Below are 57671 nucleotides of genomic sequence, written 5' to 3'. Positions count from 1 at the left end.
TATGAACAGGGAATCAAAGTAGAATTTGCGAATTATACTTTACATTCAAAAGATGGGAAACTAACTTCGATGAATGGTGAATTCTACAATCTTGAAAACGTAAAAGTTGTCCCTAAACTTTCTGCTGAAGACGCTTTTAACAAAGCACTTAGCTACACGCACGCAACAGAATATCTTTGGGAAAAACCACAAGATGCTGAGGCAATGGATTATCAAAAACCTACAGGCGAACTTGTTTTGCTTCCGGCAATGGAAGAACAAGGCGAAAAACGTGCAAGTGATAAAGTTCGTTTAGCTTATAAATTTGATATTTATGCTACAAAACCTTTAAGCCGTGGCGATCTTTACATTGATGCAGAAACCGGAAAAGCGTTGTTTTATAATGCAACAATAAAACATGCCGGCGAAAGTATCCATGGGAAATCAAAGGGAACTGCTAATTTCTCAAACGAGAAAAAAGAAGCAGCTTCAAAAATGGCAATTGTTGCAGCAAATGCAGCTACTCGCTATAGCGGCACACAAACCATACAAACAACTTTAAGCGGATCTTCTTATATTTTATTGGATGGAACTCGCGGTTTGGGAATTCAAACTTATAATTCTGCCAGAACTGCAACGTATCCAACAACCAATTTTACAGATGCAGACAATAACTGGACCGCAGCAGAATTTAATAACACCAACAAAGACAATGGTGCTCTTGATGCACATTGGGGAGCTGAAATGACTTATGATTACTGGTCTGCCGTTCACGGAAGAAACAGTTATGATGATGCCGGAGCTAAAATTAAAAGTTATGTTCACTATAATTTAATTGCTGCCGGATATTCAAGCAATAATAACGCTTTTTGGAACGGAAGTGTAATGACCTATGGCGACGGAAGCGGAACCGGAGGTTTTGATATCCTGACTTCTATAGATGTTGCCGGTCACGAAATAGGCCATGCGATTTGTACTTATACAGCAAATTTAGCTTACCAAAAAGAATCAGGTGCGATGAACGAAGCTTTCTCTGATATCTGGGCAGCTTGTATCGAATATCGTGCAGCACCAACAAAATCAACGTGGTTAGTAGGGGAAGATATTGAAAGAAGAAGCGGGCACGTTGCTTTGCGTTCTATGAGTGATCCAAATGCCGAAGGTCAGCCGGATACTTATGGCGGAACTTATTGGATAAATGTGGGTTGTACACCTACAAGCAGTAATGATTATTGTGGTGTTCATACGAATTCAGGAGTTTTAAATCACTGGTTTTATATTCTTTCTGTGGGTAAATCAGGAACAAATGACCTTGGAAATGCTTATAACGTAACAGGAATTACAATCGATAAAGCAGCAAAAATCGCTTATCGTCTGGAAAGTGAATATTTAAGTGCTAACTCAACTTTTGCAATTGCAAGAACATACGGAATACAATCTGCGGTTGAATTATACGGTGCAGGATCTGCAGAAGTTATTGCAACAACAAATGCATTTTATGCAGTTGGAGTTGGAGCTGCCTATTCAGGATCTACAGATACGGTGGCACCAAGTGCTCCAACAGCTTTAGCAGCTTCAGGAACAACCGGAACTACTACGAATTTAACATGGACAGCTTCTACAGATAATGTTGCTGTAACCGGATATGATATTTACCAGGGAACAACTTTAAAAGGTTCTTCTGCAACAACATCATATACCGTAACAGGATTAACACCTTCAACTGCTTATACTTTTAGCGTAAAAGCAAAAGATGCTGCAGGAAATATTTCTGCTTCAAGCAGTACAGTAAACATTACTACAACTGCTGCAGGTGTTACATATTGCACATCTCAAGGAAATAGTACTGCAGATGAAAGAATCAGCAAAGTTGTTTTTGGAACTATAAACAATACTTCAACAGGAACAACAGGGTATGAAAACTATACTGCAATTTCTACAAATGCAGCGAGAGGAACGGCTTACACCATTACAATCACGCCTGTATGGACTTCGACAACTTACAACGAAGGTTATGCTGTATTTATAGATTACAACCAGGATGGTGATTTCTCAGATTCTGGAGAAACAGTCTGGACAAAAGCAGCTTCAAAAACAACTCCGGTAACAGGAACTATTACAATTCCTGCAACAGCAACTCTTGGTACAACAAGATTAAGAGTTTCTATGAAATACAACGCAATTCCAACAGCTTGTGAGGCTTTCTCTTACGGACAAGTTGAAGATTATTCAATAAACATTACCGCTTCTGGAGCCGTTGTTGTTGAAGAAATTGCAAAATTACCAGAAACAGTAGAAACTTCAAGTGTTGCATTATATCCAAATCCGGTTGAAAGTGAATTAAATATTTCAATTTCAGAAACTAACGGATATACGTATAAAATCACAAATACAATAGGACAACAAATAGGTTCAGGAGAACTTTACGGAAACCCTATTGATGTAAGTAAATTAAGCACAGGAATTTACATCATCGAATTAAACAACGGTAGCAAAAAAATCGTTAAGAAATTCGCTAAGAAATAAAAAATTGTAGTTTTAAAAAAAGAGAGCCTCGCGATTTGCGGGGCTTTTTGATTTAAGACAGTTGTAATTTCGTTGCAAAAAGATTTTACCACAGAGTTATACAAAGTTTTTACACAGAGCAACACAAAGAATTTAAAACTTTGCGCCTTAGCGTCTTTGCGCGATTAAACATAATTTTTTATTTTACCAGAGTAACACAAAGCTTTTTCGCAGAGCAACACAAAGAATTAAAACAAATTGCGAATTTGCGGGAAACAAAAAAAGCGTTCATAACGAACGCTTTTAAATATTATAATAGTTTTAGAATCTTATAAATTGAAAGAAGCTCCTAAACTAAAAGTTGCCTGATTGTTTAAATGATCGAATACATCATTATCGTTACCATATTTTGCAATTGGGAATCCGATTTCTGTGAAAACACCAAATCCGTCAGTAAAAAAGTAACGACCACCTACGTGTCCGCCAAAATTGTGTAATCCTAAACTTAAACCTGGGTAAACATCCAATTGTTCTACTCCAATAACGCTGCTTAAATTAGCATTGATTCTTGCTTTTGCATCAAAACGATCCTGAAATTTTGGTTTTGCATCATAGTATGGAGTTGGATTATTGTGGTAAACTCCTGAAAAATTATCAACTCCAAGTAAATAAGTTGTAACAAATCCGAATGAGAAATTTTCTCCTAAACCGAAATCAATAGATCCCTGAATTCCTGAACCACCGTCTTGTAAATTTGCACCTACGTTAACTTTCATATCACCTTTTCCTGAAAAAGCTTTTTGAGCCTGTGTGAATCCGAATGATGCTAAAAACAAAAGTGTAATAAATTTTTTCATAAACTTAAATATTAATTATTTGGATTGCAAATTTAGTTTTTTACACATCAATTCCTACCTTTTTCATTAAAATAGAGTTCATTTAACGGATCGCTTTGCCAGAATTCCTTGGTATCTACGTCCATGATCGTCAGAGGGCCTTTAAAAGCAGCTCCGGTATCAACATTCCAGACGCACGCTTTGTTTATTGGAACTGTTTCACCAATTCTGGTTACAGGCGTGTGGCCAATAAATATTTCTTTGTATACCGTAAAACGTTTTGGATAATATAAATCACCTGGTTTTAAATTAGGATCTAATGAAAGTGCTGATTCCCAAAGTGTTCTGTCCCAATAAAATAATTTCGGAAAGTATTCCCAGACAACACCGTTTAGATTTGTAAAACCCGCATGAACAAATAATCGGTTTTGATCATCAAGATAATAATCCTGCAGCGCTTCAAAAAAAGCAATATGTGTTTTCTTTTTTTCTTCAGAAAGTTTCGAATATCCTTCAACAGTAGCTTTTCCGCCATGTTTGTACCACATTTCCTCGTCAAATTCCTCATTTCGGTTTTCAAGCCAGTCTAATGCCAGTTGATCGTGATTTCCTCTGATGCAAATGCAGTTTTGTTTGCTTTTTAAATCAATCAAATATTCGATTACATCTGCCGATTGACTCCAGCCATCAACATAATCCCCTAAAAATATAAGAGTATCTTCTTTAGTAACATTGGCTTTTTTCAACACTTGCTCAAGTGCGAGTAATCCTCCGTGTATGTCGCCTATAACAAATGTTCGCATTTTAAATTATTTCGAATAAGGTACAAAAATAAAGAAAATGATTTGTTTGATGCTGTTTAGTTGATAATCTTTAAAATTGATATTATTTATAACTACTTTGAGCGCTTTTTTATTGCTTTTCCTTTTTAAATTTGTAACATGTCTGAAGCGCCTGTATATCGAAAAATTATCCATATTGATATGGATGCTTTTTATGCTTCCGTAGAGCAGATGGATAATCCGGCTTTACGCGGAAAAGCCATTGCTGTAGGCGGTTCAGAGAATAGAGGAGTAGTAGCGGCGGCTAGTTACGAAGCCCGAAAATTTGGTGTTAGAAGTGCCATTAGCGGAGTTTTAGCCAAAAAATATTGTCCGGAAATTATTTTTGTACGTCCGCGTTTTGATCGGTATAAAGAAATATCGACCAAAATTCATAAAATTTTTCATGACTATACAGACTTGGTGGAGCCACTTTCGCTTGACGAAGCTTATCTTGATGTCACTCAAAACAAAAAAGGAAATCCAAGCGCGAGTTTATTAGCACAGGAAATTAGATTAAGAATCCTGAATGAAGTTGGATTAACGGCATCAGCAGGAATTTCAGTCAATAAGTTTGTGGCTAAAATTGCCAGCGACATCAACAAACCAAACGGACAAAAAACCGTAAATCCGGATGAGATTATACCTTTTCTGGAAGAATTGCCGATTCGGAAATTTTATGGTGTTGGAAAAGTAACGACCGAAAAAATGTACCAACTGGGAATTTTTACCGGAGCTGATTTAAAAACAAAATCGCTAGAATTTCTGGAGAAACACTTCGGGAAATCCGGCGCTTTTTACTATAATGTGGTTCGCGGAATTCATAACAGCGAAGTAAAGCCTTCGCGAATTACCAAATCTGTTGCGGCAGAACATACTTTTGATGTCAATCTTTCTTCAGAAATTTTCATGTTGGAACAATTGGAAAGAATAGCAACTTCATTAGAAAAAAGACTAAAAAAACATAATATTTCCGGCAAAACGGTAACACTTAAAATCAAATACAGCGACTTCACACAACAAACACGAAGCAAGACTCTGCCTTATTTTATTGCAGATAAAAGTCTAATTCTTGAAGTTGTTGAAGAGCTATTGTATCAGGAAAAAATGAAAGATTCAGTTCGATTACTCGGAATCTCTTTGAGCAATTTAAATACAGAAGAGAAAAAGGCAGTTGTGGTTCAGTTGAAATTTTCCTTTTAAATAGTGTTAAAAACGCATCAAATGAGGGTTTCCGTAAGATTATTAGAGATTTTCAATTTACCTTTATAGAAGTTGCTTACGAAATAAATCATTTGAGATGAAAAAAGACAATTCTGATGAAATTTTAAATCGAAATTCGGTTCCGATCTTAGCATGGGATTTTCATTACGAATATGTAAATGAACTCAAGGCTATTTTTACTGATTTAAAAAAAGTCAGCAAAATATCCAGTCAGTTTAATTGGAACGAAAAAAAGCTAAAAATAAAGGAACGAATTAAAGATGAGGTAATTGTAGTTACAGATTTAAACCTAAAAATTGTTTTTGCTTCAACGGGAATTAAAAAAATGACCGGTTATACCGAAGAAGAAGTTCTTGGAAAAACCCCAAAAATATTTCAGGGACCTCAAACTTGTGATGTTGCTTTAAAAGAAATCAGAGAAGCGATTAAACTACAAGTTCCATTTGAAAAAACAATTGAAAATTATAAAAAGAACGGACGCACTTACAAATGTAAAATCAACGGAGTTCCTGTTTTTAATATCAAAGGCGAATTATCACATTTCATAGCTTTTGAAAGTGAAGATAAAAGTGCCTGATATTTAACCGCAAATGTTTTTGCCACTAAGGCGCTAAGACACAAAAATTATTATAAGACACAAAAAAACCGCCTAAATTGGCGGTTTTTGTATAATATAACTTTGTGTCTTAGCGCCTTTGTGGCAAACCTTATAAGTTCTCAAAAAAGTCATTTCCTTTATCATCCGTAATAATGAAAGCAGGGAAATCTTTAACCGTAATCTTACGAACGGCTTCCATTCCTAATTCTTCAAAATCAACAACTTCTACTTTTAGGATATTATCCTGCGCTAAAATTGCCGCCGGACCACCAATAGAACCCAAATAGAATCCGCCGTATTTGTTGCAGGCATCCGTAACTTGTTTGGTACGGTTTCCTTTTGCCAGCATAATCATACTTCCGCCATGTTTTTGGAATTCATCTACATAAACATCCATACGGCCAGCGGTTGTTGGGCCAAAACTTCCCGAAGCCATTCCGTCCGGAGTTTTTGCCGGTCCTGCATAATATACCGGGTGATTTTTAAAGTATTCCGGCATTGGCTGACCGGATTCTAAAAGTTCCATAATTTTTGCGTGTGCAATATCACGCGCAACAATTACAGTTCCGTTTAATTTTAAACGCGTTTTGATAGGATATTGACTCAATTTAGCCAAAATATCAGCCATTGGCTGATCAAGATCTATTTCAACCGGAGCTTCTAAATGCGGAGCTGTTTCCGGCAAAAATTGTTTTGGATTTACTTCTAATTGTTCCACATAAATTCCATCTCTGGTAATTTTCCCTTTGATATTTCTATCCGCAGAACAAGAAACACCTAATCCAACCGGACAAGAAGCTGCGTGACGCGGCAAACGAATAACACGAACATCATGTGTAAAATATTTTCCGCCAAACTGAGCACCAATAGCACTTTCCTGGCAAATTTGCTGTACGCGCTGTTCCCATTCTAAATCACGAAAAGCCTGACCAGCCATATTTCCGCTCGTTGGCAAATGATCATAATATCCTGCTGATGCTTTTTTAACCGCACTTAAATTCGCTTCCGCGGAAGTTCCTCCAATTACCAAAGCCAAATGGTAAGGCGGACAAGCAGAAGTTCCTAAATCTTTGATTTTTGTGCGAATGAAAGCATCCATAGATTTATCATTCAATAAAGATTTTGTTTGCTGATATAAGTAGGTTTTGTTGGCAGATCCACCGCCTTTTGCCATAAATAAAAACTCATAAGAATCTCCTTTTTTAGCATAAATATCGATTTGCGCCGGAAGATTCGATCCTGAATTTTTCTCTTCAAACATCGAAATCGGAACAATTTGAGAATATCTTAAATTACGTTTTTGATAGGTATTAAAAATTCCTCTGCTTAACCATTCAGCATCATCAACACCGGTAAAGATGCTTTCTCCTTTTTTGGCCATCACAATCGCCGTTCCGGTATCCTGACAGCTTGGTAATTGTCCTTCGGCAGCAACAGAAGCATTTTGAAGCAAGTTGTAAGCCACAAAACGATCATTGTCTGTCGCTTCAGGATCGTCAAGAATTTTTCTTAATTTTTGTAAATGCGACGTTCTCAACATGAACGAAACATCTGTTAAAGCCTCTTCGGCCAATAATTCTAATCCTTTTGGATCAACAGTAAGAACTTCACGTTCACCAAATTTTTCAACTTTTACAAAATCTGAAGTGATTTTGCGATATTGTGTTTCATCCTTTAAAATAGGATAAGGATCCTGGTATATAAAATCAATCATTTCTTTGTTTTTGGCAAAGTTAAAAATTATTTACCTAAGAAAGAATTTGAATAAGATCCGTTTGAAGAGATTATTTTATGTTGTGGAATTCGTTAAACGGCATTTTTTTCTCAAAATACGCTTTGTCTTTTGCAGAAAGTAACTGGCTTTTCCATTTATTTCCGCTTAAGCGAAAGACAATCGAATCAGAATAAGTAACTTTTCCCATATCGTCATTATCATCTTCCGGTTCAAAGGAAACCCTTTTGCAGTAAAATGCCTCAGAATCTTTTGAATTCGGAGTCATAAATTCAACCCAGCTTCCCCAGCCACTGTCTGTCATGGAATCCCATTGGTAAACCAATTGTAAATCTTTGTCTTCTAAATGATACAGATAATTATTCTGATTATAGCCACAGGCAGGATATCCAAAAGTTATTTGAATAAATGATTTGTTTTTAGAAGTGGCAGTTGCCAAACCATAATCTGCTCCCCATTCAGATCCTTTTTGATAGCCATCAATTGTAACTTTTGCCGATGCCTTTTTTTTCTTATTCTCATAAAAATCCAATCGGTATTTTACGGTAACAATGCTGTCTTTATCGACTTTTTTATCTAAAAGATTTGCCAGAACATAATTGCCTGAAGCATTTTCTTCTCCATTAGAAATTGGGATTGTATCTGTTTTTAAAAACTTTTCCTCTGTAGCAATTGAAGCCGCTGGTGTATTTTGTGAAGTAATATTTTTTGTTTGAGATTGCGAAACCGGCTTTGGTTTCTGGCAGCTTATTAAAAGAAATAAAAAGAAAATGTGTTGTGGTTTCATTATTTATGTGTTGTCTGGTTTTAACCGCATTTTAATATTGGGGTTTCATTGATATTTGATTTATCGTTTTTTAAACCGGATTAAGATCCGGTTTGCTATGTGTTATGATTTTAAACCGGATTAAAATCCGGCCCTACAAAATAAACCGTTCCTCCGGAACTCTAAATAAAGAGCCATAGGCTCGATTCATATTGTAGGGCTGGACTTTAGTCCAGTTTAAATAAAATTCCGTTTAAATAAATTCGGTTTAAATGAATCATATTAAATTTTCAAAAACATATCTTTCGTCAAATTTGACATTAAATTTATTCAGAAATGTTAAATACTCGTCTTTAAAGTTTTGTTTTTTATGATGTTCCTCCTGATTGGCAATATATTTATAAACGGCATCAATGTGAGATCTGCTATAAGAGAAAACGCCATAACCTTACTGCCATTCGAATCTTGACTTTGTCAAATGATGATCATTGATATATTTTGATGATTTCCCTTTGACAATTTTCATTAATTCCGAAATTGAAACGGTAGGTTTTAAGCTTAAAAGGCAATGAACATGATCTTCCGTTCCATTTACAATTATCGTTTTGCAACCCGTTTCATTTATTAAATTTCCTATAACACTTAATATTTTCGATTTACATGCAGTAGTGATAATTGCTTCTCTGTATTTTACAGCGAAAACTGCCTGGATGTAAACCTGATGGTATGTATTTGACATTTTATATTAATTGTAACGTTTTTTTAATCTGTTGCAATAATATAAAAATTCCTACAAAATAATTAATTTTTCGATTATATATTTAAACTGGATTAAAATCCAGCTCTACAAAATAAACTGTTCCTCCGGAACTCTACAAAAAGAGCCAGCGGCTCGAATCATATTGTAGGGCCGGATTTAATCCGGTTACACGGAACAAATTTTATTTAGATTTAAATTAAAAAAACCAGCTAGCCACAAAAATCGCCGTAACAACACAAATCACGTCTACCAAAAGCATTGTGCCTAAAGCGTATCGGGTATTTTTTATGTTTACAGAACCAAAGTAAACAGCAATAACATAAAAAGTACTTTCTGCACTGCATTGAAAAATGCTGCTCAATCTTCCCGTTAAGGAATCTGCGCCAAAAGTATTCATAGAATCAATCAGAAATCCTCGTGATCCTGCAGAACTAAAAGGTCGAAGCATAGCAACAGGTAAAGCATCGGTAATTTGTTTGTTTACGCCCATATTCGAAAAAATAAAGGCAATCCAGTCGCTGATAATTTCAAATAATCCGCTATTTCTAAATAATGAAATGGCGACTAACATTCCTAAAACGTACGGAAAAATAGTTACTCCAGTTTTAACGCCATTATTTGCTCCAACTACAAACGTATCAAAAACGGTTGTGTTTGCTTCGCGAAATTTCTTCTCATTTATAAATGAAAAAATTAGGGTAAACAGAATTATTCCCAGCAATATCAATCCGGAAAGGTTAGAGGTGAAAAAGTTTTTTCCAATTAAATCCAAATGGTTTACATACATCAGTAAACCAATGATGGCAGCGATTAATACCATTAAGGCGATAACAAGAGAAGCACTTTTAAAGTTGATTTTTTGTTTAATTCCAACAATCAGGAAAGCGGCAATTGTACCGATAAATGAAGTGATAATACATGGAAGCATTACATCGGCCGGATTACTTGCGCCGGCAGCAGCGCGATAGCCAATAATTGAAGTGGCAATTAGGGTTAAACCTGAAGCATGAAGACACATAAACATAATTTGTGCATCACTCGCCCTGTCTTTATCAGGATTTATTTCCTGTAAACTTTCCATTGCTTTTAAGCCAAACGGAGTTGCAGCCGAATCTAATCCTAAGAAATTAGCAGCAAAGTTTAAAGTCATATATGATATCGAAGGGTGGTTTTTTGGAATACTTGGAAACACTTTTACAAAAACCGGACTCAATGCTTTAGCCAATTTTCCGGAAGCCCCTGAAATGATTAAAAGTTCCATTAATCCACAGAAAAAAGCCAGATAAGCGATAAGCGGTAAAATTAAATCAATCAAAGTGCTTTTGCAGGTTGGCAATAAACCATCGGATTTTTGAACACCACTATAAATTTTTACGGTTTTGTTAGTGTAAACATACGTTGTGTCCGAATTAAGTGTATCACGATTGATAATCATCGTTTGATCCGGTGCTTTTTTGATGCTGTCTTTGATAAAAGCCGGAAGCTGTTCAGCGTATTTTTCTGAAACAAGAATCGGATCGTCTTTTTTTCCATTCAAAACATAATCAATGGTGTAATTGTTGGCCGTAAACAAACTTACTATAATGAAGATAATCGACGAAATAAAAATAGTTAACCAAAATCTACTTAATACCATAACGCTGTTTTTTTTGTAAATGTAATTATTTCGAGATAATATGCACAAAGATTTTAGTGCCGAAAAGGGAAGTATTTATAAAAATTTGCAATGATTTAGTGAAAAATCGATTTATTCAATAACGATTTTGGTTTGCAGGTAATTTTCAAAAGCTTTAATTCCTTTAAACAGAATTTCTTTTTTGTGATTCTCAGTTTCGTTAAAAAAATCAGTTTCTATTTTGACATGATCTTTTTTGACAGTTCTTTTCCATGTTCCGATGACATTGCTGTTCTCCAAAATAATCGGTTTGAAAATGCCATTGTTGGTAAAAGCTTTCGATTGATGTTCTAAAAGAATAGAAGCTTCACGGGTTTTATACGAAATTAAAATCTCATCAAAAGCAGGAAGAAAATGAATGCTTTCCTTGAAGTTATGCTTTTTATTATTTTGATTTCTATACCAATAAATCTGATTATCTATTTCAACAGAATTCAATTGCAACTCTATTGCATTAACGATTTGCTTGCAGATTGTGGGTGGAAAACCTGACCACCACGAAAAGTCAAGAAGTGTAGCAGGGCCGTGGCTTTCAAAGTATATTAGGGCTAATTTAGCAAGACCTTCTTCTTTGGTTAATTTGGATTTTGGTTTAGGAACCCGTTCTTCCAGCAAGGCATACGTTATTTGTTTGCCTTTCATTTTTCCATTACAAACTAAACCTTCCAATTCAGCATGCATCATAATAGCAGCCGCTAAAAACTCCTGACCGGAACTTTTTTTGATATCTAGTTCCTGCATAATTTCTTCACGTGTTAATTGATTGTTGCCGGATAATAGCTTTTCTATCGTCGCATTAATCTGATTGAGTTTCTTAATATCGTAATCATATTTTTTGGCCGCCGAAATTGTCATTTTTTGTACTTGCGGTCCGGAAATATCCAACATCCAATAAATATCATCTGCCGAAACAAAATGCCAGGTTGGACGCAAAATATGAGTTCGAATGATTTTTGCTGAATTTATCGCTTCTTCAATCTCTTTTTCAGTAGCATCACATCTAGAACCAATCGCCCATTTTGCCATCGAATAATCCTGAGCCTGCATCGCGCCCAAATGATGCACAATTTCTTGTGGAGAATGAGAATTTGTTTCCAAAAGCTTCTGAGAAACAAGTCGATGATGTGAGATTTCCTGATGAGTCATTTCCTAAAATATTAAATCCTAAAGATAAAACCTTTGCACCTCTGCAACTTTGAACCTTTGCACCTTAAAAAAACTATACGTGAATAATTTCATCATCAATTAATAAATCTTCACGGCGCAAACGCAGGAAAATCTGCGCTACGGCAATCGTATCTTTTTCACAATAGGTTACAATTCGGTCAATATCTTTTTCAACATAAAAAACATGTGCCACCTGACTTCCGTCAATATCGCCTTTTGGCGATGGAACGCCGAGAATTTTAGTCAATAATTTTAAGGAAGTAAAATGTTTATAATCGCCAAACTTCCACAATTCTAAAGTATCCAAATGCGGAATTTCCCAAGGTTTTTTTCCAAATAAATTCAGTTTGTCCGGAATTGGAATTTGATTGATGATCATTCTTCGCGCAATAAACGGAATATCGAATTCTTTGGCGTTATGTCCGCATAATAAATGATGGGGTTGATTAAAATGATTGTTCAGCAGATTATTGAAGTCATGAAGAATCTTCATTTCATCGCCAAAGAACGATGTTACACGAAAATTTCGCACATCGCCTTTAATAGTAAAATATCCAACCGAAATACAAATAATCTTTCCGAATTCTGCCCAGATTCCGGCACGATCGTAGAATTCTTCAGGAGTAAAATCGTCTTTTCGCTGGTATTGTGTTTTCAAATCCCAGAGTGATTGCATTTCTGTATCAAGCGAATTGAAGTTTTCTTCTTCCGGAACAGTTTCAATATCCAGAAATAGTATGTTGTTGAGGTTTATTTTTTCAATCATATTATTTTGCCACGAATTGCACTAATTTTCACTAATTCTTTGTGTAGATAAATGTACGCATATAGAACTTAAAATAAGAAATAACTTATAAAATAAATCATGCAATATAATTCTTCTTCTGCAAATTTCAAGAATTTTACTTAATTTCAATCTATCGACAACTACTTTAATTCTTGCTAATTCGTGAAATTCGTGTTTTATTTTTAAAATAAACTTTGTTGTGTACTAGGATTTTCATGTTCCAATAACCATTTCTTGCGGGACAATCCGCCGGCGTAACCGGTTAAAGAACCATTTGTGCCAATAACACGATGACACGGAACTACAATCCACAACGGATTTTTTCCATTTGCAGATGCAACAGCGCGAATTGCTTTTATATCGCCCAGCTTTTTGGTCTGATCCATATAACTTATAGTTTTTCCATACGGAATTTCAAGTAACGCTTTCCATACTTTTTGCTGAAATTCAGTTCCTTGTGGATTTAATTTGAAACTAAAATCGGTTCTTTTCTTATCGAAATATTCTTCAAGCTGCAAAACTGCTTCTTTTAAAACATTGGGAATCTCTGTTGAAACTTCATTTGTCCCCACATCAGAAACGGATATTACAGAAACGCCGTCTTGATCTCCAACAATTTTGGTGATTCCTAAAGGTGAATTGATGTAAACTGTTTCCATAATTTTTTAAGTTATCACAAAGATATGAAGGTTCAATCCCGATAGTTATCGGGAGCAAAGTTTTTTTTAAACCATATAAGTTATATAAGTAATTGAAGTTAGGAGTGTTTCTAGATTACACGATTGTCACCCTGAGCGGAGTCGAAGGCTAATGAAAACAAAAGGGCGTCGACTACGCTCAGCCTGACATACAAAAATGTCTAATAATTTTCTAACTTGAATTTATAGTTTAAGATGCTTTCTATTTTCTCGCTTGAAACGATCTTGGTAATATTCGATTTTTCAGCACTGAACTTTGGCAAAACGAGATTTTGTTCTTTTGCTTTTTGAGTATAATATGCCGAACGGGTGGGATGAAAAGGCGCCACGGCATTAAAGATTTCATTCCATTTTGCCTTATCAATGATTTCTTCAATAATGTTGATGCAATCCTTTTGATGAATCAAATTTACCGGAGCATCTGGATTTTCCAGATTTTCTTTTCCTGCCAAAAACTTTACCGGATGACGGTCTTCGCCAATTAATCCGCCGAAACGTAAAATTGTAGTCTCAAAGTTTTGATTATTTTGTAAAATGGCTTCCGCCAAAAGCAATTGTTTGCCGCTTTCCGTTTCCGGATTCGCAATTGTTTCTTCGGTTACTAAACCATTTTCATCTCCATAAACAGAAGTTGAACTTACAAATAATACTTTTTTTACCGCTGATTTTTCTATAAACGGAATCAAAATTTCCATTTTTTCTACAAAAACCTTTTTTGAAGAATCGGATGATTCAGTGTTATTCCCTCGTAGTTTTGGGGGAATATCGATAATCAGAATTTCACTTTCTGATAAAAATGCTTTTATACTTTCTGAAACACTTTCGCTTTCCAACGTAACCAAAAAAGGATTTATACCGGCATCTTTCAAAATGGAAAGTTTATCTTCAGAGGTTGTAGATCCGTTTATGGAATATCGCTTTTTTGCGATGATGCTTTTCGCCAATGGCAAACCCAGCCAACCGCAACCTAATATGCTTATTTTTTTCATTTTATTTTTTAAGGTTCAAAGGTTCAAAGGTACAGAGGTTCAAAGTTGCAAAGGTTTAAAGTTTTTTTGAATAGCCTCCAGCTTTAGCTGGAGAATAAGATTTAACAGGAAGGGCTTTAGCCAAACTATCTTTGATTTGGCTAAAGCCCTCTCTTTCGCTATATTTTCCATCCAGCTAAAGCTGGAGGCTATTCAATTTCATTATTGACTTAAACTTTGTGTCTTAGCGCCTTTGCGAGATTAAATACTTCAGCATCAATTTTATATTACAAATCTAAAAAGAAACAGATTTTTTCTTTTCCTTTTGCGCCAATTCTGTTGTAGAATTTTATGGCTCTATCATTAAACTGCGGTGTTCGCCATTGCATATTGACGCAATTTTTCTCTTTTCCGATTTGTTTTAATTTATTGATCAAAACTTCGCCAATGCCATAATTTCTCGCTTGTTCTTCTAAATACAAACAATCCATTTGAATGACATCGCCGGCTTCCCAGGTAGAATAGAAAAAATTATACGAAACATATCCAACAATGTCATTTGGCGTTGATACCAGTAAACAATGAAATTTCGGGTCTTTATCAAACAAAGCTTTTTTTAATCCTTCTTGTTTTCCAGTTGAATCATAATCGGCTTTTTCATATTCAGCATGTTTTTGGCACAGAACAACCAATTTAGGTAAATCGGCAATTTCGCAAGGTCTTATTGTATATTCCATTGAAGGTTGATTTCGGTTTGTAGAAAGGTTATAAAGTGATGAAAATAATCCGGATACTGTTGATTTTCCCGAATGGCGATGAAATGTTTTCTTTTAAGGCCATTTTTGCCAATTTTTATAGCTTTTACCGGATTGTTTTTCAAATAAGGCTGCAAAGCCCATTTTGCCATCGACATGACGCCCATATCGGCTTTTACCATTTCCAGGGAAGCTTCTGTTAAAGGGATGGCTGTAATCTTCTTTGGCGTTACTTTGGCAGGAGCCAAAACAAACTGATGAATTGTAACGGTTTCCATTGGAAGAGAATGAATCAGTAAATGTTCGTCAACAAAATCTTCTGCAACGACGTATTTTTTATTAGCCCAAGCGTGATTTTCAGAAACGGCCATCACAACCTCATCCTGAAAAAGTTCCAGGTATTTGATGTTATTATCATTAATCTGATCGCTGATAATGGCAATGTCAATGGTGTTTTCGAGTAATTTTTGTAACGGAATGTGAGTTGCTTCTGTCACGATTTTCAATTCGACGTTGGGATATAAAAGATGAAATTGCTTTAAAACACGCGGCAGCCAGTGATAACTTGAAAAACATTCGGTACTGATTCTGATTTCGCCATGTTCGCCAAAAACCATTTGCTTGATCTGAGATTCGGTTTGAGAAAGTTTATCCAGAATTTCATTGGCAATCTCATACATTTTTTCGCCCGCTTTGGTTAAAACCAATTTTTTATTCATTCTAAAAAAAACAGGCGTACCCAATTGATATTCGGCTTCTTTAAGCTGATGACTTAAAGCCGATTGTGTTAAATGAAGTTTGTCGATAGCTTTGGTTATGCTTCCTTCTTCAACAATTGCTTTTATCAATCGTAAATGACGTATTTCCATCTTTTGAGAATTAGAATACAAAGGAACAAAATTTTAGAATGGCTTTTCGATGAAAAAAAGTAATCAAATCGATGAATTCTTTTCGTTTTTATCGCATATAATGTTCTGTTACTTTTGGAAAAAACTAAATCATTAAAACTAAAAAAAAATGGAAGCACAAATTAAACATTATGAAAACAAATTAGCCTTCGAAATGGATCCTTCTGATTTGTTTGACGCTTTAAATAATGGAGAAAAAGTGATAGTTATCGATGCCAGAAAGGCTTTTGGATATGAAGCAGAACATATTCCGACAGCGATTAATCTTCCGCATCGCGAAATGACGGTTGAAAGTACACAACATTTGGATAAAGAAATTTTGTATGTAACCTATTGCGACGGAATTGGCTGCAATGCCTCGACAAGAGGAGCGCTGAATATGGCAAAATTAGGTTTTAAAGTAAAAGAACTAATTGGCGGAATAGAGTGGTGGAAGTTTGACGGTTATGCCACCGAAGGGACAAATGGAGTAAACGCAGGTTTGAAAATTGAATGCGCCTGTTAAATGAAAAAGGGCAAACTTTACGCAAAAGTTTGCCCATTTTATTTTTTACTTTAATCGCTATTGTTCGATTAGCGCCTTTAAACTTTGAAGAATTGGGTTCTCGTCGCCTTGCGGTTCTTCCTGAACGGCGCCCGGACGATTATCTTCCTGAATAATTTCCAGTTTCACTTTTTGATCTTCTTCAGTCAGAACATAATTCATTATAAAATAATTCTCTGGTTTGTCTTCCAGTTCAGGTCTCGGAAAAAACAAAGAATACTTGATTTTTTGATTTGGAATAATTTCTAAAACTTTTCCCCATTGTTCAAAAACCTGACCTTCCCATTCATTTCTAAATCTGATTTCGTTACCCACTTTCCAGTCTGTAATTAAATCACTTCCGTACTGCCATTGTTTAACCAATTCTGGTTTTGTCAAGGCACTCCAAACTTTTTCTATTGGAGCCTTCAGGTAGATTGTAGAAATATTTTTTGCCATAATAAGTGTTTTTATTCTGGTTTTACAATAGGTTTCAGCGTATCAACTACAACTGTAGCACTGTCTTTTACCGGCGCAGCTTCAATCGGTACATTTACAGGCTGAGTAAATCTTTTTATTTTCTGCTGAATTAAAACGGCATCATTCAAAACAAAAGGTGTTGGCATCATCCAGTCGCTTCTTGGTTTTACTTTCAATAATGGATTTGTCATTAAATCAAAAGAACTTTCAATCAAATCCATATCAAAAATGGATGATTTATTAATGTAGAATTCTAAAACGAGCGGTTCATTTCGCACCACATAATAACAAAGAATTTTTACATCTTCGCGTTCCAAACGATTGCTTTTTTCTCCTGAAGTTGCTACGCCATTTGCTTTAAAATTATAAAACGTCATTTTTGGATTTGCATAAATATCGTAGCGATTGACTTTTCTGTTTGGCGTAATTTTTATTTTTAAATATCGGTTATTTCCAATTACACTATCTTTTAGGAATGCTATTGTTGGTTTTGCAATGTCTATTTTTGGTGCAATTGCGCTGTATGTAAAAGTCGAATTGTATTTACTGGCAATAGGAAGACTATTTAATCCAACCGCATTTTGATTTGTGTTTCCTAAATACGTTCTGGTCCAGTCATCAAGATTGGTATCATAAGTGGTCCAAACGGCAGAATCTGTATTGGCATTATAAACATATAATAAACTGTTTGATTTTGCTTTTCCGTATTCATAACCTGAATTAGAACCTGCATAAATGAAAAAGCCAATTGATATCATAAAAAAGAATACTGTCCAGGCTCCTTTTCTAAAGAAAGAACCAAATACAGGAAGTAATAATCCGAAAAGTAAAACGGTAAGAACGGCGCTTCCATAAAGAATTTTTAAACCTAAACCAACCGGAAACATGACAATAAATGGCGCAACAATGGCTAATGCCGGAATACCAAATAATAAATTCAAGCCTAAACTATAATGCTGCGTGATGACAAATATTCCGAATAAAAGGATTCCGAAATAAACCGGAATAATCAGGAAACCTGCGCCTGTTAAGCTATTGGCTAAAAATAAATTGATAATAATCCAAAGCAGCAAAGGCGCTACAAAATGGTTCATCGTAATTTTTGCTTCCGAAAAATGGTGGTAGAAAGCAAAACAAATCGCGATGCTTAAGGTTACAAATGCGCCAATATAAGCGTGTCCGTTGTAAGTAAAGCCATTAAGCAAATCTGAATATTGAGGATAGGCTTCTAAAATTATTTTCCATCCTAAAAAAGTCACTAATCCTGAAATAATCAGAGAGCCTAACAAAGGCACAAAACCTCTGAAAATTTCCCTGAATGAGATTACGCGTTTTACTTTTCCAATAAAAATGAAAAGAATCAGTAATCCTAAAGCGATAACCGACATTGGGAAAACCCATGAAAAAGGATAATTAATGAATCCGAAAGGAACACTAAAATAAACATTGTCTTGTGTAGTTTGAGTAGAGTTTAAATCAATATTTGAAAAGTATTTTAGTAAAGGCATCAAGTAAGTTCCCTGATGCGATAATGTTGTTTTGTTTAAATGCTGAATATCGTCTTGTTGCGTGTGGTAATTAAAATGCCCGTCTATAAAAGCAAAATTAAAGCCCTGAATATTTCCCTGTTCCCTAAAAACAGTTAAGTCAGTATCGTTTGGCAACATTTTATAAATACTGTACATCAGGGAGTTTGAAACCGGATATTTGGTTTTTGCGTTTGAAAATTCCCGAACCAAAGCTTCATTTCCTTTGTTGGTTTCCATTAGCATATAACTTGGTCCTGAAGAACCTCTGGCTTCAAAATTTAAAACCAAACCTACGTCTTTCGCCCAAGGATGCTGGTTCACAAAAAGTGCCGCGCCGTTTAAACCTAATTCTTCTGCATCTGAAAAGAGAATTATAATGTCGTTTTTGTGCGCCTGTTTAGAATATAAAAAAGCACGAACTCCTTCGAGGATTGTTGCAACACCAGACGCATCATCACTTGCGCCTTTTGAAAAAGAATGCGGAGCACTATCATAATGGGACAGTAATAAAAGTGCTTTTGAGTTGTTAGTTCCCTTTATTCGCGCCAGGATATTTTTGGATTTTACCAAAAGACCTTTGTCATTTAGCGTAAAACCTTCCTGAATTGATGTTTCTAAACCAATGCGATTAAGTTCAAGTTTAAGGTAATTCGCAACAAGTTCATGGTTAGTCGATCCCACATAATGGGGTTTTTGGGAAATAATCCTAACCTGATTGAGGGCCCTTTCTGTTGAGAATTCTGCAAGGGCTTCTTCATTTTTTGAAACCCATTGGGGCATCATTGTGGCGTATATAACACCTAAAATTGCTAAAACGCAAATAAAGGCAAGTATTGAAGTAGGGTTTTTTTTCATATTGAATATATACTAAATTTCTTTTTTAACGAGCATGAAATAATCATTGTCCAGAGATCGATATCCCTGATCATACAGGAAATAATACGTATTTCCCGTTTTGGTCTGCAAAATATTGGTAAAGAAATCAAAATCAAAACCCTTATTAATCATTTTATCCCTTGTTGCCTTTGATTTCCCTTCTGTGTTTAGCTCGGACAAAATACGATAATTTTTGCGTAATTTGTTGTTTACATTACGCATGAAATTCGTACTGTCTTTATTTATTTTGTTATTGTAGGCATTTCGACAGCTATCAGAACAGAATTTCTTGTCTTCGCGGCCTACAATTTTCTCTGAACATTCAAGACAGGTTTTCATGGCTCCAGTTTTTTAATCTCATACAAATCATGTCTTCTGTCTTTTAATATTCGAACGCTTCCATGTTCATGAAGATGTTTTAGTAAATTTAAATCGACATCAACAATCAGCGTCATTTCAGTATTTGGTGTCGCTTCGGCTTTTACTCCATTACTTGGAAAAGCAAAATCTGAAGGCGTAAAAACAGATGCCTGAGCATATTGAATATCCATATTGTTAACTTTTGGCAAATTACCAACGCAGCCGGCAATCGCCACATAACATTCATTTTCTATCGCTCGTGCCTGTGAACAGTGTTTTACTCTGGTGTAAGCATTTTGCGTATCGGTTAAAAACGGAACAAACAAAATATTCATTCCTTCATTGGCCATAATTCGCGAAAGCTCCGGAAATTCAACATCATAACAAATTAAAATTCCAATTTTACCGCAATCAGTATCGAAGGTTTTAAAATGCGATCCGCCTTTCATTCCCCAATGCTGAACTTCATTTGGCGTAACGTGAATTTTGGTATACATTTCTGATGTTCCGTCTCTTTTGCATAAAAAACCAACATTGTATAAATTTCCATTATCCAGATAAGGCATACTTCCGGTAATGATGTTGATATTGTATGAAATGGCAAATTCCTGAAAACGCTTTCTGATGGGGTCAGAATAACGTGCCAATTCCCGAATCGCTTCAGCTTCAGATAAATGATTATAATCGGCCATTAAAGGCGCAATAAAAAGTTCCGGAAATAAAGCAAAATCAGCGCCGTAACCGGAAACAACATCAATGAAAAATTCTGATTGCTCAAAGAATTCCTCGACATTATTGAGCTGACGCATTTGCCATTGAATTAATCCCAGTCGAATTACGCTTTTTTCGAGATTAATCAGTTTTGGACTTTCATCATAATAAACATTATTCCATTCTAAAAGCACCGCAAATTCCTTTGATTCTTCGTCGCCTTCCAGATAATTTTTGATAATTCGCAAAACGTGAAAATCATTGCTTAACTGAAACGAAAGTACAGGATCGTGTAATTCTTTGTGTTTTACTTTATCAATATACACTTTTGGCGTAAACTTTTTGGCGTGTTGGCTGTAATTGGGAATTCTTCCTGCAAAAACAATGGCTTTTAAGTTTAATTGTTCGCAAAGTTCTTTTCTTGCATCATATAAACGGCGTCCCAAACGCAAACCGCGATAATGCGGGTGGATAAAAACGTCTATACCGTACAAAATTTCCCCATCTGGATTATGGGTAGAAAAAGTATAGTCGCCAATGATTTGTTTGTAATTGTGTCTTTTGTCGACTAATTTTTCATCGACAATTAAAGACAATGCCGAACCTACGACTATTCCGTCGACTAATATAACTAATTGTCCTTCAGGAAATATAGAGAGTAATTTTTTTATATCGTTAGATCTCCAGTATGAATTTGCCATTTCTGGATATGATTCGACCATTGAATTTTTCAATTGTTTGTAGTCGTCAAGTTCTAGATTTCGCAATTCAACTTTATTGATTTGTGCTTGCATATAGTAAGATTTCTGTTAAATATACAAAAAACATTTCCATTTACAAACGCTTACAAATAGTTACAACCGAAAGTAAATACTTTGCAACCGAATAAATTTTGAGAACCGCCACATCTTTGCACTGTTGAATTTGATAAACGAATTCTTTTATACGAACATTTAAATATTATACGCCATGAATGCAATGAAAAACAGAGTACAATTAATTGGTAACGTAGGAAACGACCCGGAAATTAAAACATTAGAAAACGGAAGAAAATTAGCCCACGTAACTATCGCTACAAACGAAAAATATACCAACGACAAAGGCGAAAAAGTAGAACAAACAGAATGGCATCGTGTTACAGCCTGGGGAAAAACGGCCGAAATCATTGAAAAGTATGTGGTAAAAGGCAAAGAGGTTGCCATTGAAGGGAAACTTACTCACAGAAGTTACGACAAAAACGGTGAAAAGAGATATGTAACCGAAGTTGTTGTAAACGAGATTTTATTGCTAAGTAAATAGTTTAACAAATTTGATATTCAACCCGGCACGTTTAAAAACCTGTCGGGTTTGTATTTTAAAATAGGTTATAAAACAGAACCACCATTAATGTCTGTAGAAAGTATTTCGCTCATATAATCGAAAAAAGGTTTCATGTTTTGGCAGGTTTCCAATGCCTGTTCCAGAAATCGCGGACTTAATACTTCCTCATCCGTAAAACGCTTAATGATTAAAAACTGTTTGTAGCGAAGTAAATCGATAGCTTCATGATCCGCATCAAAACCTTTTGGCGAAGTTTTAAGCTGTTCGCCCTGCAAAGTTCCAAAAGTGCTGACAAACGATTTTGATTTCAATATTTTTCGCATTGGTTCAGCATCATGACCAAATTCGCTTCTTATTCGTTTTAAATCAGCGGCATTTGGTCCCCAGAATCCACCGGCAAAAAAGCTGTTTCCTTTTTCGAGATGAAAATAATAACCGCCGCGTCTGGCATTTGTTGCACGGGTAAAACTTCCTCCCCAAAAGGTTTTAAAAGGAGTTTTATCTTTTGCAAAACGAATATCACGGTAAATTCTATAGACACTTTTTTTGCCCGAAGCTGTTTCCAGAACATCACTTTTGGAAAGTTCCTCAAGCAAAGCACCTGCAAAAGTTTCAATATGATTTAGTTCTTTTAGATATTGCGGTTTATTGGCTTCAAACCAAGGTTTATTATTGTTTTGTTTTAGTTGTAGTAAAAAATCCAGACTGGATTTTGGTATTGTAATATCGTTTTTCATAATTAAATTTTGAGTCATTAAGACACTTGCAATTTAAAAATAAAAACCCACCAATTGGCGGGTTTTCTATGATATAGTTTAAGCGGTCTTTTTAAATAAGTCAAACATAGGACAGCGTGAGCAGCGTTTTTTTTCGCTCTTTTTGTATTTCTCACAACAAGAAGATTTGCAGTTTTCCAACTTCTTCAATTTGTCAAGGATATCTTTGTTTTTCTTTTTCTTTTTATCCTTTTTCTTGTCCTTATCTTTTTCCTTCTTGCTCAATTTGCTTCGGTATTATTAAACAGTAGCAAATATAAAAGAATAAAAGTTATTTTTAAGTGTTCTAAATAAACTTTAACTTTTTTATTTTGGATTAATTGCAATTGAACTTGTAACCGTTAGTTGCTGAATATCACGATCAAACAAGTAAAGTCCGCCTTTATCATCGCCAATTAAGTTGATTTTATCTAAGATAGATTTAGCGGTAGCTTCTTCTTCAATTTGTTCAGATACGTACCATTGCAGGAAATTGTGAGTTGCATAATCTTTTTCTTCAAAAGTAATGTGAACCAATTCGTTAATTGACTCTGAAACAAAAATTTCATGATTGTAAAGCGTTTCAAACATTTCTTTAAAAGTAGAATAAGAAGTCTTCGGAGCTTTAAGATCTGTAATCTGTGCATGTCCGCCACGTTCATTCACATATTTAATCAGTTTCAACATGTGCGCACGCTCTTCGTCTGATTGCGTGTACATAAACTGCGCAATTCCTTCTAATCCGTGAACTTCAGCCCAACAAGCCATAGAAAGGTAGGTTTGTGAAGATTCTGCCTCGATGCGGATTTGCTTGTTTAAAGCTGTTTCAATATTTTTTGATAGCATAATTGTGTCTTTTTTGTAAAGTTAAAAAAAATAATTCATTTCATTTTTTTCAAAGAGCCAAACAAAAGACATTTGAATTAATCGGCAAGAAAATTAAGGTTTTTCTGCCGGAAAAGATCTCGAAAAAATAGCTTTATTGATTATTGGATTGGTGATGTCAGGCTGAATAAATCCGTCAGTAAACTTACGCATTACGTATTGTTTTGTGCCATTGTCATAATATCCCAAAATGTAGTAATCCTTAAATTTAAATATATTTTGATAGTCAATTTTTTTCTGAAGACTCAGAAAATAGTAAATGTTGTCCATTGCCAAAGGCTGCTGTTGCTCTTTAATAAACTCAAGATTATTGTTCATCGTGCTTTCAAAATAGACACTTATCTCACTGGTTATTGGAGCAAAACCTCCTTCATAATATTGATAGAAATTCTCTTCTTTGGGTGTTCCTCCGATAGTAATAACGGTATTTTGCTTGCTTTTAAAAGCAGATACACCAATATTCAAGAAAGCCAACTGGTTTAAAAACTGATTTGTTTTTTTTAATTCTGTTGGTTTTCGATCAGCGTTTTGAAGCAATAATGGAGAATTCTTAAATTTGATCGTATCGTTTTTTGTTACTTTGAAATCCTTTATTGATTTGCCCGAGTTATAATCTTTTATTTCAAATGAAAGCGCGTATTTGTTTGCATTTATCTGATATAGTTTATCATCTGCAAAAAAGGAATTGCTTATTTTATTTGAATACTCATTCAGAGATTGCGTAAATTTTTTTTCGTTGATGCTATGATTTTCTATATCTAAGTCAAAAACCTGAGTTTTTTTCGGATTGTAATCCAAAGTTAAAATCAGATGATCGTTAACCAAATAAGCTTTGGTCTTTTTTGCGCTTTTATCTAAAGGAGTAAACTCATTTACATCTATTTTTTCTATCGGATCTTCTCTGATAATTCTGTTAAAAGTGAAATTTTGCTTTTTTTCATTCTCAAATTGAAAAGATGCAAAATCAAAAGATTTTTCTTCGACCATCCCATTTTTAAAAATATATACAACTAAAGTCTGATCTTCATGCGCCTTTGAAAGGATATAAAATGCATTGTTTTTCTGAAAAAAGTTTACAATATAATTTCTCGTAAACGGAAAATTAAACTTTAGCATTTTAAAAGTTTTTGTTTCCAAATAATATTTTACAATTATAAAATCTTTAAAATCCTCTGAAGCCCAATATAAACTTGGATTTCCATCTTCGCCAAAACTATAACCAATTAAGGTTCTGTTTTCCAGATTTGTTTTCGGAAAAGAGAATTGATCGTTTAGAAAAAGAGCACTATTGTATTTTAGAATGGTAATGTTTTCTGTTGTGGATGCAAAAACATATACATCATGCGTTAGCGTATTCTCGACATTTAGAATCTGATTTTGTTCGTCACCTTTTTTGAAATCCAAAGGAAATGAAGCCAATACAGTTTGGCTAAAAACAACTGATTTGCAGATCAATAACAATAATAGTAATAGTTTTTTCATAAAATTTAAAACGACAAAAATCATTCCAGTTTAAGAACTGCATCATGATTTCAATTAAAGCTGATTACAATATTAAAGGTAAATCATTTATAATTATTTACTACAATAAAAATTATTTATAAGCTTTGTACTATTTTTTTATTTTGACAAAAGTAAAATTATAGTCTTATTCTTTCATTTATATAGCTTTTAGAGAACCCTGTAGATACGTTATTGAGGTATTTTCGTCAAAAAATTTAAAAACATGAAAAAATTTCTTTATTTATTTAGTACTGCTTTATTAGCATTTACTTCTTGTACTAACGATTATGATGCTTCCTGTTTCAGGAAAGACGATGGAAAACCAATTAAGAGCGATACAATTTCGCCGCCCAAAACAGATACAATTCCTGTAGTGATTGTTGAGCCTGTTTTATTAAAAAAACTGGTTCATATCTATGAAAACGGATATGCACCAACAATTGAATTATCATATGATGGTAATAAAATAGTGTCAGACAAAGACAAATCAAACCTGACATTTTATACTTATACCGGAGATTTAATTACGAAAATTGAAAAAGCAGACCTTTCAGGAACTTATATGACAAAAGAATATTTTTATGCAAATGGAAAACTAGATTATATTTTAAGTAAAGAGTTTGGCAATTACTACAAAACAAAATATTTATATAATGCTGATGGAAGTGTTATATCTTATAACAAAATGAAAAGCGACAGTTCAGGAAAAGACGGAGATGACACACCTTTAAGTGGAAAGTATACTTTTTCTGAAGGTAAATTAATCAGACATCAAATTAATAGTGGTAGTAATGAATCAGTGACTACTTTCGAATATGATTCTAAAAACAATCCAAGACTTAATATTTTAGGCTTTGATTTATTAATAGACATGAATCAGTTATTTGCTGTTAATAATGTGGTTAAAAAAGTAGTTACATCGAAAAACCCTACTGCTACAACAACGGTTGAAACAACTTATAGTTATGAGTACGATGCAAATGGTTATCCTGTAAAGATGATTCAGACTACAACAAGTGGAGATACAATCACTACAGAATCATCTGATTTCAGTTACTAATCTAAAATGCATTCTTAAAAGAATATATTTTATTCAATAATTAAAAAGCTGCAAGATATAGTTCTTGCAGCTTTTTTTGTTAAGCTAATCTAAGTTCATTTGCTAATGAATTTGAACTAATTGAATATCATCTATTAGTAACTTGGCTTTCAATTATTAGCAGCAAATAGCCATTTTCAATTGAAAAGAAAGAGTGCTGATCAATACTTCAAATGTATTATATGTCGCATAATTGTTGAGGTAAACTATCATTTCCTGAAGTTGGTTCAGCATAGTATATAAACAAAAAAGCCCTGAAGAAATTTCTTCAGGGCTTTTGCTTTTTTGTAATTTAAGAGATTATCTTATTTTGAAAGTAACTCTTCTTGCCAATCTTCTTGCTTCTTCAGAATCTTTTTGGATTGAAGTATCAGCACCCTGAGCAACTACATTTAATCTTGAAGAGGCAATACCTGCTTTTTCAAAAATCGTTTTTACGTTATTAGCTCTTAGGTTTGATAATTTTTCATTGTATTCAGAACTTCCAACCTGATCTGCATAACCTAAAATATCAAGAGAAGCTGAAGGGTTTTTTCTTAAATAAGTCAAAACAACATCAATTGCAGCTGTTGAATTTTCAATTGGAGTTGCTTTATTAAAGTCAAAATAAACGCTGTAATATTTAGCATCGATCATTTCTTTAAGCAAATCTTTATCATTTACTACTGTCGTTGTAACTGGTTTTTCTATGATTACTTGTTTTTCCGGCATTTTCTTAACTAGATTTTCAAGATCTGCAATTTTGTTTTCTAATACAGAACTATCAAATTCCTGCGAAATAACCGTCCAGTCAGCATGTTTTGTATTTTTACCTAAGTAAACATTTACACCAACAGTTCCGTTAAAAAGTAATCCGTTAAAACCTCTTGATTCTACAGGACATCCACAGTCAAAAGTATAATCTTGTGATGCATTTACAATAGTTGTAAAATCACCGGTTAAAGCAATTCTGTCAGTTAACCTGATTTGACCTGTAACTCCAGCAATGAAATTCCCCATTCTGTCTTTAACATGCAAATCTTTGTTCTCTAACTGAGCAACACCAAAACCTGTATGTGCTAATAAACCAATTGTTTTAGTCCAGGTTTCAAAATTCATGATTCTTCCTAAGTTCGCAACAGCTTGTAAGTCTGCTCTGTAATATTTTGAATCAAAGTCAACTGAATTGTTTTTTCCTGTAAAACTGTTATATCCAAAATCAGCTTTTAAACCAAATTTGTTGTTAAACATATATCTTACTCCTAAATCACCTACCCAAAAACTTGGTGTAGAAGTAAAATAATTTTCAGTCATAGGACTTTGCGGTTTGTTAACTCCGCCAGCAATTTCAACAGACCACTTATTATAGTTGTTTGAAGTGCTTTCGGTTTGCGCATGTAAGTTTGTTAAACCCAGCGAAAACGCCAGAATAATTACAATTTTTTTCATTGTTATTTGAGATTTTAAATTTTCCCCAAATCAACAATTTATCGTAAGAATTATTCCCCAATAAAAGCTATAAATATAATAGAATAAGGCAAACCTTAACTGTTCATCAGTTCCTGAAAATAATCAACAAATTGCCCTAAATGCAAGCCATCCATCAATCCGTGGTGTACATGAACAGACATTGCGATTGTTCTTTTTCCGGTTTCGGAAGTAATCATTTTTCCAAAAGAAATTTTAGGACAGCTATCAGGAAAAGTATAACTTCTTGCATGCGAAAGCGAAGTAAAATTCAACCACGGAATTGCCGAGAAATGAATGACATTATCGTCATCAAACGATCTTGTAAAAAGTCCGGTTGTGTTTTGGATTCTCTTAATTTCTGCCAAGGCATTTTGTTCGAAAACCTTAAAATCAGGATTATATTCAATTAAAGAAAAGCCAAAAGTACCATCTTCACGACCAATTGTTGCCGAAGCATCAACACGATCATTAATATAAATCTGACCATCGGAAATTCGATATTTAAAATTTTCGATCGCATTTACAGCTGCTAAAGTTTTATGCAGGTAAAAGATGAAAAAAGAAGCATTCAGGCTTTTGGCTGTTTGGTACGCTTTTGTGCAGTCAATTTCTACTGTGGCGCCAAAAAAAGGTTCCTCCATTCGGCTGAAATGGGCAAAATGCTCTTTTCGGTTCCAGTTTTCTAAATCTAAAAGTGTTTTCATTATTGTAAATTATGGAGTACTTCCGAAATTTTTTCGAAAGAACTAAAACGATCGTGCTCTACTTTATGGTTGATTTTTTCGTGTTCCCAAGTCGTGTGAAACGGAATATGTACGGCATAACCTCCAATTTCCAAAACCGGCAACACATCTGATTTCAATGAATTTCCGATCATTAAAAATTCATCCGACTGAATATCCAAACGGCCAATCAATTTTTCATAATCAATGGTCTGTTTGTCTGACATTACTTCGATATGGTGAAAATAATGTCCCAAACCAGAACGGTGCAATTTGCTGTGCTGGTCTTTTAAGTCGCCTTTTGTGGCAACTACCAATTTGTATTTTCCGTGCAAAGCCTTCAAAGTATCTTCGATTCCGTCCAGAAGTTCGATAGGTTTTTCGAGTAATTCTTTTCCATACTGAATGATTTTCTGGATGACTTCAACCGGAATTGTATTGTTCGAAATATTCATCGCCGCTTCAATCATCGAAAGAATATAACCTTTGATTCCGTAACCGTATAAAGGTAAATTGGCAATTTCGATTTTAAATAATTCCTGCGAAATTCCCTGATGCGAAAGATAATCTTCCATCAAAGCACAAAATTTATGCTCCGTTTCCTGAAAATAAGGTTCGTTGACAAATAAAGTATCATCAGCATCAAATGCGATTACTTTTAAGTTTGGTATTTTGCTTTTATGTAACATAAAGATGTTGTTTTTTTAGTTTCAGGTTTTTCTTGTTTCAGGTTTTTTTCGCCACGAATAAAGTTTAGTTTCAGGTTTTTCTTGTTTCAGGTTTTTTCGCCACGAATTCACGAATTATTTTTCAGATTAAAATGATTAAAAACGATTTCCTAAAAAAAATCTGCTCAATCTGCCAAATCTGCGAGAGAACTTTTTTCGCAAAAAATTAAAAACCAATCTGCGTAAATCCGTTTAAATCTGCGTCATCCGCATGCCATTTCTCAATCTTAATTCTTAGAAAACAGTCTTTTTAATGAAATGGTCTTATCATAAAACGTAATTCTAATTCCGAATAGCAAAATGATTCCGCCAAAAACCATTTGTAAAGTTATTTGTTCTTCCAAAAACAACCAAGCTAATATCGAAGTAATTACAGCCTGACTCAATAAACTCAGTGAAACTCTCGTTGCGCGCATGTGTTGTGTGGCATAACTTATCGAAAGCCATGCACACAATTGACAAATTACGGCTTGCAAAAGCAAGACAAACCAGCCCGTATTTGAAAATCCGTTAAAAGGCTGATCCAGACAATAACACAGAATTCCCAGATAAATACTCGAAGCAAATAAACTAATCGTCATAAACGATAAAACATCAACTTGCGAAAGCACATTTTTGCTCACCAAAAGATAAATCGAATACAGGATTCCGGATAAAACGGCAAACAAAAAAGCCTGATCAAAATTCAAATCCATAAAAAAACTAAAACCAACTAAAGTCACCATTCCGAATAAAGAAACAATAGTTCCAATCCAGAAATTAGTAGCCGGTTTTGATTTTAAAAACAAAAAAGAAGCAATACCAACCCAAAGCGGCGATAAATTCGTCAACAACGAAGCCTGAGTTGCGCTTGAATCCTGAATGGCGATATTCCAAACCGCAACATCTGATGCAAATAAAATTCCGCAAAGTGCTGCCAAAAACAGGAATTTTGTGTTTGGAATTTTAAAGTTTTTCGTCAGAATCACATAAGGCAAAAGCAAAGTCACCGCAAAAAACATTCTATAAAAAGCCGAGATTAATCCTGGCGCGAGTTTTAGTTTAACCAAAATGGGGAAGATTGATATACAAAGTATTCCGCATATTAAGGCTAATCTTGGTTTGGTGATTTTCATTTAATTGATGTTTTTTGGCTTTTGCTAAAGTATCATTGTGTGTGATTATTCTGAAAAATTAAAAATCTGATATTTTTTATTCTCTTTATTATAGTTTCCTAAATACAATGAATTATTGAATTTAAAAACAATTAAATCTTTATATAAATCGTGTCCGAAAATAGATGGTGAATCTTTTACATCATCGTTTTCTTCCAGAAACAATCTCGCTTTTTCAAATGCTGAGGTTTTAATTTTATCTTCTACATGATTGAAATTTGAGTCAAACAAACAGTTTGTATACACAACATTTTTATCTTTATAAGAAATCAAATTCCCAATAGTGTAGCTCGATGTAAAACCAAACGACATAGAAGTTCCACCAAAACCGCCTCCAAAACCACCGCCCATTCCCATTGGCGCGCCACCGCTTGCATGTGCTATATCTTGCGAACTTCCTATAATAGTATAATACAAACCATTTAGCGTGTAGCAGGAAATGGCAGGAGTAGAGTTGTTTATTTTTCGTATAAATTGTTTTGGCTTTTCTAAGACTTTTTTATTGTGTATACTTTTTATTTCCTGAAAAACATCTGAATTTTTAAACTTTATTTCTTCCTCTCGCAAGGTTTTAAATTCCTTAATTCTAATGCCGTTTATATCACTAACGGTAAAAAACAAGACTTCGGGATTTGTTTTGATTTGAAGAATTTTATCATCAATTAAAAATGAATTTGCCTTAAATGTAAGCGATTCATATTCTCCCTTACTTATTCTTTTATGTATGACTGATTTTAAGGTTGAAGTAAAATCATTAAGATTAATTCGTAAAACATCTGTTGCAAAAGCATTGTTATCTATTGTGAAAATAACTTCATCGTTTTTGTATGTATAAACCTTAAATTGTTTTGAGCTTAATGCTAATGATGGCGGACTATCGGCACCAATAGTTTGGATGGAAAAACTGGAAGAATTCTCCGTTAATACGTCATATAACAATGCAGTATTAAAAGCACTGTTTTTAAATTCTAAATTAGATAAATCGACAGTTTTTTCATTTAAATTACCATTTTCATCAGAAATGTAGAACTTCAATATACTTGTGTTTTTGACAATAGTAATCAAATAAAAAGTATTGTTAATCGTAAGTTCTTTAATTATTTTTTCTTTTTTAAGCTCTAAATTTATTGGCGTTGTTTTGGTTTCTTTTTTAATAAAATTAAAATACTGAACATCGATTTCTTTTCTGTCTTTTGATCCCCAGAAAAGAAAATAATTGTTCTCTTTTTGACTATATCCTATAATTTCATCATAGGTTTTTTCTGGTCTCGAAGTAGACAATGAATCTTTTATATTGAATTTATCATCAAACCTTAGAGAAGTAAGCTTTTCCTTGTCATTTAAGAATAAAATCACTTCTTTGTTGGTTTCGTTTGTAACTTGAAAGTAGTCTCTTTTCTTTTCTAATTTTAAATTAAATTCATTTACAACTTCTTGAGAAAAGGAAATGAAACCAGATAAAAGTAAAGAACTAAAAAGTAGGTTTTTAAGCATTTTTTGATGGGTTTAATTTTTAGCGAATATCTTATTTTTTCTTTAGCAAAAAAAGAAATATAAGGCGACAATAGATAAAATGTGCCGTTAGGCACTAAATATCGGTAGCAAAAAATTTGATTCAAAATCGCCCGCGTGCCGTAGGTACGCAACATACAATATCTATTGCGTACCTAACGGCACGCCAAAATTATTCAATTGATGTTTCTACCAATATTTAGTACCTAACGGCACAATTCATTATGATATCAATAAAAAGGTTGGATTAAACTTGTTTTTGAGTGGTATTATGCATTCATAATTTTCTTGCAGGCATTGTTGATTTCCATATCCGAAAAAGGACCAAGCGCACTTGCCAACATTTTACTGGTTCTGATAGAACTTACCATTTTGATTCGAAGATCCTGGTCATCGCCCATTTCGGTTAACAGAATTGTCTCGAAAATCTCGGACAAATGTTCCGGTTGATCCCTAAAATCGTCTTCAAACCAAAGGTCTGACAGAAATTTTGCCATTGCCGTTATTACATCTGGCTCCGATGTTTTTTCATTTTCTTTAGTCATATCGAAAATATTAAACGCACGAAACCCTCGCTTTAGGTGTGACTAAATATCTGAAAGATAGATTTAGGACAGTTTCCTGTTCCAGCACCTTTGCGAGGGTTCGCTTATGTTAACTTTGAATAAGTTTTATCTAAAGTTTCCAAATATTTAGTCGAGACGAATGTACAACTAAAAATTTGGCTAAAAAGAAAAAAACATGAGAAATTTCTCATGTTTTAACGTTTTCATATTTCAAAAGAAATACTAGTTTATCGTTTCACCATTTGGCGCATCTGTATCAGGATTTACAAAAACCAATTTTCCTTCGGCGTTTGTTGTCATCAGGATCATTCCCTGACTTTCAACTCCGCGTAAAGCTCTTGGCGCAAGATTTGCTAAAACTGTAACACGTTTACCAATGATTTCTTCTGGCGAAAAGCTTTCTGCAATTCCCGAAACTATGGTGCGAACATCAATTCCGGTATCTATTTTTAGCACCAAAAGTTTGTTTGCTTTTGGCATTTTTTCTGCTTCAATAATAGTTCCTACGCGCAAATCCATTTTGGCAAAATCCTCATATTGAATCAACTCTTTTTGAGGTTCCGGTTGTTTGTTTTCGGCAAGATTAGCAGTTTTTGTAGCTTCCAATTTATCTATTTGTTTTTGTATTTCTTCGTCTTCAATTTTGGCAAAAAGCAATTCTGCTTCACCAATTTTATGTCCCGCCGGAATTAAATCTGAATTCTCAGCAATATCATTCCAACCCAATGTTTTATCAAGTATGATGTCTTTTGCATCATGATTTTTCTCTTTCAAAAATTTGCTAAATCCTTCAAAATGTTCTTTAAGATCTTTCAAATTTAAAATTCTTGACAACTTCGCAGCAGTAAAAGGCAAAAATGGTTCAGCCAAAACGCTCAACGCAGCAGCAATTTGCAACGCCACATACATTTGGGTTTTTACACGCTCCGGATTGTCTTTCATTACTTTCCAAGGCTCTTCATCGGCAAGATATTTATTTCCTAAACGCGCCACATTCATCAATTCGCCCAAAGCTTCACGAAATCTGTAACGTTCTACAGAACTTGAAATCACAGCCGGATACGCTTTTAATTCTGCCAAAGTATTTTCATCCACTTCAGAAAATTCATTTGGAGTTGGAATAATTCCGTCGTAATATTTGTTCGTTAAAACAATAACACGATTAATGAAATTTCCTAAAATAGCAACCAATTCGTTGTTGTTTCTCGCCTGGAAGTCTTTCCATGTAAAATCATTATCCTTAGTTTCAGGAGCATTTGAAGTCAAAGCATAACGCAAAACATCTTGTTTCTCCGGAAATTCTTCTAAATATTCATGCAGCCAAACCGCCCAGTTTTTAGAAGTCGAAAGTTTGTTTCCTTCCAAATTCAAAAATTCATTTGCAGGCACATTGTCCGGCAAAATATAGCTTCCTTCGGCTTTAAGCATCGCCGGGAAAATAATACAGTGAAAAACAATATTATCTTTCCCAATAAAATGAACCAGTTTCGTATCCTGATCTTTCCAATATGGTTCCCAGTCTTTTCCTTCGCGGGCAGCCCATTCTTTTGTAGACGAAATATATCCGATAGGCGCATCAAACCAAACATATAATTTTTTTCCTTCGGCACCTTCAACGGGAACATCAATTCCCCAATCCAAGTCACGTGTTACCGCACGAGGTTCAAGTCCGCCATCAACCCACGATTTTACTTGTCCGTAAACGTTAGGTTTCCAGTCGTTTTTATGTCCAACTAAAATCCATTCGGTTAAGAAATCAGTATATCTGTCCAAAGGTAAAAACCAGTGTTTTGTAGATTTCAAGATCGGAGTTTCTCCTGTAATTGTCGATTTTGGATTAATTAAATCCGTCGCATTCAAAGTCGATCCGCAATTTTCGCACTGATCTCCGTACGCCCCGTCATTACCACATCTTGGGCAAGTTCCAACCACAAAACGGTCAGCTAAGAACTGATCTGCTTTTGCATCGTACAATTGCTCTGTTGTTTCTTCAATAAAATCACCATTATCATACAGTTTTTTAAAGAATTCCTGAGCCGTATCATGATGAATTTTAGCCGAAGTTCTGGAATAATTATCAAACGAAATCCCGAAATCAGAGAATGATTTTCTGATAATTCCGTCATATTTATCAATAACTTCTTGTGGTGTAATTCCTTCTTTTTTGGCTTTCATCGAAATTGCAACCCCGTGTTCATCGCTTCCGCAAATAAACGCAACGTCTTTTCCTTGCAAACGTAAATATCTCGAATAAATATCTGCAGGCACGTAAACCCCCGCCAAATGCCCAATATGAATAGGTCCATTCGTGTAAGGCAAAGCCGCCGTAATAGTATATCTCTTTGGATTTTGTATCATAACTCAATTTTATTGAGTGCAAAAATAAGCAATAGAATTGAGATTTTGTTATTTCGCGGAGTTTCGCAAAGAAAATCTGTCCCAATTTGTCAGGCTGAGCGAAGTCGAAGTCTCGTTTGCTGAATCACTTTGCTGAGCTTCGACTTCGATCAGCCTGACAATCTCTGTGTTTTTAGACGAATTAATATACAAGATAATATTTTTCAGGAGCTAATCCCGCTATCCGTTACAATCTTTTGTGCCGAACCCCGGCACAAAAGGATTTCCACTTCTATCGGGGCTAGGACACTCATTTTCAAAAGAACTTTAGATTCTCATTGCGGAATTTCTTGTATTATTTAGACTGGACTGAAGTCCAGCCCTACAAAATAAATCGTTCCTGCGGAACTTTATAAGAGAACCGGAGGTTCGGGACATATTTTAGGGATGGATTTTAATCCATTCAAAAAACATGCGTTATTTATTCAATTCCAATTGTCAGGCTGAGCGGAGTCGAAGTCCAAGTTTGCTGAATCAATTTGCGCGGGCTTCGACTCCGCTCAGCCTGACAAAAATAAAACCTTTGTGAATCTTCGTGTTTTCTTTGCGAAACTCTGTGAAACAAATTAAAATAGAACCAGTTTAAACTAGCTTCCTAATTAAAATCTTCAAAATATATTTCGCAATCTTTGCCCTGAAAAAAACAAAGACAACTTTATGAGCAAGACAAAATTAATCATCAATAAAAACGGATCTATAAAAATCGAAGGTGATTTTGAAATCATGGATTCTGAAGGAACTGTTTACGGACTTCAGGGAAGATCTGCATTAGGACTTTGCCGTTGCGGGTTATCTGCAAACAAACCTTTTTGTGATGGCGGACATAGAAATAACTTCGAACACGATTCAATCGCGTTTGATTTACCACCAATGAAAACAAACTAGAAAATTTGATTTTCTCGTTAATATAAAAAAGCTGCAATAAATGCAGCTTTTTTGTTTTATAAGTCCAGGAAATTAATGTCCTTTTGTTGCGGCATCAAAGATTCTTAAAAAATTTCCGCCTCCAATTTTACCAATTTCTTCTTCATTGAAATCTGTTTTTAACAAAGCATCGACTACGACATAATAAAAACCTTCTTTTTGATCTTTCCAGGTTTCGTTTGTACCTCCGCCCATTTTGTTTTTATTTTTATCATCTTTATGCTGAGGTTCACCATGTTTCTCGCCATCAGGTTTAGGTTTAGACTCTTCCTGAGATCTGTACGGTGGAGTAAGTTTGGTATCTGTTCCAATAGCGACGTGATCAATTCCTACTACGTCAACCATTGCTTTTATATTCTGAGCATATTGCAAAGGAGAGTCGGCAAGATGTGTCCAAATGCCAATAACGCCTCCTGCATCTGCAACAATTTTTGCTTGTTCTTTGCTGATAAGTCTCGGACGCATCATTTTATTCATGAATTCATTTTGTCCGAGTTGTGTGTCAAGACCAGTATGTGAAATTAATACAGGTTTTGTTGTGACTTTTAGAGCTGCATTAACAGTTTCATTCGTTGCATGCGAAAGATCAACAAGAATTCCCAATCGGTTGCATTCTTTGATAACATCTGAACCAAAAGTCGTAAGTCCGCCAAATTGTGCCGGATTTGTAAAAACATCACCCAAAGGTACCGATGCATCGTGATCATGAAGTAAAGTAAGATGTCTTAAACCTCTTTTGTACGCAACTTCAAGCCGGTCTATATTTCCTTCCAGAAAATGACTGCCTTCAACAGATTGAATAACAGTTGGTTTTTGCTTCTTGTGTGCCAATTCTATGTCTGCCAAATTCATAGAACGTTTCATGTTATTCGTTTCCAGCACTTTGTCCATTGCTGTTAACCCGTTTAGAAAACGGTTGTAAGCATCGCCAGGATTTTTAAGTTCTTGGTAATCAACTGCAAATGTCATACAAATTGCTGATAATCCTGATTTTTTCAATTCGCCAATCAAATCGATTTTTGGACCCGGCAATTCAGTTGCATTAAGCGGAACATCAACATGATTGTGTGTATCTATACCTATAGTTTTAGCGACAATTGCAGCTATTCTGGGATCAAAGGTTTCTGCTGCCCAGGAAATTACCGGATTTAACATCATTAATGTACCAGCTCCGGTTAAGGTGTACATAAATTTACGGCGTGACCATTCTTGTTGAGATTTTTCCATAAAATTTCAAAACATAAATTACTATTGGGGTTTCATTTCAAGTAAACTTTTACTTGTCGTAAATATATGTTTTTTGGAATCGTCTGCTTTTTGGACTTTTGATATTTAACTTTATTTTAGTGAATGCTCTCTTTTATAAATACAATTCGCCTTTCATGGTAATAATCGAAGAACCGCCCACCAAAATATCTTCTTCACGATTCATAACTTCAATAAGTGAAGCTTGTTTTAATTTTACACCTTGCAGAATCTTGTATTCTTTATCTGACTTTGTGAATTTTTTTTGCGTTAAAAAACCAATTAAAGGTCCTGCAGCCGTTCCGGTCGCTGGATCTTCGTTGATTCCGATTATTGGATTAAAGAATCTTGTTTCGACAATATGTTCCTGACTTTCATCAGCAATTGTGAAACAATAAAAACCTTCAAATTTATAATCTCTTGAAATCTCCATCAAAAGTTGGTTGTCAGGAATACAGTCATTCAGTATTTGACTGTTTTTTATGGGAACCATCGTGTGTGCCACTTCTGTTTTGACAATTGTGGGAACAAAAGCGTTTACGTCTAAATCTTCGATTTTTAAACCAAGTGCAACGGCAATTCTATACGTTGGAATTTCCTGCTTAATCACCGCCGATTTTTGGTGCATTTGTACCACCGGATATTGTGTAACCGGATCAAAACTCACCGTTAAAGGTATTGGCGAATGTTTCATGATCACAAAAGGCTCGCTTTCGTTCTGCTCCTCAAAAATGGGCATTTTTTTTAGCAACGCACCACAAACCGCACCCAGCAAATTATGTCCGGCACCGTCTATTTCTATTCCGGTTGGGGTAAACGAGCGAACGGTTAGTGCTTTTTTTCTGGTAGAATAATAAACAAAAGAAGTTTCAGAATAACCAAATTCTTTTGAGATATTCTGATAGGTTTCTAACTCTAAATCACCATCTGTAAAAACAACAGATAACGGATTTCCTTTATAACTTTTATTCGAGAATACATCTAAAACATAGTATTCTAATGCTATTCTTTTGTCCATTATTATCTTCTTTGAATGATCAGTAATTTAGTAACGTTTTTATTTTGTATAAAATTACTACAAATAACAAAAATAAAAGTTTAAAGTTTAGTTACTTTTGTTTTATATTTTTATAAAATAGTTAAGGAAATATATAATATAAAGATTGGGTTTGTTTTTAAATGCTGTTTTTTAAACTTATTTTTCTATAAACAAGACTGGTGGAGCAACGATTTTCTCAAAATCATTTAAATCAAATTTTTTATTGATTTTAATAAAACTGTGTTGATTTTTAATTGCTTCTAATGTTTTTCCGAAAAGCCAAAATTGGTTTGGTCCTTTATGCCCATGAAGCAAAAGTTGCTGCTTTTTCTCCCCATCTTTTAAATAAAAAGCATTAGTTTCTCCATCCTCTATTAAACTATTTGAAAATTCTTTTTCCTTTGGAAAAGGAATGGTTTCTAAAGCATTTTGGATTCTTTCTTTTTCTTCACTATGTAAAATCGTGAAAGAAGTTTCTTCTTCAAGTGGATAAGTGTTGATTAAATAAAGTGTATCTGATGAATTAAATTTTAAATAATAAGATTCGTGAATATTCCATTTAAAAAAAGTAAAATCAAATTTCTTTTTTGGAGATTTACATCCAGTCAACGATAGTAACAAAATTGCCGCTATTAAATATATTTTCATAAATGTTTATTATGTTTAATCTGCAAGGATTTGTTCTTTTTCTAATTTAGAAACTTCTACAATTTGTTCACATAAATTGACAAATGCGGTTAAATCTCTTTCTTTGGTATTATAATCAGGTGACCAGAAACGATAGCTTTTGTTTTTTCCTTTTGATCCAAACTGTATTTCCCAAGTACTTCCATCATGTCCGTATTCATGAGCTTTGTCAATGTTTATTTTATCGAAGGAAGAAGCTTCATTAGCAAATTTTTCAAAATATTGAAGATCAATTGTTATGAATTTTTCAATTTTACTATATTGCCATTTAGGATCAGTTGATGCGGGTCTGGTTTGTACAAATGCAATTGCACTGTCATTACTTGGCATTCTTGCAATCTGAATTTTTACTTCACTAAATGGAATTCTTCGGCTACTTATATAAGAAAATTCAATTTCATCTATTTTTTGTGGTATGTTCGAATCTTTTTTTTGACAATTTGAAAAGATGATCAATATAATAGCAATGAAGAAGCAGTTTTTAATCATAAGTATAGTTAATGTTAGTTCTAGCTAAAATACTCTTTTTTAACTTCGAAATAATTTCATAGAATTATATTTCTTATGAATCCAAGATTGCGTTAGGGATAGCAGCGGAAAGCCCACAGCCTGACGAAGGAAGAGCGAGGACTTGCAGCTAATAGCCCGATCCGCCGTGGCGGAAACGCCCAAGAAATTATTCCCCAACAGTTTCTTATATTTGTAAACGTAAATTAAAGAATTGCAACCATGGCAAAAGGACCCGAAAAAAATACCAAAAACAAGGCTTTGCATACCAAATTGCTAAATAAGAAAAAGGTAAAACTTCAAGCGGAGAAAAAGGAACGTGCTTTGCGATTGAAGGCCTTAGTTGCAAAAATGAATGAAAAAAAAGAATAGTGACGAATCTGATGGGAATTAAATCACATTGTATTTTTTTTCTGGATTTAATTAATGGAAATTTGCACATCAATCTTAAAACAACAAAATGGAGGAATTTGGTAGAATAATAGTTTCTGAAACGGCAATGAATAGTGAAAATCTTCAGGATGTAATTCATTCGAATATTTCGGTAATTAATTTAATGCGAGAAGAAGGTGTCGATGACGAATTTATTCACGAAGATGCTTTGATGAGTTATTACTTGGATTATTATTGGTCACAATATGCCGAAGGAAATTTTTCCCAATTCGTTCATAAATCAGGTTGGAATAAAGAACTAAACGAACTTATAGAAGAAGGTTTGGCTCTAATTGGCGCCGAAAAACATCTGGAATTGTTTCAACAGCAAAGCAAAAAAGTCAAATTGATGAGCAGCGTAAAGCTGACTAAATTCTTAAAAGGGAAATTAGAAGGCGTAAATCCAATTCGTGATGCGTTGAACAATGATACTTTTTATGAATTAGAAGAAAATCTAATTACGCTTAACGCCAATTTCCTGAAAAATCATCCTGATTTTGAAGTGCTTTCGGTAGATGATATGTTTGCTGCTTTGGAGGAATATGTGGGGCATGAGATTAAGCGGGCGTAAGATTTTTAAACGACGCGTGTTTTACCACAGAGATTCGCAGAGTTTCTTCACAGAGTTACGCAAAGTTTTTTTGTCAGGCTGAGCGAAGTCGAAGCCCCGCAAAGTGATGCAGCAAACGTGGGCTTCGACTTCGCTCAGCCTGACAGTTGGAAACTCAAGTTGTTTTATTAAAAATTATTCTCCAAACAATTGTTTCTTAATTAATTACCTTAATTTTAGTTCTTTCTAAATATCTAAATTATTTATGGAAGAACTCGCACACATTAAATCAATTATCGGAATCATTCTGGGATTAAGTTTAACACATCTCATAAAAGGATCTGTGATTTTTATTCAGCATCCGGGACGAAAGAAAATCTACTTTGTACACTCGCTTTGGGTCTTTTATGTTTTTTTACTGCTTATTCATTTTTGGTGGTGGGAGTTTAATCTCAAATTGATTCAGGAATGGTATTTTGTCGATTATTTTTTTATCATTTGTTACATTCTGATTTATTATTTGCTGTGTGCGATTCTTTATCCCGATGATTTGGCTGATTATACCGGTTATGAAGATTATTTCTATTCGCGAAAGAACTGGTTTTTCTCGATATTAGCCATCAGTTTAATAGCCGATGTGATTGATACGGCAATAAAAGGTGGCAATTACTTTTTGTACAATCAGTCTGAATATTATGTGCGCATTATTAGTCATGTTTTGCTTTGTTTGGCGGCAATCAAAGTTCACAATAAAACATTCCATACTATTCTGGTGATACTTTTTATTGTTTATGAACTTTCGTATATTTTAAGATTGTTTAATGTAGAATAATTTGTTGGTATTTAATGAGTTATTGTGTTCAATAATTATTAGACAAAGAAAAATTCAATGAATTACAGGAATTGCTCGCTGAGTGCAAATAGGTTTTAAGAATTCTCCCATTCTTTAATAGTCAGGACATCGGCAGAACGGAGAAAAACTTTTGTTGTTAATACGCGATGTACTTCTTCATCGCGATCTGCACAGCCATCAGACAAAACGGTGATTTTATAATCTTTGTCGGCGGCTTCGGTGGTGGTTGATAAAACAATTCCGCTTGTGGCATAACCCGTAAGTACAAGATTCTGGATGTTTTTTGATCTTAAAACAACTTCTAATGAACTCCCTGTAAAGGCACTTATTCTGCGTTTTACAACATGAATATCATTTTTCTGCGGAGCCAATGCGGGATGAACTTTTGTAAATTCTTCAAAATTAATAGAATTGATGTGCTCTCTTGTTGATGCAAAAGTTTTGTTGTTAACGCTAATTTCCGAAGCTCCATTTTTGAAACCTAGCGTGGCATAAATAATCGGGATGTTTTTGTTTCTGGCAACGGTTATTGCTTTGGCAACATTTTCTACAAGAGCCGCAGAATCCGGAAGATTGGCTAATATTGCCGGTTGCATATCCATTACAAGTAAAGCGGTATTTTGACTCATTTTGATGATTTTAAATTACTATCAATAAATTTAAAAAAATTAACTGACTTGCTCAATCAATTCAAGTCTTTTTACATTTTCGAACGTAAATTTCACAGAGATACACAAAGCAATTCACAAAGATTCACAAAGGAATATTAGAAAAATCTCTTTGCCTATCTGTGTAATCTTCGCGCAACTTTGTGGAATAGCTATAAATCTTTATAGAATAACCCTCAAAATAACTTTTTCCTCTTAAACTTTGTCTTATTCTTAGCAAACATTTCCTTAAATTTGCTTCCTTTATATAAAAATACTAGTTATAAAAACCAAGCTATGTTACAAATCGCATTTATTAGAGAGAATCAGGAAAAAGTAATCAAGGCTTTAGCAAAACGAAATATCGATGCTAAAAGCGTTGTGGAAGAAGTGGTGCAATTAGACGAAAACCGTCGCGCAACTCAAGTAGAATTAGACAACACTTTATCTGAATCTAATAAATTGTCCAAAGATATAGGCGAATTAATGAAAGCGGGAGAGAAATCTAAAGCTGCCATCTTAAAAGAAAAAACCGTATCACTAAAAGAAAAAAGCAAAGAATTAGGCGAAAAAGCAGAAGCTTTGGCAACCGAATTGACGCATAAATTATACACTTTACCAAATCTTCCTGCAGATATTGTTCCTGAAGGAAAAACTCCGGATGACAATTTGAATGTTTTTCAGGAAGGTGATATTCCGGTTTTGCATAAAGGCGCACAGCCTCACTGGGAATTGGTAAAAAAATACGACATTATTGATTTCGAATTAGGTGTAAAAATCACCGGTGCAGGATTTCCGGTTTACAAAGGAAAAGGAGCTCGTTTGCAACGTGCTTTGATCAATTATTTCTTAGACAAAAATACTGCCGCAGGATATAATGAAGTTCAGGTGCCGCATTTGGTAAACGAAGCTTCAGGATACGGAACAGGACAATTGCCGGACAAGGAAGGACAAATGTATCACTCAACAATTGATGATTTATATTTGATTCCAACGGCTGAGGTTCCGGTTACGAATTTATTCCGTGACGTTCTTTTAACAGAAACAGAATTACCGGTTTTATACACCGCATACACGCCATGTTTCCGTCGCGAAGCTGGTTCTTACGGAGCACACGTGCGCGGATTAAACCGTTTGCACCAATTTGATAAAGTTGAAATCGTGCGTGTTGAACATCCGGATAAATCTTATGAGGCTCTTGACGGAATGGTGGAACATGTAAAAGATATTTTGAAGGAATTAAAATTACCGTACAGAGTTTTACGTTTATGTGGTGGTGATATGGGTTTCACATCGGCTTTGACTTATGATTTTGAAGTATTTTCTACAGCGCAGGATCGCTGGTTAGAAATTAGTTCTGTTTCTAACTTTGAAACTTTTCAGGCAAACCGCTTGAAATTGCGTTTCAAAGACAAAGACGGAAAAAATCATTTAGCACATACGCTTAACGGAAGTTCATTGGCTTTGCCAAGAGTTTTGGCCGGAATTTTAGAAAATTACCAAACGCCGGAAGGAATCGTAATCCCTGAAGTTTTACGCCCTTACTGCGGATTTGATATTATAAACTAATGTGGTATTCAGTCGCATTCTCAGGTTTCAGTTTATACTGTGACTGAAAACTGCGACTGAAAACTATTTATTTAGAACTGCGACTTTAAAAAACAGCAATATGAAAAACATCTTTATCTATATCGTTTTGTTGTGGTCTGCTTTTGCATTTTCTCAAAATGAGCAATTGGCTCAATATTACTATGATAAAGGCGATTTTGAAAAAGCTAAAATAGCTTACGAACAGCTGTTGAACAGTTCGCCATCCAATACCCAATATTTTTTAAGAACCGTTGAATCTTATCAGCAATTACAGCAATTTGAAGTTGCTCAAAAAGTAATTCTTGAAAGATACAATCGCTATAAACAAGGTGTTTTTTTAGTTGAATTAGGATATAATTATCAACTTCAAAAAAATGATTCGAAAGCCAAAAGCTATTACGATCAGGCTATCGAAAAAATCAAAACAAATCCGAATGATGTTTACGGAGTTGGAAATTCATTCGAAAAGAAAGTATTGCTGGAATATGCTTTAAAGGCATATCAGACAGCAATGCAGGTTCAGCCGAATTACAATTTTAATTTCCAGATTGGAATGCTTTACGGTCAGTTAGGAAAAACCGATCAGATGATTGATCTTTTATTGACGGAATCTTTTAATAATCCTCAAAATTCAAATCTGATTCAGACGCAATTATCCCGCTTTATGCAGGGCGAGACCGATAATACGGCTTTTAAGGATGCGATGCGAAAAGCTTTAATTCTGAAAACTCAAAAAGATCAGGATGTTTTCTGGAACCATTATCTGAGTTGGTTTTATGTACAGCAAAAAGAATTCGGAAAAGCATTTATTCAGGAAAAAGCCATTTACAAACGCGAACCGGAATCGTTAATGAGCATTGTCAATTTGAGTCAGTTTGCGATGAACGAAGATGATGATGAAACGGCAACCGAGATTCTGAATTTCATTCTGTTAAATACAAAAGATGTCGATTTACTGGTTCAGACGAATGCTTATTTGATGCAAATTAAAATTGATAACGCTCAGGAAAAAGATTATCCTATAATCAATATTGAGTTGCAACAATTGCTGACAACCTATGATATAACTCCTTTTACCTTATCTTTGCAAATAATTCAGGCGCATTTCCTGGCTTTTAATCTGAAAAAACCGGAAGAAGGCAAGACAATTGTAAAAAGAGCTTTAGATCTTAATTTAAATGAATATCAAAGAGCAGATGCCAAAATGGAATTGGCAGATATTTTACTTTTAGAAGAAAAATACAATCAGGCATTGATTTATTATTCACAAATTCAGCTGGATTTAAAGAATGATGTCATGTCGCATGAAGCGAGTTTGAAAGCGGCAAAAACAAGTTATTATAAAGGCGATTTTGAATGGGCTTTAAAACAATTTAAAGAACTAAAATCGGCAAATACACAATTGATTGCAAATGACGCTCTTGAATATTTTTTACTGATCAATGATAATACAGTTGCCGACTCGACTCAAACGGCTTTGAAGCAATTTGCAAAAGGTGATTTTTTAATTTATCAGAATAAAAAACAAGAGGCGATTACACAGTTTCAGAGTATTTTAAAGTCGTTTAAAGGACAGGAAATTGAAGCTGTAACAATGTTGCGTTTAGGTAAAATCTATGAAAGTGTTAAAGATTATAATTTGGCTTTAAGCCAATACCAGCAAATCATTGACAATCATAGCGACGGAATTTATGTAGATGAAGCGTTGTTTTTTTCGGCAGAAATTTACAACGATGAATTAAAAGATACAGAAAAGGCAAAACCTTTGTATGAAAAGGTAATTTTTAACCATCAGGATAGTATTTACTTTGTTGATGCGAGAAAAAAATACCGCGAATTAAGAGGAGATAAGAATTTATAGTTTGGTTAAACCGTTTATTCGGTTAAACGTTTAACCGAATAAACGATTAAACAAGAAAAAATGATTATTTACAACGTTACCACCAACATACACGAAAGCGTTCACGACCAATGGTTAAAATGGATGCAGGAAAAACACATACCGGAAATTCTGGCAACAAACAAGTTTTCTTCGGCACGAATTGTAAAAGTTTTAATTGAAGAGGAAATGGGCGGAATTACGTATTCTGTTCAATATGTTACTGATAATAAAGAAACTTTAGATCGTTATTATATTGAAGATGAACCTGGATTTCATAAAGAAGCTTTGGAGTTGTTTGCTGATAAAATGCTTTCTTTCAGAACAGAGTTGGAAGTTATTTCGGAGCATTAATTAGTTTTCAGTCTCAGTTTTCATGTCTCCCTTTAAAAAAAGTATTATGGAAATTCGATTTCAAACAAAAGAAGAAAGTAACAAACAGCAACAGGAAGAGTTTTTGAAGTTGTCGAAAATTGAAAGAGTGTATAGTTTTCTGCGCTTAAGTGAGCGTATAAGTCAATTTCCTGTGAAAAATAAAGTGGATAAAAATAAAGACAATTTTGTAATTATTATAAAATCAAAATAAGATGTCGAAATTGTGGGATCAAAGCATTGATGAGTTTATTGCCTTAGCAAACAAACATAAAGTTAGAATGCTTATGGTTGGAGGTGGAGCTGTAAATTTTCACGGTTATCAAAGACATTCTGCTGATGTTGATTTTTGGATAGAAACTACAGAGGAAAATTTTAAAAAGTTAGTGCTTGTTTTTAATGAAATGGGATATGAAATTGAAGATTTTCCTGAAAATGTAAAACAACAACAACAAAATATATCAATTAAGTTTTCTCCTGTTGATTTAGATTTAGAATTAATTACTAAATTTTCTGTAAATAAAACTTTTGAAGAGGCTTATAATAATAGTGAAGAAACAACAGTAAATGGTAAAACATTTTTGAAATGGAATGTTTTATCCTTAGAAGATTTGATTACAAGTAAAATTAAGGCAAATCGAACAAAAGATTTACTTGATGTTCAACAACTTCGAGAAATAAATAAAAAATAAAGCTTTGTGCCTTCGAGCCTTTGTGGCATATAAAAAAAGAAAATGGAAAAAGTAAAAGCCAAAAAACATTTAGGACAACATTTCCTGAAAGACGAAAGTATTGCAAAAGCGATTGCAGATACTTTAAGCTTAAAAGGATACGATGAGGTTTTAGAAATAGGACCGGGGATGGGTGTGTTGACTAAGTATTTGCTTGACAAACCAATTAATACACACGTTATTGAGATTGATGGAGAATCGGTAGTGTATTTGGGTGAAAATTATCCAAAACTAAAAGATAAAATTATCTCTCAGGATTTCCTGAAATACAATATAAACGAGGTTTACAAAGACAAACAATTTGCTATAATTGGAAACTTCCCGTATAATATTTCGACTCAGATCGTTTTTAGAACTTTAGAGTTCAGAGACCAGATTCCTGAGTTTTCCGGAATGTTTCAAAAAGAAGTAGCAGAACGTATTTGCGAGAAAAAAGGATCCAAAGCTTACGGAATCTTATCCGTATTAGCACAGGCTTTCTATGATACTGAGTATTTGTTTACTGTTGACGAAAATGTTTTTATTCCTCCGCCCAAGGTGAAGTCGGGTGTGATGAAAATGACCCGAAAGGAAGATTACAGTCTTCCTTGTGGTGAAAAGTTGTTTTTTACGGTTGTAAAAACTGCTTTTCAGCAAAGACGAAAAACATTACGTAACAGTTTGAAAACATTAAATTTAACCGATAATTTGCGATTAGACACTATCTTTGATAAACGTCCGGAGCAACTTAGTGTAGAAGAATTTATTGAACTGACTCAAAAAATAGAAGCCGATGGAGTTCAAAGTTAGTAAAGATTTAATCCAACAGTTAGAGGAGCATATTGTTAATAAAAACGACAAAGAACTTGAAGTTTTACTTAACGACTTGCACCACGCCGATATTGCCGAAATCCTGGATGAACTGGATTTTGACGAAGCAACCTATATTTTTAAGGTTTTAGACAGTGATAAAACCGCAGAGATTCTTCTGGAATTAGAAGATGACTTGCGTGAAAATATCTTAAGCCGACTTTCGCCTAAAGAAATTGCAGAAGAGCTTGATGAGCTTGAAACCAATGACGCGGCCGATATTATTGCGGAACTTTCGCAGGAAATAAAAGCGGAAGTAATCTCGGAAATGATTGACGTTGAGCACGCAAAAGACATTGTCGATTTGTTGCGTTACGACGAAAATTCTGCCGGAGGTTTGATGGGAAAGGAGTTAGTAAAAGTCAATGAAAATTGGAATGTACTCACTTGCGTGAAAGAAATGCGTATTCAGGCCGAAAACGTTTCCCGCGTTCATTCCATTTATGTGGTTGATGACGAAAACCGTTTAAAAGGAAGATTATCACTTAAAGATTTATTGACTACTTCGACCAAAACACAAATTGGTGATATTTATATTCGAAAGCTAAACTTCGTAAACGTTGATACCGAAGATGTTGAGGTAGCGCGTATTATGCAAAAATACGATTTGGAAGCAATTCCGGTTGTAGATGAACTGGGCCGTTTGGTAGGAAGAATTACTATTGATGATATCGTAGACGTAATCAAAGACGAAGCCGATAAAGATTATCAGTTAGCGGCGGGTATTACGCAAGACGTTGAATCTAATGACAGCGTTCTGGAACTTACAAAAGCGCGTTTGCCATGGCTTTTAATTGGTATGGTAATCGAGATTGTGGCTTCTTTTGTTTTAAAAGGAAACGAAGAGGTGTTCAAACTCCATTCTACCTTAATCATTTTTGTGCCTTTGCTTTCGGCGACTGCCGGAAATATTGGAGTTCAGGCTTCGGCGATTGTTGTTCAGGGACTTGCAAATGGAACTTTAAAGGAATTTAGCCGTGGTTATTTTACTAAAGAAATTACCGTTTCGATGATTTCAGGAAGTATAATTTCATTGCTTTTACTGGGCTATCATTCCATTATGTACCAACAATATTTAGTAGGATTTGCCATTTCAATTTCGATGATTGTTGTCATTTTATTTGCTGCTACTTTAGGAACTTTAGTGCCGCTTTTTCTGCATAAAAATAAAATTGATCCCGCTATTGCAACAGGTCCGTTTATTACCACAACTAATGACGTTTTTGGAATTATGCTCTATTTTGGAGTAGCCAAATTGATTCTTGGAGTCTAAGTTTTTTGCAACAAATTAGTGGATTAGAGTGATTTAAGATCTGTAAAATCTCCGTAATTTGTGGCTCAAAATATGCTATTAACCAGCCAAAAAATAAGCAATGAAAGTACACATAATAGGAGGAGGAAACCTGGGCGTTTCTGTTGCCTTGGGAATTGCAAAATTTTCTAAAAACCATCAAATTACAGTAACGAGAAGAAACACGGCCAGTATTCAATACCTATCTGAATACGGAATCACGGTTTCTTCAGACAATAAACATAATATTAAGGATGCCGATGTCGTGGTTTTAACGATAAAACCTTATCAGGTTGATACCGTTTTGGCAGAAATTTTACCGGTAATTGCCGATAAAACGATTGCTTCCGCAGTAAGCGGTTTATCTTTGGATGTGCTTCAGGAAAAAACAAATAATGCTTTTCCGGTAATCAGGATCATGCCGAATATCGCGGCACAATTTGGAGAATCAGCGACTTGTATTTCTTTCGCTGAAAAGAACAGAGAAAAAGCATTGCCAATTGTTGATTTATTTCAGGATCTGGGAACTGCTCCTGTTATTGACGAAAAATTAATGGACGCCGCAACAGTTTTAGGCGCGTGCGGAACCGCTTATGCGTTAAGGTACATTCGTGCTTCAATGCAAGCCGGAATTGAAATTGGTTTTGATTCGAATACTGCTTTGGCAATTGCGGCACAAACCGTAAAAGGAGCCGCAAAAATGTTGCTGGAGGAGAAAGTGCATCCGGAACAATTAATCGATCGTGTAACGACACCACAAGGCTGTACAATCGTAGGTTTAAATGAAATGGAGCACAATGGCTTCAGTTCTTCCCTGATAAAAGGGATTAAGACTTCTTTGAAACAGATTAAAGGATAAATAATAAATCTCAATATTTTAAAATTCCAAATTCCAAAATTAGTGTGTTGGAGTTTGGAATTTTTGTTTCGTTTCGTTTTGTCATTTCAAGGAGATTCAAAGTAATAATTCGAAAATACTTTGTTATCTAAAAATAGCTTTTTAAATCTTTGTGCACTTTGCGTAAACCTTTGCGAACTTTGCGGTTAAATAGACAATGCATTGCTCACGCAAAAACCTCAAAATGCTCTACTTTCTCCTCAAATTCTAAAAGATAATTACTGTCTTCCGGATAATATTTTGCTTTTTCAAAATCGTCACCGGCAAAATTCTTAATTACTTCAAGATTTTCCCAATAAGTGATAAGCGTATAATGTGCTTCGTTGTTTTTGATGTTCCTCAAAAAAGACAATTTTATAAAGCCCGGTGTTTGTGAATAATCAGGAATAGCGGTCTTTACTGTAAATTCTGTGTACGCTTCATAATCTTCAATTTTTGTCTTTCCGTGCCAGATTCTTGCGATCATAATAGTAAGATTTAAAGTTAGTTATTATGTGATGTAATATTAGTTTTCCGTATGATTGGGTTTAGAATTTAATAACGTTTTGTTGAACAATAATCTATTAGTAAAGGGAGATTTTCCTCATTTACAAAATCTTTAAACATAGTTCTGTGATAATCTAATCCAAATTTATCAATTTTAGTGCCGTCGATTTTATGGTTTTTCTCAATCATCCATTTTACAAAGACCAGTGAATCTGTGTTGCGAAGTGCCGGTCCAGTACTTCTTGCGTCTAGTTTATGGCAAGCTGCACAAACAAAATTAAATATTTCTTTTCCTTTATATTGGTTTTGTGTTAATTTAGGGCTTGATGTTCCGCAAAAAGGAACAGGAATTTGACAAACGAAATTCTGTGGAACATCTGTTTTTATTTTATATAGGATTACTCCAATGAGCAAAATGATAAGAGCTGTACAAGAAAAAAGGATTTGATTGATTTTTTTCATTTGCAGAATTGGAATTTATTTCTTTATAAGCTGAATATATTTCAATCCACATTCTGAAATCTTAGTGTAAGAATTCATCGCATTACCATAATTCTGAATTGTAAGCGTGTCCTTTACATAAGTCGCGCCAATTCCAACGGGGATTTCCAATTCTTTCGGCTGAGATTCTGAAATAGAATCTGATTCTTCTTCATTGCTGATATCGCCTTCGTATTCATCCCATTTAATGCCTTCCAAAACCAAATATTGTTCGCCTGATTCATTTTTAGAAAAAGAAGCTTTGCCTTTTACTTCACGAAGATTGGTTTTTAAAAAATAATGATAACCATCTTTGGTTTCCGTTATTTCAATAGAAATATCGCATCCATCAGCTTTATAAACGCCTTCTAGCGATTCATCGGTTTTGGCTATTTCTGGTGCAGCAATTGTATCATTGTTGTTTTTTTCTATCGCAGGTTCAGCTTTTTTGTCATTACAAGATGAAATTAGAAGAGATGTTAGGATGATGTAACCAAGTTTATTTAATTTCATGGCTGTTGAATTTTTCTTGATAAAATATATTTTAGATAAACAAACCCGAAAATTCCGGATAGAAGTGAAGCGATCAAAATAGCGATTTTAGAATAAACAATTGTTTCAGGATCTTTAAAAGCCAAAATCGTAATAAAAATTGACATTGTAAAACCAATTCCGCCGAGCATTCCTGCACCCAGAATATGAGTCCATTTTAATTTTTTTGGCAGCACGCAGTAACCGGCACTTACGCCCATAAAAGAGAATAGCAGAATCCCCAGAGGTTTTCCGATAACAAGCCCAAGAATAATTCCGAAAGTATTCGGATGATCTAATCCCTGATGCCAGTCAGATCCTATTGCAATGCAGGTATTCGCCATAGCAAACAGCGGTAAAATGATAAAGGCAACAGGCTTATGTAAAAAATGCTGTAATTTATGAGAAAGTGTTTTCTCGCCGCCATCTCCAAACGGAATCACGAATGCCAATATAACACCGGTAATCGTAGCATGAACGCCAGAATTGAGCATGAAATACCACATGGCAACTCCGCCAATTAAATACGGAATCACATTATGAATTTTTAATCTGTTTAAGCCAAATAATACTGCCCAGATTCCTAAAGCAATAGCAAGATTGGCAAAAGCAATTGAAGTAGTGTAAAAAACGGCGATGACAATAATAGCACCCAAATCATCAATAACAGCAAGGGCTGTTAGAAAAATCTTTAACGATGGCGGTACTTTATTCCCTAATAGCGATAATATTCCAATTGCAAAAGCAATATCAGTAGCCATCGGAATTCCGGCTCCGTTTTGAGTATTGGTTCCGTAATTTAAAGCCAGAAATATTGCCGCCGGAACCAGCATTCCGCCAAAAGCCGCCATAATAGGTAACGAAGCATTTTTAATACTTGATAATTCACCGTGATAAATTTCGCGTTCCAGTTCTAAACCAATCAGCAAAAAGAAAATCGTCATTAAACCATCATTGATCCAGTGTGTGATTGAATGTCCGCCCAAATCCTTTTCCCACAAAGAAATGTATTCCATTTGAAAGGAAGAATTAGCAAGACAAAGCGAAACAATAGTCACAAAAAGCAATAACAGTCCTCCTGATTTTTCGTTTTCAAAAAAGGCTTTAAAAGTTTTGGTTAATTTCATTTGAGAGAAGTTATGCCGATTTGAAGATAAATATTAAATAGATTTTCCAGACGACGTTATTTTCAAAGTTAAAAAAAATAAAGCCAATAAAAAATTCTGACAAGTTTGTCTTTGCCACGAAGACGCTAAGACGCAAAGTTTTTAATTCTTTGTGTATCTCTGTGCAAAACCTTTGTGTAACTCTGCGGTAAAATTTGAGTAAGGTTATCTTTTAATCTCGCAAAGTTGCTAAGACGCAAAGTTTTTTAATTCTTTGTGTATCTCTGTGCAAAACCTTTGTGTAACTCTGTGGTAAAATCCAAAGAAGATTAAAATAAGCTGTATTTTTGTTTTATAAAATCAACAACAATGAGCATAAAAATTCTTCATATCGACAGCAATAATCCAATACTTTGGGAACAACTAGAAGAAGCAGGTTTTGAAAATCACGCCGACTTTAAATCTTCAAAAGAAGAAATCGAAGCCAAAATTCAGAATTATAACGGAATCGTAATTCGAAGCCGTTTTAAAATTGACAAAACTTTCCTGGATAAAGCCACCAATTTACAGTTTATTGCCAGAGTTGGCGCGGGTTTAGAAAGTATCGATTGTCATTATGCTGAGACAAAAGGCATACATTTAATTGCAGCTCCGGAAGGTAATCGCAACGCTGTTGCAGAACATTCACTTGGTGTAATTTTATCCTTATTTAATAATCTGAATCAGGCTGACGCCGAAATAAAAGCCGGACAATGGAATCGTGAAAGTAATCGCGGTCATGAACTAGACGGAAAAACGGTGGGAATTATTGGTTACGGAAACATGGGAAATGCTTTTGCTAAAAAACTCCGTGGTTTTGATGTTGAAGTCTTATGTTATGATATTTTAGAAAATGTGGGTAATGAAAATGCCCGACAAGTTTCTTTGACCGAATTTCAAAAGAAAGTCGATGTCTTAAGTTTACATATTCCGTGGACACCGGAAACTGATAAAATGGTAAATGCTGATTTTATAAATGCATTTGCAAAGCCATTTTGGATTATCAATACTTCACGTGGTAAAAATATCGTTACGGCAGATTTAGTTGAAGCCATGAAAGCAAAAAAAGTGTTAGGAGCAGGTTTGGATGTTTTAGAGTATGAGAAATTGTCTTTTGAAACCCTTTTTCAAGATAAAAACACGCCCGAAGCTTTCCAATATTTGCTGGAAGCTAAAAATGTTTTGCTGACACCTCACATTGCCGGCTGGACATTTGAAAGTCATGAGAGACTTGCGCAGGTTATTGTGGATAAGATTAAAAAGGTCTATTCTGATAAAATATAAGAATTTTAAGATTTAAATAAAATTAGATTCAATTCCAGGTTTGTTGTAAATGTTTATAACAAGCTTTTTCTGAAAAAGTAAATTTTTAGATTAGTTTTTAAAAATATTTTTTGTTAATATTGTTTCAGAATTTTAACAAAATTTTAATTAATGGAGAAGCCGAAAATCCAAAAAGAGTAGGCATAAACTAACTAATTTATTAATTATGATTGAATGGTACAAAAAAGTGGTTTTTGAAAACTATGCAAACTTTAAAGGACGCGCAAGAAGAAGTGAGTATTGGTATTTTGCCCTTGCAAACGGATTAATTTCAATAATACTTATAATTATTGGTGGTGCTATTGGAGCAGCTTTTGGAGATGGTTTTACAGGCATTGCTATAGGTTATGGACTTTTTATTATTTACATGCTGGCAACTCTTTTGCCTACTTTAGGTGTTATTGCAAGAAGATTGCATGATATTGATAAAAGCGGTTGGTTTTATCTTGTTTCTTTTATACCATTAGTTGGGCCAATCTGGATATTAATTTTATTCTGTACAGAAGGAAATCAAGGTCCAAATCAATATGGTCCGGATCCTAAAAATCTGATCGAAGAAATTAATGAAATTGGAAAAGTTGAATTGCAATAAATAAAAAAGTAAACATAAATAAAATGGAAAATACAAAACCAGAAGAGTGGAATACACCACAAAATGCAAGACCAGAAAATAAAAAAGTTGTTGCCGGAGTTCTTGGGATTTTATTAGGCGGATTTGGAATTCATAAATTCATTTTAGGATATACGCAAGAAGGTATAATTCAATTGGTAATTACAGTTGTTACTTGCGGAATTGGAAGTCTAATTGGTTTTATTGAAGGAATTATTTACCTGACAAAAACAGACGAAGAGTTTTATCAAACTTACCAGGTTGGAAAAAAAGGCTGGTTCTAAAAATATAAAATCCCATTTGCGTTGCGAATGGGATTTTTCTTTTGTTTTTAGTTCTAATTAGTTAATTTAATGGACAAATATAAAAATTAAGAATATGGAAAATACAACATCAGAATTTGGAATTGTTAAGCAGGAAAATAAAAAAATAGTTAGTGGAATTTTAGCCATTTTGCTAGGATACTTGGGTATTCATAAATTTTATTTAGGATATACAAAAGAAGGAGTTATTCAGCTTTTATTAGGACTTTTATTTGGCATTGGCGGACTTATTGGCATTATAGAAGGAATTATCTATCTGACAAAAACCGATGAAGATTTTTATCAAACATATCAGGTTGGAAGAAAAGGCTGGTTCTAATTTTAAAACAATATTAAAATTTTTAGGATGAAGTTTAAATGTCCTTTTCTGGCTTTTTAATAGCTTATAGAGGATGTTTATTTTGCGTTTGGTGAAGTAATATTGCACATCTTTACAAATGAAGCTTAATTGTTCTTTTTTTAAAAGGATGGAGGCGTAATAATTTTGCATCTCAGGTCCAAAAGAAAAAAGATTTGGTAAATTGGTTGGAAAAGAATAAGACAGACTAGTTTGTGAAAAAAAAATTGTAATTAAAAAATCCCATTTGCTTACGCGAATGGGATTTTGTTTTTTTATGATGGCAATTAATCTTCTTTCTCAGATAATTTACGTTCCAGTTCTATTTGAAATTCTTCGATGACCGGTTTCATAGTGCTTTCCGGAATGTCTGCAATTCTAATGTACATTAAACCATCTATCGCGTTATTAAACAAAGGATCAACGTTAAAAGCAACCACACGTGCATTTTGTTTGATGTACTTTTTAATTAAAACAGGCAAACGTAAATTTCCAGGTTCTAATTCGTCAATGATTTTATCAAATTTATTAAGATCTGATTCTGCTTCATCAAAGATAAAGTCTTTATCAGCGTCTTTCAGTTTAACTTTATACGCTTTTTTCGGGTGAATGTATTGTGCGATGTATGGATCGTAATAATTAGATTTCATAAACTCGATCATCAATGATTTAGAGAAATCCGAAAACTGATTACTGATACTCACCCCACCCAATAAATATTTGTGCTCAGGATAACGTAAAGTCGTGTGAATAATACCCTTCCACAATAAAAACAAAGGCATTGGTTTTTGCTGATATTCCTTAACGATAAAAGCACGTCCCATTTCGATGGATTTATGCATCATATCGTGCAATTCAGGTTCAAATCTAAAAAGATCATTCAGGTAAAAACCTTCAAGACCATATTTTGGATAAATTTCAGAACCTAATCCCATTCGGTAAGCGCCTGCGATTCTTTTGGTTTCATCATCCCATAAAAACATATGGTGGTAATATTGGTCAAATTTGTCTAAATCGATAGATTCATTTGTTCCTTCACCTACTTCACGGAACGTAATTTCACGCAAACGGCCAATTTCATGCAGAATATTCGGGATCGATTTTGCTGTTGCAAAAAACACCTCGTAATTTTTACTTTGCAATAATCGGCAATCGCTGCCTCTTAAAGCATTTACCTCGTCAATCATTTTTGGTTCGCTTGCCGGCGTAACGATTTTTTTAGGTGCTTTTGGTATTTTTAAACTTGCAGTATCCAGTAATTTACTGTCCTTTTCAAAAGGATTCGCAAGCATGTAAGTTTTCTTTCTTAAGAATTCTGAATATTCTTCAAAAGATTCTATTTCGTTTTGTTCGTTTACCGAAATCGGTTTACCAATACGAACTTTAATCACACGATCTTTTTGTGTAAGAAGTTCAGACGGTAATTTTGCCGTACGCAAAGTGTCATCAATTTTTGAAAGCCAATAGAATAATCTGCTGTTTTTTGCGTGAAAATAAATAGGTACAACCGGAACTTTTGCTTTTCTGATCAGTTTCAAAGCGCCTTCTTCCCAAGGTTTATCCACTACTAATTTTCCATCTTTATAAGTTGAAACTTCCCCGGCAGGAAAAATTCCCAACGGTTTCCCGTCACTTAAATGGCGTAAAGTTTCCTTGATTCCAACTACGCTCGATTTAGCATCCTTATGATTTTCAAAAGGATTAACCGGCATGATGTATTTTTTAAGCGGAACAATTCGGTGTAATAAGAAGTTGGCGATAATCTTGAAATTTGGTTCTCTTTCAAGCATTAATTTCAATAATAAAATACCATCAATTCCTCCAAGCGGATGATTTGAAATGGTAATATAAGCGCCATCTTTAGGTAAACGTTTTAAATCTTCTTCGGGAATTTCAAATTTAATTTGCAATTCGTCCAATATTCCGTTTAAAAAAGCAACGTCTTCTAAATGTTTATTATGATCGTAAATTTTATTAAGGGTAGAGATCTTAAGAACCTTCATAAGAATCCAGCCTGAAAAAGTACCAAGAACTCCGTACTTCTCAACATTTATTGCTTTTGCAACTTCTTTCGCGGTAACTAAACCCATGTACTATTTTTAATTTATTAGAGCAGCGAACAAAGATAACAAAAAACTCTACTTTTCGTTGATTCAAACACAAACTTTCCACATTTTTATTACATTTGGATTCCTTAAAAAAAACTTGAATGAAAATTATTTCTTATAATGTAAACGGAATCAGAGCAGCAATTACCAAAGGATTTATCGAATGGCTGCAAAGTGCTAATCCTGATGTGATTTGTCTTCAGGAAATAAAAGCAACACAAGATCAAATCCCTGTAGATGCAATTACAGCGGCTGGTTACCCGTATCAATATTATTATCCGGCAACCAAAAAAGGATATAGCGGCGTGGCTATCTTATCGAAAATAAAACCTAATAATGTGGTTTTTGGAACCGGAATTCAGCACATGGATTTTGAAGGACGTAACCTTCGTGCCGATTTTGACGACTGTTCTGTAATGAGTTTATACCTGCCTTCAGGAACAAATATTGAAAGATTAGATCATAAATTTATGTTTATGGATGACTTTCAAACCTATATTAACGAGCTGAAACTAACAATTCCGAATTTGATTATTTGCGGAGATTACAATATTTGCCACGAAGCAATCGATATTCACGATCCTGTTCGTAACAAAACTGTTTCAGGATTCCTGCCTGCAGAACGTGCCTGGCTCGACGGATTCATGAAATCTGGGTTTATCGATAGTTTCCGTCATTTTAATAAAGATGCGCATCATTATTCTTGGTGGAGTTATCGTGCCGGAGCCCGCGGAAATAACAAAGGCTGGCGTATCGATTACAATTTAGTGAGCGATTCATTAGAACACAGATTAAAACGTGCGGTTATTTTACCGGATGCGGTGCATTCAGATCATTGTCCGGTTTTAGTCGAAATTGAATAAAGTTTGGTATTGTTATTGTTAAAAGAATAGCAGTTTTAAATAATAGAGTTGGACTCGGGGCGATAGCAAACAGGTTAAGGAATTTCAGATTTGGAGTTTCACTTTCTGGAGCTATTTCCTGCTGTCCGCTATATCTTTTCCTGGCTAAAGAAGCCAGAAAAAGGATGCCGCTCCCATCAGGGCTAGGGCTCTCCGTAAAACAAGAAATTTTGAATTATTAATA

57 protein-coding genes and 1 pseudogene (1 of these 58 cut by a window edge) are annotated in these 57671 nt (G+C 34.4%); 22 read left to right on the top strand and 36 right to left on the bottom strand.

The features are described 5' to 3' along the window. Positions 1 to 2505, top strand: partial view of a M4 family metallopeptidase gene (locus AC3QL1_RS04605; protein ID WP_492495497.1) — the 3' portion only. 273 nt of this gene lie to the left of the window's left edge; the window shows 2505 of its 2778 coding nt (coding positions 274–2778); the start codon falls outside the window, past its left edge; its stop codon occupies positions 2503 to 2505. Positions 2506 to 2813: 308 nt separating this feature from the next. Here AC3QL1_RS04605 and AC3QL1_RS04600 read toward each other — a convergent pair whose 3' ends face one another. Both AC3QL1_RS04600 and AC3QL1_RS04595 read right to left on the bottom strand, forming a co-directional pair. After that, the gene (locus AC3QL1_RS04600; protein WP_492495495.1) at positions 2814 to 3341 is read right to left on the bottom strand and encodes a DUF6646 family protein; all 528 of its coding nucleotides are present in this window, start codon (positions 3339 to 3341) and stop codon (positions 2814 to 2816) included. Between the two features lie 47 nt (positions 3342 to 3388). Continuing rightward, a complete protein-coding gene (locus tag AC3QL1_RS04595; RefSeq protein WP_492495493.1) occupies positions 3389 to 4123 on the bottom strand; it encodes a metallophosphoesterase family protein in 735 nt (244 codons plus the stop codon). Between the two features lie 138 nt (positions 4124 to 4261). On the opposite strand from AC3QL1_RS04595, the gene dinB reads away from it, so the two are divergent. Then, positions 4262 to 5344: a DNA polymerase IV gene (gene dinB, locus AC3QL1_RS04590; RefSeq protein WP_492495491.1), complete on the top strand. Its 1083-nt coding sequence runs from the start codon at positions 4262 to 4264 to the stop codon at positions 5342 to 5344. A 97-nt stretch (positions 5345 to 5441) separates the two neighbouring features. Continuing rightward, positions 5442 to 5942: a PAS domain-containing protein gene (locus AC3QL1_RS04585; RefSeq protein WP_492495489.1), complete on the top strand. Its 501-nt coding sequence runs from the start codon at positions 5442 to 5444 to the stop codon at positions 5940 to 5942. Positions 5943 to 6072: 130 nt separating this feature from the next. Here AC3QL1_RS04585 and AC3QL1_RS04580 read toward each other — a convergent pair whose 3' ends face one another. The 10 genes and pseudogenes from AC3QL1_RS04580 to AC3QL1_RS04535 form a co-directional block, all read right to left on the bottom strand. Then, positions 6073 to 7677, bottom strand: a complete 1605-nt coding sequence (locus tag AC3QL1_RS04580; protein WP_492495488.1) for a fumarate hydratase — start codon at positions 7675 to 7677, stop codon at positions 6073 to 6075. 70 nt (positions 7678 to 7747) lie between these two features. After that, a complete protein-coding gene (locus AC3QL1_RS04575; protein ID WP_492495486.1) occupies positions 7748 to 8482 on the bottom strand; it encodes a hypothetical protein in 735 nt (244 codons plus the stop codon). 256 nt (positions 8483 to 8738) lie between these two features. Continuing rightward, a pseudogene (tnpA, locus tag AC3QL1_RS04570) lies at positions 8739 to 9200 on the bottom strand (IS200/IS605 family transposase). Positions 9201 to 9417: 217 nt separating this feature from the next. Further along, the gene (locus AC3QL1_RS04565) at positions 9418 to 10857 is read right to left on the bottom strand and encodes a nucleoside recognition domain-containing protein (protein ID WP_492495485.1); all 1440 of its coding nucleotides are present in this window, start codon (positions 10855 to 10857) and stop codon (positions 9418 to 9420) included. A gap of 111 nt (positions 10858 to 10968) precedes the next feature. Further along, entirely contained in the window at positions 10969 to 12042 is a 1074-nt protein-coding gene (locus tag AC3QL1_RS04560) for a winged helix DNA-binding domain-containing protein (protein ID WP_492495483.1), read from the bottom strand. 73 nt (positions 12043 to 12115) lie between these two features. Beyond that, the gene (locus tag AC3QL1_RS04555) at positions 12116 to 12829 is read right to left on the bottom strand and encodes a 3'-5' exonuclease (RefSeq protein WP_492495481.1); all 714 of its coding nucleotides are present in this window, start codon (positions 12827 to 12829) and stop codon (positions 12116 to 12118) included. A gap of 203 nt (positions 12830 to 13032) precedes the next feature. Then, positions 13033 to 13509, bottom strand: a complete 477-nt coding sequence (locus tag AC3QL1_RS04550; RefSeq protein WP_492495479.1) for a methylated-DNA--[protein]-cysteine S-methyltransferase — start codon at positions 13507 to 13509, stop codon at positions 13033 to 13035. Between the two features lie 200 nt (positions 13510 to 13709). Continuing rightward, on the bottom strand, positions 13710 to 14537 hold the full coding sequence (locus tag AC3QL1_RS04545) for an SDR family oxidoreductase (RefSeq protein WP_492495477.1): 828 nt from the start codon (positions 14535 to 14537) through the stop codon (positions 13710 to 13712). A gap of 266 nt (positions 14538 to 14803) precedes the next feature. Then, a complete protein-coding gene (locus AC3QL1_RS04540; protein WP_492495475.1) occupies positions 14804 to 15253 on the bottom strand; it encodes a GNAT family N-acetyltransferase in 450 nt (149 codons plus the stop codon). Continuing rightward, positions 15238 to 16140 carry a LysR family transcriptional regulator gene (locus AC3QL1_RS04535; RefSeq protein WP_492495473.1) on the bottom strand — a complete coding sequence of 301 codons (903 nt, stop codon included), beginning with the start codon at positions 16138 to 16140 and terminating at the stop codon, positions 15238 to 15240. Before AC3QL1_RS04535 ends, AC3QL1_RS04540 begins: the two co-directional genes overlap by 16 nt. 148 nt (positions 16141 to 16288) lie before the next feature. Between AC3QL1_RS04535 and AC3QL1_RS04530 the strand changes: the two genes are divergently transcribed. Then, positions 16289 to 16684 carry a rhodanese-like domain-containing protein gene (locus tag AC3QL1_RS04530; RefSeq protein WP_492495471.1) on the top strand — a complete coding sequence of 132 codons (396 nt, stop codon included), beginning with the start codon at positions 16289 to 16291 and terminating at the stop codon, positions 16682 to 16684. A gap of 57 nt (positions 16685 to 16741) precedes the next feature. Here the strand turns inward: AC3QL1_RS04530 and AC3QL1_RS04525 are convergent, their stop codons facing one another. The 4 genes from AC3QL1_RS04525 to AC3QL1_RS04510 are packed head-to-tail and all read right to left on the bottom strand — an operon-like array spanning position 16742 to position 21452. Further along, positions 16742 to 17161 (bottom strand): SRPBCC family protein, encoded by a 420-nt coding sequence (locus AC3QL1_RS04525; RefSeq protein WP_492495469.1) that lies wholly within the window; start codon positions 17159 to 17161, stop codon positions 16742 to 16744. An 11-nt stretch (positions 17162 to 17172) separates the two neighbouring features. Next, a complete protein-coding gene (locus tag AC3QL1_RS04520) occupies positions 17173 to 19566 on the bottom strand; it encodes a M28 family peptidase (protein WP_492495467.1) in 2394 nt (797 codons plus the stop codon). A gap of 12 nt (positions 19567 to 19578) precedes the next feature. Beyond that, positions 19579 to 19926 (bottom strand): hypothetical protein, encoded by a 348-nt coding sequence (locus AC3QL1_RS04515; RefSeq protein ID WP_173964429.1) that lies wholly within the window; start codon positions 19924 to 19926, stop codon positions 19579 to 19581. Beyond that, positions 19923 to 21452 carry a carbon-nitrogen hydrolase family protein gene (locus tag AC3QL1_RS04510; protein WP_492495465.1) on the bottom strand — a complete coding sequence of 510 codons (1530 nt, stop codon included), beginning with the start codon at positions 21450 to 21452 and terminating at the stop codon, positions 19923 to 19925. Before AC3QL1_RS04510 ends, AC3QL1_RS04515 begins: the two co-directional genes overlap by 4 nt. A 175-nt stretch (positions 21453 to 21627) precedes the next feature. Between AC3QL1_RS04510 and AC3QL1_RS04505 the strand changes: the two genes are divergently transcribed. Continuing rightward, positions 21628 to 21957: a single-stranded DNA-binding protein gene (locus AC3QL1_RS04505; protein WP_492495463.1), complete on the top strand. Its 330-nt coding sequence runs from the start codon at positions 21628 to 21630 to the stop codon at positions 21955 to 21957. Between the two features lie 65 nt (positions 21958 to 22022). On the opposite strand, the gene AC3QL1_RS04500 is transcribed toward AC3QL1_RS04505, so the two are convergent. The 3 genes from AC3QL1_RS04500 to AC3QL1_RS04490 all read right to left on the bottom strand — a co-directional run bounded on the left by AC3QL1_RS04500 (position 22023) and on the right by AC3QL1_RS04490 (position 25100). After that, complete coding sequence (locus AC3QL1_RS04500) at positions 22023 to 22715, bottom strand: DUF2461 domain-containing protein (protein ID WP_492495461.1); 693 nt, start codon at positions 22713 to 22715, stop codon at positions 22023 to 22025. 345 nt (positions 22716 to 23060) lie between these two features. Beyond that, complete coding sequence (locus tag AC3QL1_RS04495; protein WP_110307406.1) at positions 23061 to 23579, bottom strand: ferritin; 519 nt, start codon at positions 23577 to 23579, stop codon at positions 23061 to 23063. 93 nt (positions 23580 to 23672) lie between these two features. After that, positions 23673 to 25100, bottom strand: a complete 1428-nt coding sequence (locus tag AC3QL1_RS04490) for a hypothetical protein (protein WP_492495459.1) — start codon at positions 25098 to 25100, stop codon at positions 23673 to 23675. Between the two features lie 244 nt (positions 25101 to 25344). On the opposite strand from AC3QL1_RS04490, the gene AC3QL1_RS04485 reads away from it, so the two are divergent. Then, on the top strand, positions 25345 to 26181 hold the full coding sequence (locus AC3QL1_RS04485; protein WP_492495457.1) for a hypothetical protein: 837 nt from the start codon (positions 25345 to 25347) through the stop codon (positions 26179 to 26181). 339 nt (positions 26182 to 26520) lie between these two features. Here AC3QL1_RS04485 and AC3QL1_RS04480 read toward each other — a convergent pair whose 3' ends face one another. The 7 genes from AC3QL1_RS04480 to metG form a co-directional block, all read right to left on the bottom strand. Continuing rightward, positions 26521 to 27648, bottom strand: coding sequence for an OmpA family protein (locus AC3QL1_RS04480; RefSeq protein ID WP_492495456.1), 1128 nt, complete (start codon positions 27646 to 27648; stop codon positions 26521 to 26523). Positions 27649 to 27743: 95 nt separating this feature from the next. Next, positions 27744 to 28373 carry a CatA-like O-acetyltransferase gene (locus AC3QL1_RS04475; RefSeq protein WP_492495454.1) on the bottom strand — a complete coding sequence of 210 codons (630 nt, stop codon included), beginning with the start codon at positions 28371 to 28373 and terminating at the stop codon, positions 27744 to 27746. Continuing rightward, positions 28373 to 29080 (bottom strand): HAD family hydrolase, encoded by a 708-nt coding sequence (locus AC3QL1_RS04470; RefSeq protein ID WP_492495452.1) that lies wholly within the window; start codon positions 29078 to 29080, stop codon positions 28373 to 28375. Before AC3QL1_RS04470 ends, AC3QL1_RS04475 begins: the two co-directional genes overlap by 1 nt. A 266-nt stretch (positions 29081 to 29346) precedes the next feature. Continuing rightward, positions 29347 to 30234 carry a DMT family transporter gene (locus AC3QL1_RS04465; RefSeq protein WP_492495451.1) on the bottom strand — a complete coding sequence of 296 codons (888 nt, stop codon included), beginning with the start codon at positions 30232 to 30234 and terminating at the stop codon, positions 29347 to 29349. 45 nt (positions 30235 to 30279) lie between these two features. Then, positions 30280 to 31767, bottom strand: coding sequence for a hypothetical protein (locus AC3QL1_RS04460; protein WP_492495450.1), 1488 nt, complete (start codon positions 31765 to 31767; stop codon positions 30280 to 30282). Positions 31768 to 32054: 287 nt separating this feature from the next. Further along, the gene (locus AC3QL1_RS04455) at positions 32055 to 32330 is read right to left on the bottom strand and encodes a hypothetical protein (RefSeq protein WP_492495448.1); all 276 of its coding nucleotides are present in this window, start codon (positions 32328 to 32330) and stop codon (positions 32055 to 32057) included. A 243-nt stretch (positions 32331 to 32573) separates the two neighbouring features. Beyond that, on the bottom strand, positions 32574 to 34709 hold the full coding sequence (metG, locus tag AC3QL1_RS04450; RefSeq protein WP_492495446.1) for a methionine--tRNA ligase: 2136 nt from the start codon (positions 34707 to 34709) through the stop codon (positions 32574 to 32576). Positions 34710 to 35405: 696 nt separating this feature from the next. Here metG and AC3QL1_RS04445 point away from each other — a divergent pair. Further along, entirely contained in the window at positions 35406 to 35633 is a 228-nt protein-coding gene (locus tag AC3QL1_RS04445; protein ID WP_042563543.1) for a CDGSH iron-sulfur domain-containing protein, read from the top strand. Positions 35634 to 35705: 72 nt separating this feature from the next. On the opposite strand, the gene AC3QL1_RS04440 is transcribed toward AC3QL1_RS04445, so the two are convergent. The 4 genes from AC3QL1_RS04440 to AC3QL1_RS04425 all read right to left on the bottom strand — a co-directional run bounded on the left by AC3QL1_RS04440 (position 35706) and on the right by AC3QL1_RS04425 (position 39132). Further along, on the bottom strand, positions 35706 to 36899 hold the full coding sequence (locus tag AC3QL1_RS04440) for a dipeptidase (RefSeq protein ID WP_492495443.1): 1194 nt from the start codon (positions 36897 to 36899) through the stop codon (positions 35706 to 35708). A 133-nt stretch (positions 36900 to 37032) separates the two neighbouring features. Further along, positions 37033 to 37935, bottom strand: coding sequence for a PhzF family phenazine biosynthesis protein (locus AC3QL1_RS04435; protein ID WP_492495441.1), 903 nt, complete (start codon positions 37933 to 37935; stop codon positions 37033 to 37035). Positions 37936 to 38112: 177 nt separating this feature from the next. Then, the gene (locus AC3QL1_RS04430; RefSeq protein ID WP_492495440.1) at positions 38113 to 38604 is read right to left on the bottom strand and encodes a hypothetical protein; all 492 of its coding nucleotides are present in this window, start codon (positions 38602 to 38604) and stop codon (positions 38113 to 38115) included. Positions 38605 to 38619: 15 nt separating this feature from the next. Beyond that, entirely contained in the window at positions 38620 to 39132 is a 513-nt protein-coding gene (locus AC3QL1_RS04425; protein WP_492495438.1) for a hypothetical protein, read from the bottom strand. 240 nt (positions 39133 to 39372) lie between these two features. Here AC3QL1_RS04425 and AC3QL1_RS04420 point away from each other — a divergent pair, with 240 nt between their 5' ends. The 3 genes from AC3QL1_RS04420 to AC3QL1_RS04410 all read left to right on the top strand — a co-directional run bounded on the left by AC3QL1_RS04420 (position 39373) and on the right by AC3QL1_RS04410 (position 40964). Further along, positions 39373 to 39522, top strand: a complete 150-nt coding sequence (locus tag AC3QL1_RS04420) for a hypothetical protein (protein WP_492495436.1) — start codon at positions 39373 to 39375, stop codon at positions 39520 to 39522. A gap of 88 nt (positions 39523 to 39610) precedes the next feature. Beyond that, positions 39611 to 40153 (top strand): DMP19 family protein, encoded by a 543-nt coding sequence (locus AC3QL1_RS04415; RefSeq protein WP_492495434.1) that lies wholly within the window; start codon positions 39611 to 39613, stop codon positions 40151 to 40153. Between the two features lie 244 nt (positions 40154 to 40397). After that, positions 40398 to 40964, top strand: a complete 567-nt coding sequence (locus AC3QL1_RS04410) for a hypothetical protein (RefSeq protein WP_492495433.1) — start codon at positions 40398 to 40400, stop codon at positions 40962 to 40964. A 95-nt stretch (positions 40965 to 41059) separates the two neighbouring features. Here AC3QL1_RS04410 and AC3QL1_RS04405 read toward each other — a convergent pair whose 3' ends face one another. Then, the gene (locus AC3QL1_RS04405) at positions 41060 to 41614 is read right to left on the bottom strand and encodes a cysteine hydrolase family protein (RefSeq protein ID WP_492495431.1); all 555 of its coding nucleotides are present in this window, start codon (positions 41612 to 41614) and stop codon (positions 41060 to 41062) included. A 315-nt stretch (positions 41615 to 41929) separates the two neighbouring features. Between AC3QL1_RS04405 and serS the strand changes: the two genes are divergently transcribed. From serS to proC, 7 genes are all read left to right on the top strand, one after another. Continuing rightward, a complete protein-coding gene (gene serS / locus AC3QL1_RS04400) occupies positions 41930 to 43201 on the top strand; it encodes a serine--tRNA ligase (RefSeq protein WP_492495429.1) in 1272 nt (423 codons plus the stop codon). A 100-nt stretch (positions 43202 to 43301) separates the two neighbouring features. Next, complete coding sequence (locus AC3QL1_RS04395) at positions 43302 to 45083, top strand: tetratricopeptide repeat protein (protein ID WP_492495427.1); 1782 nt, start codon at positions 43302 to 43304, stop codon at positions 45081 to 45083. A gap of 60 nt (positions 45084 to 45143) precedes the next feature. Continuing rightward, positions 45144 to 45455, top strand: coding sequence for a DUF4286 family protein (locus AC3QL1_RS04390; protein ID WP_492495426.1), 312 nt, complete (start codon positions 45144 to 45146; stop codon positions 45453 to 45455). A 233-nt stretch (positions 45456 to 45688) separates the two neighbouring features. Continuing rightward, positions 45689 to 46165, top strand: coding sequence for a nucleotidyl transferase AbiEii/AbiGii toxin family protein (locus tag AC3QL1_RS04385; protein WP_492495424.1), 477 nt, complete (start codon positions 45689 to 45691; stop codon positions 46163 to 46165). A gap of 42 nt (positions 46166 to 46207) precedes the next feature. Next, a complete protein-coding gene (gene rsmA / locus AC3QL1_RS04380; RefSeq protein ID WP_492495422.1) occupies positions 46208 to 46993 on the top strand; it encodes a 16S rRNA (adenine(1518)-N(6)/adenine(1519)-N(6))-dimethyltransferase RsmA in 786 nt (261 codons plus the stop codon). Further along, on the top strand, positions 46977 to 48326 hold the full coding sequence (mgtE, locus tag AC3QL1_RS04375; protein WP_492495420.1) for a magnesium transporter: 1350 nt from the start codon (positions 46977 to 46979) through the stop codon (positions 48324 to 48326). The genes rsmA and mgtE overlap by 17 nt, the downstream gene beginning before the upstream one ends. A gap of 100 nt (positions 48327 to 48426) precedes the next feature. Beyond that, the gene (gene proC, locus AC3QL1_RS04370; RefSeq protein ID WP_492495418.1) at positions 48427 to 49203 is read left to right on the top strand and encodes a pyrroline-5-carboxylate reductase; all 777 of its coding nucleotides are present in this window, start codon (positions 48427 to 48429) and stop codon (positions 49201 to 49203) included. Between the two features lie 205 nt (positions 49204 to 49408). On the opposite strand, the gene AC3QL1_RS04365 is transcribed toward proC, so the two are convergent. The 4 genes from AC3QL1_RS04365 to nhaA form a co-directional block, all read right to left on the bottom strand. Next, positions 49409 to 49708 carry an antibiotic biosynthesis monooxygenase family protein gene (locus AC3QL1_RS04365; RefSeq protein ID WP_492495416.1) on the bottom strand — a complete coding sequence of 100 codons (300 nt, stop codon included), beginning with the start codon at positions 49706 to 49708 and terminating at the stop codon, positions 49409 to 49411. Between the two features lie 68 nt (positions 49709 to 49776). Then, complete coding sequence (locus AC3QL1_RS04360) at positions 49777 to 50190, bottom strand: c-type cytochrome (protein ID WP_492495414.1); 414 nt, start codon at positions 50188 to 50190, stop codon at positions 49777 to 49779. A 15-nt stretch (positions 50191 to 50205) separates the two neighbouring features. Then, positions 50206 to 50721, bottom strand: a complete 516-nt coding sequence (locus tag AC3QL1_RS04355; protein ID WP_492495412.1) for a hypothetical protein — start codon at positions 50719 to 50721, stop codon at positions 50206 to 50208. Further along, the gene (gene nhaA / locus AC3QL1_RS04350; RefSeq protein WP_492495410.1) at positions 50718 to 51866 is read right to left on the bottom strand and encodes a Na+/H+ antiporter NhaA; all 1149 of its coding nucleotides are present in this window, start codon (positions 51864 to 51866) and stop codon (positions 50718 to 50720) included. The genes AC3QL1_RS04355 and nhaA overlap by 4 nt, the downstream gene beginning before the upstream one ends. 348 nt (positions 51867 to 52214) lie before the next feature. Here nhaA and AC3QL1_RS04345 point away from each other — a divergent pair, with 348 nt between their 5' ends. The 4 genes from AC3QL1_RS04345 (at position 52215) to AC3QL1_RS04330 (ending at position 54459) form a co-directional block, all read left to right on the top strand. After that, positions 52215 to 53168, top strand: a complete 954-nt coding sequence (locus tag AC3QL1_RS04345; RefSeq protein ID WP_492495408.1) for a 2-hydroxyacid dehydrogenase — start codon at positions 52215 to 52217, stop codon at positions 53166 to 53168. Between the two features lie 205 nt (positions 53169 to 53373). Beyond that, the gene (locus tag AC3QL1_RS04340) at positions 53374 to 53799 is read left to right on the top strand and encodes a DUF805 domain-containing protein (RefSeq protein WP_492495407.1); all 426 of its coding nucleotides are present in this window, start codon (positions 53374 to 53376) and stop codon (positions 53797 to 53799) included. Between the two features lie 23 nt (positions 53800 to 53822). Continuing rightward, complete coding sequence (locus AC3QL1_RS04335) at positions 53823 to 54101, top strand: TM2 domain-containing protein (protein WP_492495406.1); 279 nt, start codon at positions 53823 to 53825, stop codon at positions 54099 to 54101. Between the two features lie 94 nt (positions 54102 to 54195). Beyond that, on the top strand, positions 54196 to 54459 hold the full coding sequence (locus tag AC3QL1_RS04330) for a TM2 domain-containing protein (RefSeq protein WP_492495404.1): 264 nt from the start codon (positions 54196 to 54198) through the stop codon (positions 54457 to 54459). Between the two features lie 305 nt (positions 54460 to 54764). Here the strand turns inward: AC3QL1_RS04330 and AC3QL1_RS04325 are convergent, their stop codons facing one another. Continuing rightward, positions 54765 to 56567 (bottom strand): GNAT family N-acyltransferase, encoded by a 1803-nt coding sequence (locus AC3QL1_RS04325; RefSeq protein ID WP_492495402.1) that lies wholly within the window; start codon positions 56565 to 56567, stop codon positions 54765 to 54767. A gap of 119 nt (positions 56568 to 56686) precedes the next feature. Between AC3QL1_RS04325 and AC3QL1_RS04320 the strand changes: the two genes are divergently transcribed. Beyond that, complete coding sequence (locus AC3QL1_RS04320) at positions 56687 to 57448, top strand: exodeoxyribonuclease III (protein WP_492495401.1); 762 nt, start codon at positions 56687 to 56689, stop codon at positions 57446 to 57448. The last annotated feature ends 223 nt before the right edge of the window (positions 57449 to 57671 follow it).

This window comes from Flavobacterium sp. GW823-FHT04A11 (assembly GCF_058796535.1).
The sequence above is the reverse complement of the archived record's forward strand: the minus strand, read 5'-3'. Positions and strand labels throughout refer to the sequence as shown.

Bases quoted from the DNA above. Each gene is read 5' to 3' on its own strand.
- AC3QL1_RS04460 (WP_492495450.1), bottom strand. From the start codon at position 31,767: ATGCTTAAAAACCTACTTTTTAGTTCTTTACTTTTATCTGGTTTCATT.
- AC3QL1_RS04340 (WP_492495407.1), top strand. From the start codon at position 53,374: ATGATTGAATGGTACAAAAAAGTGGTTTTTGAAAACTATGCAAACTTT.
- AC3QL1_RS04520 (WP_492495467.1), bottom strand. From the start codon at position 19,566: ATGAAAAAAAACCCTACTTCAATACTTGCCTTTATTTGCGTTTTAGCA.
- AC3QL1_RS04395 (WP_492495427.1), top strand. From the start codon at position 43,302: ATGAAAAACATCTTTATCTATATCGTTTTGTTGTGGTCTGCTTTTGCA.
- AC3QL1_RS04545 (WP_492495477.1), bottom strand. From the start codon at position 14,537: ATGAAAAAAATAAGCATATTAGGTTGCGGTTGGCTGGGTTTGCCATTG.
- AC3QL1_RS04575 (WP_492495486.1), bottom strand. From the start codon at position 8,482: ATGAAACCACAACACATTTTCTTTTTATTTCTTTTAATAAGCTGCCAG.
- AC3QL1_RS04535 (WP_492495473.1), bottom strand. From the start codon at position 16,140: ATGGAAATACGTCATTTACGATTGATAAAAGCAATTGTTGAAGAAGGA.
- AC3QL1_RS04550 (WP_492495479.1), bottom strand. From the start codon at position 13,509: ATGGAAACAGTTTACATCAATTCACCTTTAGGAATCACCAAAATTGTT.
- AC3QL1_RS04515 (WP_173964429.1), bottom strand. From the start codon at position 19,926: ATGAAAACCTGTCTTGAATGTTCAGAGAAAATTGTAGGCCGCGAAGAC.
- AC3QL1_RS04410 (WP_492495433.1), top strand. From the start codon at position 40,398: ATGGAAGAACTCGCACACATTAAATCAATTATCGGAATCATTCTGGGA.
- AC3QL1_RS04360 (WP_492495414.1), bottom strand. From the start codon at position 50,190: ATGAAAAAAATCAATCAAATCCTTTTTTCTTGTACAGCTCTTATCATT.
- AC3QL1_RS04505 (WP_492495463.1), top strand. From the start codon at position 21,628: ATGAATGCAATGAAAAACAGAGTACAATTAATTGGTAACGTAGGAAAC.
- AC3QL1_RS04335 (WP_492495406.1), top strand. From the start codon at position 53,823: ATGGAAAATACAAAACCAGAAGAGTGGAATACACCACAAAATGCAAGA.
- AC3QL1_RS04325 (WP_492495402.1), bottom strand. From the start codon at position 56,567: ATGGGTTTAGTTACCGCGAAAGAAGTTGCAAAAGCAATAAATGTTGAG.
- AC3QL1_RS04560 (WP_492495483.1), bottom strand. From the start codon at position 12,042: ATGACTCATCAGGAAATCTCACATCATCGACTTGTTTCTCAGAAGCTT.
- AC3QL1_RS04405 (WP_492495431.1), bottom strand. From the start codon at position 41,614: ATGAGTCAAAATACCGCTTTACTTGTAATGGATATGCAACCGGCAATA.
- nhaA (WP_492495410.1), bottom strand. From the start codon at position 51,866: ATGAAATTAACCAAAACTTTTAAAGCCTTTTTTGAAAACGAAAAATCA.
- AC3QL1_RS04420 (WP_492495436.1), top strand. From the start codon at position 39,373: ATGGCAAAAGGACCCGAAAAAAATACCAAAAACAAGGCTTTGCATACC.
- AC3QL1_RS04345 (WP_492495408.1), top strand. From the start codon at position 52,215: ATGAGCATAAAAATTCTTCATATCGACAGCAATAATCCAATACTTTGG.
- AC3QL1_RS04465 (WP_492495451.1), bottom strand. From the start codon at position 30,234: ATGAAAATCACCAAACCAAGATTAGCCTTAATATGCGGAATACTTTGT.
- AC3QL1_RS04480 (WP_492495456.1), bottom strand. From the start codon at position 27,648: ATGAAAAAAATTGTAATTATTCTGGCGTTTTCGCTGGGTTTAACAAAC.
- AC3QL1_RS04475 (WP_492495454.1), bottom strand. From the start codon at position 28,373: ATGAAAACACTTTTAGATTTAGAAAACTGGAACCGAAAAGAGCATTTT.
- AC3QL1_RS04365 (WP_492495416.1), bottom strand. From the start codon at position 49,708: ATGATCGCAAGAATCTGGCACGGAAAGACAAAAATTGAAGATTATGAA.
- AC3QL1_RS04355 (WP_492495412.1), bottom strand. From the start codon at position 50,721: ATGAAATTAAATAAACTTGGTTACATCATCCTAACATCTCTTCTAATT.
- AC3QL1_RS04530 (WP_492495471.1), top strand. From the start codon at position 16,289: ATGGAAGCACAAATTAAACATTATGAAAACAAATTAGCCTTCGAAATG.
- AC3QL1_RS04430 (WP_492495440.1), bottom strand. From the start codon at position 38,604: ATGAAAATATATTTAATAGCGGCAATTTTGTTACTATCGTTGACTGGA.
- AC3QL1_RS04600 (WP_492495495.1), bottom strand. From the start codon at position 3,341: ATGAAAAAATTTATTACACTTTTGTTTTTAGCATCATTCGGATTCACA.
- dinB (WP_492495491.1), top strand. From the start codon at position 4,262: ATGTCTGAAGCGCCTGTATATCGAAAAATTATCCATATTGATATGGAT.
- AC3QL1_RS04510 (WP_492495465.1), bottom strand. From the start codon at position 21,452: ATGCAAGCACAAATCAATAAAGTTGAATTGCGAAATCTAGAACTTGAC.
- AC3QL1_RS04330 (WP_492495404.1), top strand. From the start codon at position 54,196: ATGGAAAATACAACATCAGAATTTGGAATTGTTAAGCAGGAAAATAAA.
- AC3QL1_RS04470 (WP_492495452.1), bottom strand. From the start codon at position 29,080: ATGTTACATAAAAGCAAAATACCAAACTTAAAAGTAATCGCATTTGAT.
- AC3QL1_RS04425 (WP_492495438.1), bottom strand. From the start codon at position 39,132: ATGATTAAAAACTGCTTCTTCATTGCTATTATATTGATCATCTTTTCA.
- AC3QL1_RS04485 (WP_492495457.1), top strand. From the start codon at position 25,345: ATGAAAAAATTTCTTTATTTATTTAGTACTGCTTTATTAGCATTTACT.
- AC3QL1_RS04495 (WP_110307406.1), bottom strand. From the start codon at position 23,579: ATGCTATCAAAAAATATTGAAACAGCTTTAAACAAGCAAATCCGCATC.
- AC3QL1_RS04490 (WP_492495459.1), bottom strand. From the start codon at position 25,100: ATGAAAAAACTATTACTATTATTGTTATTGATCTGCAAATCAGTTGTT.
- AC3QL1_RS04540 (WP_492495475.1), bottom strand. From the start codon at position 15,253: ATGGAATATACAATAAGACCTTGCGAAATTGCCGATTTACCTAAATTG.
- mgtE (WP_492495420.1), top strand. From the start codon at position 46,977: ATGGAGTTCAAAGTTAGTAAAGATTTAATCCAACAGTTAGAGGAGCAT.
- AC3QL1_RS04580 (WP_492495488.1), bottom strand. From the start codon at position 7,677: ATGATTGATTTTATATACCAGGATCCTTATCCTATTTTAAAGGATGAA.
- AC3QL1_RS04525 (WP_492495469.1), bottom strand. From the start codon at position 17,161: ATGGCAAAAAATATTTCTACAATCTACCTGAAGGCTCCAATAGAAAAA.
- rsmA (WP_492495422.1), top strand. From the start codon at position 46,208: ATGGAAAAAGTAAAAGCCAAAAAACATTTAGGACAACATTTCCTGAAA.
- AC3QL1_RS04555 (WP_492495481.1), bottom strand. From the start codon at position 12,829: ATGATTGAAAAAATAAACCTCAACAACATACTATTTCTGGATATTGAA.
- AC3QL1_RS04435 (WP_492495441.1), bottom strand. From the start codon at position 37,935: ATGGACAAAAGAATAGCATTAGAATACTATGTTTTAGATGTATTCTCG.
- AC3QL1_RS04585 (WP_492495489.1), top strand. From the start codon at position 5,442: ATGAAAAAAGACAATTCTGATGAAATTTTAAATCGAAATTCGGTTCCG.
- AC3QL1_RS04440 (WP_492495443.1), bottom strand. From the start codon at position 36,899: ATGGAAAAATCTCAACAAGAATGGTCACGCCGTAAATTTATGTACACC.
- AC3QL1_RS04565 (WP_492495485.1), bottom strand. From the start codon at position 10,857: ATGGTATTAAGTAGATTTTGGTTAACTATTTTTATTTCGTCGATTATC.
- AC3QL1_RS04500 (WP_492495461.1), bottom strand. From the start codon at position 22,715: ATGAAAAACGATATTACAATACCAAAATCCAGTCTGGATTTTTTACTA.
- AC3QL1_RS04385 (WP_492495424.1), top strand. From the start codon at position 45,689: ATGTCGAAATTGTGGGATCAAAGCATTGATGAGTTTATTGCCTTAGCA.
- AC3QL1_RS04455 (WP_492495448.1), bottom strand. From the start codon at position 32,330: ATGACTAAAGAAAATGAAAAAACATCGGAGCCAGATGTAATAACGGCA.
- metG (WP_492495446.1), bottom strand. From the start codon at position 34,709: ATGATACAAAATCCAAAGAGATATACTATTACGGCGGCTTTGCCTTAC.
- AC3QL1_RS04445 (WP_042563543.1), top strand. From the start codon at position 35,406: ATGAGCAAGACAAAATTAATCATCAATAAAAACGGATCTATAAAAATC.
- AC3QL1_RS04320 (WP_492495401.1), top strand. From the start codon at position 56,687: ATGAAAATTATTTCTTATAATGTAAACGGAATCAGAGCAGCAATTACC.
- AC3QL1_RS04595 (WP_492495493.1), bottom strand. From the start codon at position 4,123: ATGCGAACATTTGTTATAGGCGACATACACGGAGGATTACTCGCACTT.
- AC3QL1_RS04390 (WP_492495426.1), top strand. From the start codon at position 45,144: ATGATTATTTACAACGTTACCACCAACATACACGAAAGCGTTCACGAC.
- AC3QL1_RS04415 (WP_492495434.1), top strand. From the start codon at position 39,611: ATGGAGGAATTTGGTAGAATAATAGTTTCTGAAACGGCAATGAATAGT.
- proC (WP_492495418.1), top strand. From the start codon at position 48,427: ATGAAAGTACACATAATAGGAGGAGGAAACCTGGGCGTTTCTGTTGCC.
- serS (WP_492495429.1), top strand. From the start codon at position 41,930: ATGTTACAAATCGCATTTATTAGAGAGAATCAGGAAAAAGTAATCAAG.